Genomic DNA, 57671 nt, shown 5'->3' with positions numbered 1-57671 from the left:
CCCTGGCCGATCTTTTCGAAGGCGGGGAGTGCGACCTGCCACGGCAGTACCTCCGGGCCCCAGGCCCCCGCCGCCGGCGCTTCATCCAGCATGACAAGTGCGGCCACGGCTGCGCCGAGGCCGGTTGCCCGCGACATCACGGCGTCGTCGGTCAGGGCCAACGCGCCCAGGATCTCGCTGCCGCGCAGGGCCTGGACGAGCACTGCGGTCGCGGCGTGCGAAGCCGGCTTCTTATCGGCGCGGGCATCGTGGCGGGCCCAGAGCAGCTTCCACAGGAACTCGGCCGGCTCGACCTCGTGGTCTCCTACGGGGATTTTGATGTCGGTGTAGCCGAAGCCAATTCGTCCGAGGCTGGAGAACGCCGCGTTCGCCCAGGCAGGCTGGAGTGCGCCTCTGCACCCGGCGTAGGACAACTGCGGGAAGTGACGGGAGAGCAGCAGCGGCTCCGGGTGGGCCGTGCTGTACGCCTCGACGTCACCCAGCGGGGCCGGGAATCGATATGTCCGAGAGGTACTCGGCGAGAAGCCGGGAGTCTGGGTCCACGCCCCATCCGACCAGACGGGGCACGGGCTCACCGCCATATGCAGCATGTGCCGCAGAGGTGCCAGACCGCCGGGATCCGTCTCGTGGGTCACCCAAACCACCTGGATACCGTCTGCTTCGGCATGCTCAGCCAGGAGGCGGGCAGCGAACCAGTTGGAGACCCCGGGAGAAAGTCCAGCGCCCGTCACGAGCGAGACGCCCGCGGTCAGGGCCTCCTGGTGCAGCGCGATGATCGTCTCGGTCGCCTCGAGGTCGTCACCGATGTCCACGTAGTTGGCGCCGGCCGAGAGCGCGGCCTGGGCGACGGCGTCGGAGCCGCTGAAGAATGGTCCCGACAGATTGATCACGAGGTCGACCCCGGCCAGGGAGAAGTCCGCGGCGTTCACATCGGAGACGCGGGGGCTCACTCGATCCGGCGCGAGGGCGGCGGCACGATTCACCGCGTCCGCGGACCGGTCCAGCGCGATGAAACGTGCCTGGGGCAGCTGCTCCAACAGGATGTTCAGGGCGCTCTGGCCCATCTGGCCGACTCCGACGACGGCTATGGTGGTCACATCAGACTCCTACGAACGAATTGTTGTTAAGCAATCATGTGTCCGCCTCTGCGGTTAGTCAACCGGGCAGGCATGGAAGCGGAAGTTCAGCGAAAATGCTTGACAAGACAGCTGATCGGAGTCATATTTGGCCGACCTTAACGAATGTTCATTCACAGAGGATGTGCACCACTATGACCTCCAGGAACACCGGCGTGAGCGGTCCGGTGGAGCGGTCGCCCGGCTACGGGCCGGCTGCCGATTGGCTGTTGGAGGTGGCCGAGGCCGGGAGGCGGGATTCGGCCGACACCTCCACCGCGCCGCGCAGCGACACCCGTGAACGAATCCTGGAGGCGGCGGTCGAGATCTTCGCCGACCGCGGCTTCGACGGTTGCAAGATGGGCGACCTCGCCGCGGCGGTGGGCATCAAGACTCCTGGGCTGTACAGCCACTTCGCCTCCAAGGAGCAGATCCTCTCCGAAGCCATCTCGCGCATACTCAACGACTTCGTTGCGTATGTCGCGGCCCCGCATCCGTCGGCAGGCCCGGTGGCCGATCTGCGCATCACGGTCGAACGCCACGTGCTCTACCAAATCGAGAACATGAGGGTCGCGAAGGCGACCGACATGCTGCTCAACCGGACGAGCACCCGAAAGTTCCTCCCGGACAACGAATTCGAGTTCCTGCTCGAGGTGCAGCGCTCCTACTTCGAACTCGTGCGTCATTACGTCCGCGCGGCGCTGCCCGAGGGATCCGCGGTGGACGTCACCGTCGCGACGATGGCGATCGTCAACATGTGTGACCGGGTGACGAGTTGGTACGACGGCAAGGGCAGGCTCACCGCCGATGAGGTCGCCGACCAGTACTGGCAACTGGTCCGGTCGATGCTCGGCATCCCGCACAATTGAGAGCAAGGAACGATACGTGATGGACAACCGAATCAGCGTCTTCGGCACCGGACTGATGGGAAGCGCATTCGTCAGGGCACTGTTGCGTTCCGGGTTCGAGGTGACCGTATGGAACAGGACACCCGAGCGTTGCGCCCCGCTGGTGTCCGAGGGTGCGATCCTCGCCCAGTCCCCCGTCGCGGCGGCCCAGGCCACCGATACCCTGCTCTTCCTTGTCCTCGATCAGGACGCGGTCGAGGAATTACTCTCCGGCATCGACGTATCCGGCCGGCGAGTCATCAACTATGTGACCGGAGCCCCCGCGGACGGCCCCCGCATCGCCGAACTCGTCACCAAGGCCGGCGGCCAGTACCTCGACGCCGCGATCGCCGCGTACCCGGACGACATCGGCCAGGAAGGTGCGCTGATCTATTACGCCGGCAGCCGCTCGGCCTGGAATCAGGTGCAAGATGTCCGCGCGGCGCTCTCGGGATTGTCGCCGTATGTGGACGAAAACCCCGGTGCCGCGAACGTCATGGATGCGGCCTGGGTCGCCTGCTTCCATTGTGTGGCGCTGGGCGGATTCCACGAGGCAATGTCGTTCGCCCTCGGCCAAGGGGTGAGCATCGAGACCATCGCGGGTGGTGTCGACCATTTCCTGGGGCTGCTCCGCGACATCATGTTCGAGGCGGTCGAGACGATCAAGTCGGGTGACTTCTCGACGGACCAGGCCACGCTCGACGTCTATCTCGCCGGCACCTCCACCATGTTGAAGGCGATGGTCGATTCCGGCGAGCGTGCCAGCCTGATGGCGGCGAATGTGGCCAACCTCGAGACGGCGTCGAAGGCCGGCCACGGCCCGCAGAGCCTGTTCGCGCAGCTGCTGACCATGCGCGCCTGACCGGGTTCCGGCAACACCCGAGCCCCTCCGGACCCGAGCCCGGAGGGGCTCGGGTGTGTCCTCAGTGTTTCCTCGCCTCGAGGACGGTACTCTATAATTTGTCTGGATCAAATGACTAACACTGGGAGAAGGCGCTTCATGGCTCGGGTACCTGCGGATCAGAGGCGGCAAGACTTCATCGAGGCGGCCGTTCGGGTGATCGCCGAGCAGGGCATGCGGGGCGCCACGACGCGGCGCATCGCGGAGGCCGCCGACGCTCCCCTGGCGACCCTGCACTACTGCTTCCATACCAAGGAGCAGTTGTTCTTCGCCGTCTTCGAGTACATGTCGGCCAGCGTCCTGGAGCAACAGGTCGATGTGGCGCCGACCGAGAACGATCTGGCGGCCACGGCCATGCGCATCGTGAAATCGACGATGGAGTGGAGCTTTGCGCACCAGGCCTACACCAAGGTTCAGTTCGACCTCACGCTCTGGGCCACCCGTCAGGAAGGGAAGAACGCGGGGCTGGCGGCACGCGTCTACGATCTGTTCTTCGATGAATTCACACGGGTGCTCGACGCCGCGGTGGGCCCCGGTGACGACGAGTCCATAGTCCGTCCGCTCGCCAGGCTGCTCATTGCCATTCTGGACGGGCTGTCGCTGCAGTGGATCAGCCATCATGACGCTGCTCAAACCCGCGCCGATGTAGCCCTCGCGTGCGAGATGATCAACGCGTTCCTCGCCGCGCCGCGCCGGTCCGCAGAATTGGCATCACCTGGGCGGACCGCGAACTGATCCGCGGCCCGGTCGACGCCGGTCGACTCGTCCCATCGGCCGGGCGCATCGAGTCAACGGTTCATCGAAGTCAAGGGTTCATCGAAGTGAAGGCCACGCGTAACTCGCGGGCGGCCTCCGCGATGGCCTCGGTGGTTCGCGCGAAGGAACCGACCTCGGTGAAAAACCCGTGGAAGACGCCTGGGTATCGGGCGAGGGTGGCTGGCACGCCGTCGGAGCGGAGACGTTCGGCATAGGCCTCCGCGTCGTCGCGAAGAACGTCGACGGCGGCGGTGATGACGTGCGCCGGCGGCAGGCCGGTCAGCGACGCCGCCGCCATCGGAGAGATGAGCGGGTTGCGGTGATCTCGTCGGTCCGGGGCGTAGAGCGACATGAACCACCGGGCATCCTGGGCAGTGAGCAGCGGTGCGTCGGCATGTTCCGACCAGGCCGTGCGATCAGAAGCGAAATCGGTTGCCGGATAGGCGAGCAGTTGGTGGACAGGGAGGGGGACGTCCCCGTTGCGAGCGGCCAGGCAGACGGCGATGGCGAGGTTCCCACCCGCGCTGTCGCCACCGATCGCGATCCTGTCGGAGTCGATGCGTAACTCTGGTGCGCGGTCGTGCAGCCAGGCAAAGGCGGCCACACAGTCATCCAGAGCGGCTGGGAACGGGTGCTCAGGGGCCAGCCGGTAGTCCACGGACACAACGGTGCAGTTGGCCTGATTGCACAGCTCGCGGCACAGCGAGTCGACTCCGTCGAGGGTGCCCAGAGTCCAGCCACCTCCGTGTATATAGAGGAGCGCCGGTTGGACCGCGGCCTCGGCCGTTCGGTAGATCCGCACCGGGATCGCGTGGAATTTCGTGTGGATGAAGCGGTTTTCGACCACGCCGACCGATGGTGACGGCGAATCGCTAGGGGGCGTGGTCAGCAGCTCCCGGACAGCCTGCACGCCGAGGGTATGCAGCGGACCCGGCAGTAACGACTGGAAGGCGGCCGCGGCCGCGTGGGCATCCGGGTCGAGCATGCGAACTCCTCGGGGTGGTGTCGGATGGGTGACCGCTACCGCCGGGCGGAAGCCGCGGTAGCGCGGCTCCCGCCCCGAGGGCTGTATCGGGCGACCCAGGGGCTTTACAGGCCGAGGTGGTGGGCGATCTCCTCGTAGTTGTTCTGCCAGAGACCCGGGGAGCCCTTCGGATAGACCGACCGGAAGCCGATCAACTTCTGGACCCTCGGTGAGAGCGTCTTGGCAAGCTCGAGGTCGATCAGGAACGGGTAGGCCTCTTCCGGGGTGAGAAAAGCCGGTTGCAGCGGGATCGTGACGCCGCGGCGGAATTCGTTCTCGGTGACGTTGGCGCCGCCGCCGTGCACGACCTTGCCGTTGAAGAAGATGACATCACCTGCCTTCATCTCCGCCGGAATGGTCATCTCCGGGGTGCCCCGGTTCTCGTAGTCGTCCCAGTGGTTGCTGCGCGGGATGACGCGTGTCGCGCCGTTTTCCTCGGTGAAGTCGGTGAGCGCGATCAAGAAGTTGATCATCACCATCGGGCCCGCCTTGCCCATCGTGACGGCGAAGTGGTTGTTCTCGAGGTCGCGGTGCAGGATCTGCGCCTTGTTGCCGGGGCCGATCTCGATGACCTGACCGGTGGTCAGCCACCAGTCCCCGGACTCCTCCCGGTAGACGGCCTCACCCAGGGCGTGGAGCAGATCATGGTCGATGATCTCCTCCCGAAAGGTCTTGCTGATGGTGATCAGGTTGGTCAGTCGCTTGGTCTGGTTGCCATGGAAGTCGGCCACGAATTCGTCGGAGTTCTTGGATCCCGCATCGAGGGCGGCCATCGCCGGCTGGATTTCGTCATTGAACCGGCGGACCTGGTCGGCGGTCAGAAACTTCTCGATGATCAGCCCACCGTCGGCGTCGAGGATCTCGAGAATCTCGGCGACGGGCGTGTCCTTTGAGACCCGTCGGAGTGTGGCGGTTGCCGCCACCGTCGCGTGTGCGCTCATGCGTTTCGCCTTACCAGTCGAGGGCTGCGACCCATTCAGACCAATGATGGAGTGGGTCATTTGATTATGTCGTTTGACTAGAATCGGGGGATCGGGCGAGTCTGTCAAGCGATCCGTTGCACCCTTGACGCCTTCCGGGGCTCGCAGTCTATGATGTTCAATTGACTTGATCAATTGACTGTGTGGAATGAGGCCACCCGCGAGCCCGACCACTCCGACCACCATGCCGCCGACGTTCTCGGGGTTGATGCCCGGCTACCGGGCCGACTCCCGAGCGATAGGAAGTAGTCACCCCCATGCACAGTGCCCAGCACTTCGACGTCCTGATTGTGGGTGCCGGCCTCTCCGGCATCGGAGCGGCTGTACATCTCCAGCGACAATCGCCCGGACGCTCCTTCGCCATCCTCGAGGGCCGCGACAATGTGGGGGGCACGTGGGATCTGTTTCGTTACCCCGGGATCCGTTCGGACAGCGATATGTACACGCTCGGCTTCGAGTTCAAGCCATGGACCCAAGACAGATCGATCGCATCCGGCTCCTCAATTCTCGACTATCTCTGGGACACGGTCGGGGAGCACGATCTGAAACGGTGCCTCAAACTGGGGCACAAGGTCGTGCGAGCCGACTGGTCCAGCGAGAGCGCTACATGGAATCTCCAGGTGGAGCACCTGGGTGAGACCCTGAGGTTCACCTGCAACTTCCTGTTCATGTGCTCGGGCTACTACAACTACCGCAAGGGGTACTGCCCCGAGTTCCCCGGTCGTGACCAGTTCCGCGGAGAGGTGATCCACCCGCAGCATTGGCCCGAAGACCTCGACTATAGGAACAAGCGGGTCGTGGTCATCGGCTCGGGAGCCACCGCGGTCACGCTCATTCCGAACTTGGCGGAGTCCGCGGCCAAGGTCACCATGCTGCAGCGATCACCGTCGTACCTGGCGGTCGACAGTGCTGTAGACCGGACCGCTCTTCGGCTGCGCCGTGTGCTGGGCTCGAGGATGGCCTACAAGGTTATTCGGCTGCGCAATACCATGCGCCAGCAGTCCACGTACCGGTCGGCCCAGAAAGACCCCGAAAAGTTCAAGGCCGGGCTCTTCGCCGCCGTTCGTGCCGCTGTGGGGCAGGAGTACCTCGACAAGCACTTCACCCCGACGTATCAGCCCTGGGATCAGCGTGTGTGCCTCATTCCCAACGGTGACATGTTCCAGGCGATCGCCTCCGGCAAGGCCGACGTCGCGACGGCGCATATCGAGACCTTCACCGAGACCGGCATCAGGCTGGACTCCGGGGAGGAACTCCCGGCGGACATCATCGTGACGGCAACCGGACTCGAGTTGGTCACCTTGGGTGAGGTGGACTTCACGGTGGGCGGCGACGCTGTGGACTTCTCCCGAACCTGGACCTACAAAGGTCTCGCCTACTCGGGCGTGCCGAATCTGGCATCGGTGTTCGGCTATGTAAACACGTCATGGACCGTGCGGGCCGAACTCGTGGCCAAGTTCGTGTGCCGGGTCCTGAACCATATGGAGTCCACGGGCGCCTCGACGGTCACCCCTCGGCTGCGGCCCGAGGACCGGCGCATGCGGCGTGGCCCGTTCGTCGAAGGCTTCTCCTCTGGCTACTTTCAGCGAGCCAATGGCGTACTCCCTGGCCAGGGAGATCGCAGTCCCTGGATCAATCCGCAGAACCATCGGGCCACGAAACGGCTGCTCACCGGCCGCGTCGACGACGGGGTCCTGAAATTCGAGTCCCACTGAATGTCCGCAGTTCCATTGACAGGACCGCACGTATGACCGAACATGGTCATACGATCCAGTCAAACGGTCCAGACCGTATAGCCACGATCCCGAAGGAGCAGCCCGGTGACTGCTTTGCTCGAAAGCATCGACGTCGAGGACGACGCCACACCGTTCGCCCGGTTCATCGTGAGGATCCTGCGCTGGGCATCCGTCGACGTCGATGTCGCACCGCTCACCGCGCTGGACTCCTACACCGTCCACGTGTCCGACGACCGCACGCCGCAGTCGGCAACAGTGGTCTTCACGAGTGCGGGAGGCTGTGTCACACGTGGCCGCCGCGGCGACCCTGACGAGCGTGTGACCACGGATGGAAACGGCTTTCGTGCCGCCGACGGCGCCGAGCCGAGCGAGGCCCTCGACGTGGTTCTCGCCCTGCTGAATCCGACTCTGCCGACTTGGCGCGAGGCCGCATTCCTTTTTTGGGAAGCGACCCGCAAGCGTCCCGGCATGCCGGCCACGCTGACGATCTCGTGCTCCACGGACGACGACTCCCTCGTCCTGGGGCAAGGCGCGCCGCCCTACACGATCCATGGTTCGGCGGACGGGCTCGCCCGCGTCCTGACCGGCGCGACCCCGTTTCTCGACGCCGTCTACGACGGCTCGATCAATGTCCGGGGCACCCTACCGCAGCTTTCGGTGCTGGCCGGGGCTTCCAACCAGATGAGGTTCGATGTCTGAGGAGATCAAGCACTGGCTCGAGGAACACGCCATCAGGCAGGTCCGGATCGAGGGCACGAACCTCGAGGGCTCATTCATCGGAAAGACCGTGTCCCCGGCCAAATTCCTGTCCGGCCTGCGCGGTGGCTTCGCCTTCGCGGATGTGGCCTTCGGGCTCGATATGTCCAACGCGCCGCAGTTCGGGTTCGCCATGCCGACGTGGCGGGGTGACCTCCTCGACGTCTTCCTGCACGTCGACCCCTCGACACTCGTCGAGTGGAGCCCCGGCAAAGCCGCGGTCACAGGCGATTTCCACGACGCCGGCGGCCGGCCCATCTCGGCCTGCCCACGGGCCACTCTGCGACGCATCACCGATGCGCTGGGCGGCCTCGGCTATGAGGCCAAGGTCGCCGTGGAGATCGAGGCGACCCTCTTCGAGGAGCCCATCCACCAAGCCCGCAAGCAGGGATATCGCGACCTCACCCCACTGGGAGGTACGGCCGGTTCTTGCTACCACCTGGCCAAGTCCGCGGACTGGGAGCGCTACATGAGCACCGTGGTCACTCGCCTGGACGACCTGGGTATCCCGTGGGAGGCATACAACGACGAGGCGGCCGTCGGTCAGGTCGAGTTCAACATCGAGCCCGCCGATCCGGTGACCACCGCCGATCATTGGGCGCGCACCCGTCAGGTGATGCGCGAAGTCGCCTTCGAACTGGGGCACACCGTGACGTTCATGGCCAAGTGGTCCGACGAATACGGCCAGGCCTCGCACCTCAACGTCTCCCTGCAGCGCGACGGGGACAATGCCTTCTACGCCGAAGCCGGCCCGTCATCGACGATGAGCCACTTCGTCGGCGGCCTCATGGCGACCCTGCCCGCGGCGACCTGCTTCGCTCTCCCGGGCATCACTTCCTATCGGCGGCTCGTCGATCTGTCCGGTCCGCCGACGACCCAGACCTGGGGGATCGCCAACAAGTCCGCGGCCATCCGGGCTGTCGTCGGCCACCAGTCCTACTCGCGAGTGGAGTACCGGACCCCGGGTTCGGACTCCAACGTCTACCTCGTCCTGGCCGTGATTCTCGCCGGCGGCATCGCCGGGATGAAGAACGCCATCGAGCCGCCCCCGCCGTTCACCGACATGGCGTGGTGTCTCCCCCCGGGGACTCCTCGTCTGCCTGACACCATCTCCAAAGCCGTTGCGGCGCTGCGTGCGGACAACCTACTGGCGGACATGCTCGGCCAGGAGTTGATCGATTACTGGGCAGGCACCCGGGAGTGGGAATGGCTCCAGTTCCACACCACCGGCGACGACCTCGATAGCGGGCTCACCGCGTGGGAGTTCCAGCGCTACTTCGAGTTGCCATGACCACCCGTGCCGCGGCGGCGGTCCTCTATCAGGCACCGGGAAAGCTCGAGAACGTCACAGTGACGGTGGACGACCCAACCCCCGACGAGGTGTTGGTGCGGGTGACGAACGCGGGGCTGTGCCATTCGGATCTGCACGAGATGGACGGGACTTTCGATACCGACCCGCCCATCCTGCTGGGGCACGAGGCCTCCGGCGTGATCGAGGCGGTGGGCGCCAACGTGCGCGACCTCCGCGTCGGCGACCATGTTGTGTCGTGTCTATCCGTCTTCTGCGGGTCCTGTCGATTCTGCACGAGTGGCCGGCTCACGCTCTGCGTCAACCGGCACCAGCTCTCGCATGAGCGCCCGCGCCCGCGGTTGACCGACGACCAGGGCAGGACGGTGCGCCCCACCGCCGGCATCGGCTGTTTCGCCGATGCCATGGTGGTGCACCAGAACGCGCTGGCCGCCATCTCCGAGGCGATGCCGTTACATACCGCGAGCATCCTGGGGTGTGCGGTGACGACCGGACTCGGCGCCGTCTTCCGGTCCGCCCGGGTCACTCCCGGAAGCACCGTCCTTGTCATCGGAACCGGTGGCGTCGGCATGGCGGCCATCCAGGGCGCCCGGATCGCGGGTGCTTCGCGGATCATCGCGGTCGATGTGGTGGCCGCCAAGCTAGCGGAGGCCAAGGTCTTCGGTGCGACCGACGTGGTCGACGCGCGTGAGCACGATCCGGTCGAGGCGGTACGTGAGTTGACCGGCGGCGGCGTCGAGTTCGCCTTCGAGGCCGTCGGGAATGCCCGGACCGTGGAGCAGGCGTTCGCCGCTCTGGCTCCCGGCGGCTGCGCGACGGTCATCGGCATGGTGCCGGACGGCTCGGCGATCAGCATTCGCGGCGCGGAACTGTTCCTGCAAGAGAAGCGGTTGCAGGGCTCATTCATGGGCTCGAACCAGTTCAAGACCGATATCCCTCGGTTCGTCGACCTCTATCTGCAGGGGCGTCTACGCCTCGACGAGATGGTGAGCCGGCGCGTGCCGCTCGAGGACATCAACCTCGGTTTCGAACTCATCGGGAGCGGCCGCGTCACGCGTGTCGTCGCCGACATCGGAGGCTAATTGTGCGACCCCTCATCGCGATCACCGGGCGGCGGCTCAGCGCGGCAATGATTCAGCGCATGGATGCGCGGTTCGCATCCCGGGAGATCGACTTCTATTTCAGTGATTACGCCGCCTGCGTCCGGCGGGCCGACGGAATCCCGGCCTATCTCCCCTACGAGGCGGGGACCGCCGAGGCCATCCGGCGCTTCGACGGCCTGATCGTGACCGGCGGCCAGGACATTCACCCCGGTCGGTGGGGCGGCGACCAGTCCGTGATCCCCGCAGACGCGGATCCGCGCTACAACTCCTCGGCCCACGACACGTCGCGCGATGCGTACGAGGCCGCTCTCATCTGCGCGGCGATCGACGAGCGCATCCCCGTGCTGGGAGTCTGCCGGGGCCATCAGATGCTCAACGTCGCGCTGGGCGGCCGGCTCGTGGACGACCTGCCGCCGTCCGAGCTGTCGCACTATAGCGCCGACGCCGCTCCCACCGACGGCGAGTCGGACCACGTCGTCACGTTCGCGCCGGGCAGCACGCTGTACGGGGTGTACGGCCCCCAGGCTCGGGTCAACTCCTGGCACCACCAGGCCGTGGACACGTGCGGTGCGGACCTGGTCGTCACCGCACGGGCGCGGGACGGAGTCGTGGAAGCGATCGAGATTCCCGGCCGGGAGGTCGTCGGGGTGCAATGGCACCCCGAATGGCAGTCCACGCCGGATCCCCTGTTCGAGTGGCTCATGCGAGCTGCCGCGGCCTCGCGCCGGAACAAGGCGCGCATCGACGAAACCACCCACCAGTTCGCCCGCTGACGACAACAGGAGCCCCCGATGTCCCATCCCACTCGCACCGACCTGTCCGCTTGGCTGGACCTATGGAACCACACCGATCTCCCCACCGCGATGTGGATCGACGGCGAGTACCGGGCGGCCCGAGGTGGCGCCTCCGCTGCGCTCGTCACCCCCCGCGACGGAGGAGAGATCGCACGCTTGCCCCTGGCTGCCGAGGCCGACGTCGATGACGCGGTTCGTGGCGCCCGCACGGTGTTCGAGAAAGGTATATGGTCCAAACTCCCACCGCGCGAGCGGGGCGAGGTGCTGCTGCGCTGGGCGGATCTGCTCGAACAGCATCGCGACGAGATCGCGCTGCTGGTCTCGCTGGAGATGGGGAAGCCGATCTCCGATGCCTGGGCGATCGAGTTGCGCACCACCATCGGGGTCATCCGCTGGTACGGCGAACTGGCCGACAAGCTGATGGACGAGTCGCCCCGCGGGCGGGAGGGCTCGGTCGCGCTGGTCACCCGCGAGCCACTCGGGGTCGTAGCCGCCATCACACCCTGGAACTTCCCGATGACGCTGGCGATATTCAAGTTGCCGGCCGCTCTGGTGGCCGGCAACACGGTCGTGCTCAAGCCGGCGAGCCAATCGCCCCTGTCCGCGCTGCGCGTCGCCGAATTAGCGGTCCAAGCGGGTATGCCGGCCGGGGTGCTGCAGGTCATCACCGGCAGCGGTCCCGTCACGGGTGCCGCCTTGGCACTGCACCAGGACATCGCCACCCTGACGTTCACCGGCTCCACGGAGGTCGGCAAGCAACTGCTGCATTACGCGGGCGACTCCAACGCCAAGCCTGTCTGGCTCGAACTCGGCGGCAAGTCCCCCAACATCATTTTCCCGGACGCGCCCGATATGGCCGAGGCCATCCGCACCGCCGCATGGGCGATTTCGTTCAACAGCGGGCAGATGTGTACTGCCGGCTCGCGCTTGGTCGTGCACGAGGACGTGCGCGACCAAGTCGTGGAAGGAGTCGTCTCGCACCTGCGGAGCCTGAGGATGGGAGACCCCCTGGATCCGAATACCGAATTCGGGCCGTTGGCGAGCAGCCGGCACCGCGACGATGTCCTGCGGGAGGTCGCTAAGGGCATCGACAGCGGGGCCACGCTCGTCACAGGCTCCGCTGACGCCCCCGACCGTCCCGGTTGGTTCGTCGACCCGGTCGTCTTTACCAACGTGGACAACTCCGACCGCTTGGCCCAGCACGAGATCTTCGGTCCCGTCCTGTCGGTCATCTCCTTCCGCGACGAGGACGAGGCCGTGCGCATCGCCAACGACTCCGACTACGGTCTGGGTTCGGCCATCTGGACCGCGGACCTGAGTCGCGCCCACAGGCTGAGCCGAGAGATCGATGCTGGCCTGGTATGGGTGAACTGCTTCGAGGAGGGCGACTATTCGGTCCCATTCGGCGGCCGCAAACTGTCCGGGCACGGCGGCGACAAGAGCGTGCACGGTCTGGAGAAGTTCACTGCATTCAAGACCACCTGGATGAAGCTGTGAGAGACCAGGAGACCGGTTGCCACACAGATAACGGGGCCGATTCTCGCACCGCATGAGGGGCGCTGCCGAAAGTCGGTTCTGGGCTCGCCACGGACAACATGGCTGTTGTCCGTGGCGCCCTGGCAGGCCATCGAGTGCGGTTGATTCGCACCCGGCCGGTAGTCGAGGGCCCGCGCCATCAGCACACGGGCCGCCAAGGTCACGACACACTACCCGAATACCTGGATGTCGGGCCAGCCAGGTGGCGAGGGTATGGGAGGTCTGGTCCGGCAGCAGATCGACCGGACGGTGGGTACGCATGTCGATGGCCACGGTGCCGTAGACATGGCCGCGGCGGATGGCCCAATCGTCGACACCGACCTCCACAAGCTCACCGATTGTGGCAGTCGGATCGCGCGCACGAGAGCCAACAACGTCGACCGTGACACCTCCACCGCCAGCTGCCGCGCCATCCTCGCTCCTGGGCGGCCACCCATAGCGAGCCCGACACGCGTCAGCAACTCGGCCACCGGCGGACTGCGCCGCTGATACCGAGCAGCCAGCCCTGCGACCTGCTCGGATAAGGTTCTGCGCTCGCAGTGAGCAGCCCCGCACCGAAACCGGTGCACCATCAGCCGGATAACCAATTCCCGGCCCGCGACGGCCAGATCCACGATCGTGCGCCGGTAACGGCTGTGCACCACCAACGAGCGACATCCACACCGCGTGCACTCCGCCGAAGAACCACAGCTCGACGCATCGAACACGATCCGCCCGCTCGGCGCAGACACGCCGTCGAGACGAACTCCTGATAAATGCGGAAAGAGCAGGCTCACAAGGCTTTTCGCGACGTCACCCAACACCACGAACTGCGTCAATCCGATCAGCCTGCGCGACAGTGGGATCGACACGCACCCGATTATCAATTCCGGCCAGACCCAGATCCCGATGACCGTTGACAAAAGGACTGGACTTTCACAAAAATAGTGTCTGACCTGCAGTTTTATTCTCCCCCATCTGGATTTGAACCAGAAACCTGCCGTAAGGGTTCGGGGTTTTCCGGTGTTCACCCCTGATCACGAGCAGTACGATACGGCTGCCTACCTGCGGTTATAGTGAAAAGACGCGCACATTGGGTCACGGAAGATCACCCACGGTCACCCGGAAGATTTGGGGTAATTTTGGGATGGGTTGAATAACTACACCCCGTCGCTGCCTGTCAGCCTGCGTTCCGCATCGGCCCGGGCCGTGTCGCAGGTTCGCGCCCCCGGATGGACAACACCAGGCGAGATTCACGGGCTGATCGTTGATGGAGTAGTCCTCCGGCGCAGTGTGAACTGCGCGGTACGACTCGGAGTCTGTGAGGAAATGTTCACGAGGGCGTCGACGTTGCCGAAGTACTCGGCATCCTCAAGCGGATACAGCAACGTTGCGGGACAGGACGTCTCGCGCTTCGTTCCATTTAGCGACCGGGCGGCCGACTTCGTTGGCGACCTCGATGACCTTCTGTACCATTTCAGCGTTGGTCATGCCGACATTACGCAGTGGGTCTTCCTGTCCGGTGCGAATGTTGCCGCCCGTCTCGATGGCGTGCCGCAGCAGGTCGGTGTCGAGGATCTCTCCGCCCATCACGGAGACGAACCACGGAAGGTTCGCTCCGTCGAGCATGTCGACGTAGATATCGAGAGCTTCCTTGGTCGGTGGCACTCCGAAGGTGGCACGGGATTGTTTGGCACCCCAGGCCGCACCGCCCGCGAAGTAGAACTTCGCATAGGTGCCGGGTACGAACTTCCCGGCCGCGCCCAAGGAACGCACCCAGCTCAGGAATCCTGGGTTGAAGATACCGAGGGAGGTGGGGACGCCGAACTCCTGTGACAGCTCGACCATTTTGGTGGCCTGCTCGAATGTTGTGCCGCTGATGATCGACCCGGACAAGAGCCCGTTCTCGTCGGCGCGGCCGTGCTCGGTGGTGCCCGGGTCGAAGGCGAACATGGTCATCTGCCCGGACTCGTGCAACGGGCGCAGGTGACGCATCTGCTCCTCGACCTTGTGGCCGGGCATGTACGCCGGGTAGAGCAGCGCACTCGGGTATTCGGTGAGGATGCTCCGGTTGATCTCGATCACTTGGGCGATGGCGTCGTCCAAACCGAGGGAGAAGTCGTGATGAATATGGACGATGCCTGCTCCGGCAGTCAGGCAGTTCCTGGCCTCGGCCACAATGTATTCGGTGGATTGCTCCTCGCCGCCGGTGTTGGCGACGACGGGTGACATGGCCGTTTCGATGACAAGCGGCTGGTCGATCTGGGAGTTTTTGCTAGTCATGGTTTTTCCTTTCTTCGGATTCCAATGAGCTGTTCCTGACCGGCACGAACAAATCGTCGCTGAGCATGTGAATATTGATCGCGATAGTCGTTGCCAGTGAAACCTCTTCGTCGTGACCGAAGGATCTCCACGCAACACGCACCGCCGTCAGGACGGCAGCTGCCGCGAACACCATCCGCTTCGAGCGCGGATCGAGTCCGAGCCGCGAGGCCAGGACCTCGCACCAGTAGTCTTCGCTGTCGATCATCGTCTGCAGCCAGACGGCCTGAAAGGCGCGGTCGGAACCAAAGACCCGGTACATTTTCCGGGCCTCTTCCGGGTGCGTGGACGGCCACGCCTTGCTCCACACCGCCACGAACGAATCCTTGATCGGCTCGTCGGACGGCCGAGCGAGAAATTCCGCCGCCACGCGCTCGGTACCTGCCATCAGGAACGGGCGAATGGCATCTTCCTTCCGCGGGAAATACCGGAAGAAAGTACGGTCCGAGATCCCGGCATAACGGGTCAGGTCCTTGACGGTTACATCAGCGGTGCCGTGTTCGATCAAATACTCGACGGTGGCCTGGGAGACCTCCCGGAGTGTCCGCCGTCTCGACAGGGCGCGGGCATTCCCGTCGGTGGGAACGGTGCCCAAAGGTTGCGCTGTCAACGTCGATCCTCCTGCTGCGGCCGGCTCTGACCGACCGGTTGGTGTCATGGACCACGGTAGCGCAATATGGCAGAAACTGCCACTAAAGCTCTCCAGGCTTACGGAAGTCGAACGCTGCCTCGTTCTCTGAAAACCTGTGCGTTACAATATAATTCGGCGCAATGGGCAACCTATGGCGGTCTGATGGCGTGGTCAACGGACAAGGGGTGTGGCAGTAACTGTCAGTCGAGTGATGCCGACTGCCTCGGGACGAGGGGGAAGGATGCGCGGGAGCGGTAGTTGCTGTGTGCGGCCGGAGGCTACGGGCCGGTGGTCGGATGATCTTGCGGTAGCGACCGGTCGGGAGTGCGAGCCGGAGGCCGGTGGAGTCGGAGCGGTTGCCGCTGACTTCGACGTCGGCGACCCGGTTCTGGAAGGTCTGATCTGACTGTCTAGTGCAGGTTGCTCGAGCCGCGCTGCCTTCTGTATCGGTGGTTTTCACAGCGGACTTTGGTCCGCTCCTGTCATTTGCTAGCGGTAATCAGCGCCTTGATCTAACGTCTGTGTCACTAATCACAATCCTCATTGGAACTGCGAAGGATCGTCGTCGATGCAGCATCTAGTCTTCCTATTGCTCGGACTCGGCAACGGTGCGGTGTTCGGAGCGCTCGCGTTGGCGGTCGTTCTCACGTATCGAAGCTCCGGTGTGCTCAACTTCGCCACCGGTGCCATCGCGCTGTACACGGCGTACGTGTACGCGTTTCTCCGGCAGGGTCATCTCCTGCTGCTGATCCCCGGCCTGCCCGACACCGTGAGCCTCGGGGGACCGCTAGGTCTCGCCCCCGGATTGATCATCGCGCTGTCGATGGCCGCCGGGCTGGGATTGATCTTGTACCTGTTGATCTTCCGGCCGCTACGGACGGCGCCACCGGTGGCCCGCGCAGTTGCCGCGCTGGGAGTCTCGTTGGTGTTGGCCGGACTCGTATCGCAGAAGTTGGGAACCGATCCGGTGTCGGTCGATCCGATCTTCCCCGCAGACCTGTGGCAGAACGGGAGCCTGCGGGTCTCGTCCGATCGCGTGTACTTCGCCCTGACCATCCTCGTACTCGCCATCGCCCTGGCCCTGGCCTTCCGATTCACCAGATTCGGGCTGGCGACACGGGCGGCCGCAGAATCCGAGCGAGGCGCGTATCTCAGCGGTATCTCCCCGGACCGGATTGCCGCATACAACTGGATGCTCAGTTCCGCCGTCGCAGGCTTTGCCGGAATTCTCATCGCGCCGATCGTCCCGCTGGTTCCGGTGGCCTACACGCTGTTCATCGTGCCTGCGCTCGCGGCCGCCATCGTCGCTCGGTTCCAGTACGTGGTAGTCACAGTGGTGGCAGGCCTGGTGATCGGTGCCCTGCAATCCGAAGCACAGTACCTGCAGTCGGCCTTCGACTGGCTGCCGTCGTCGGGCCTGCCCGAGCTCATCCCGCTGATTCTCATTCTCGTCGTGCTCGTTGTGCGCGCCCGGCCGTTGCCAGGTCGCGGGGCCATCATTCTGCAGAGTCTCGGACGTGCCCCTCGGCCCCGGCACGTTCTGGTGACGACCCTCGTCATGGTGGTGGTCACTGTCGTCGGCTTGATCGTGCTGCAGGACCGGTTCAAGAACGGGCTGATCGTCAGCCTCATCATGGGGATAATCGCTCTGTCGATCGTGGTGGTGACGGGCTATGCAGGGCAGGTCTCGTTGGCACAGTTGACGATTGCAGGCGTGGCGGGCTTCAGCCTGGGGCCTATCGGCAACTCGCTGCATATCCCGTTCCCCCTTGCCCCGTTGCTCGCGGCCCTGGCCGCCGCTGTCCTGGGTGTCGTCATCGGCCTGCCTGCTCTGCGGATACGCGGGCTCACCGTGGCTGTCGTGACGTTTGCGCTGGCATTCGCGCTGGAGGCGTTCTGGTTTCGAAATATCGACTTCGTGGGTTCGTCCGGCGTCGCCGTACCGTCACCCACGTTGTTCGGATGGGACCTCGGTATCGGTGCGGGCCTGGAGTATCCACGCCTGCGGTTCGGAATACTGTGCCTTCTCGTCCTCGTCGTCGTTGCGGTGTTCGTCGCGCAACTGCGCCGCAGCCAACTCGGATCGCAGATGCTCGCGGTTCGCGCCAACGAACGATCGGCAGCGGCCGCGGGCGTCAGCGTCGTGCGGGTCAAGATTCTCGCCTTCGCGATAGCGGCGTTCATCGCCGGTCTCGGCGGGTCTCTGCTGGCATATCAACAGCAGACCGTCACATTCGACTCCTTCTCCGCGCTGGGCGGTCTCGCGTTGTTCGGCACCGTGTATCTCGCTGGTGCCACCTCGGTGTCGGGCGGACTACTGGCCGGTATCACCGCAGTCAACGGCCTGTTCTACATCGTTGTCGACCAGGTGTTCTCGGTCAGTGGTTGGTACGCGGTCATCTCCAGTGTGTTGTTGATCTTCACGGTCGTTCTCAACCCCGAAGGCATCGTCGGCCCCGCGCATGCGTTGTTGGCCAGGCGGCGCGAGGCCGCCGATCTGGCGGCGGGAGGCGCAGACCTGGCAATCGGATCGGCAGCGACCGAGGACATCGACCTCGGGTTCGAACGGCGCGCGTTCGACCCGGACGCGCCGTCTGCACTTCAATTGCGTGGAGTATCAGTGCATTACGGCGGGGTCGTCGCGGTGAACGACGTGTCCCTCGGCGTGCCGACAGGTGCGATAGTCGGCTTGATCGGGCCGAACGGTGCGGGTAAGACGACGTTGATCGATGCGATCAGTGGCTTCGCCACGCACTCGGGTGAGGTGATTCTCGGCAACGATTCCATCGACTCTCTCGTGCCGCACAAACGAATTCGAGCAGGCCTGGGCCGAACGTTCCAAGCGATCGAGTTGTACGACGACCTGAGCGTCTCCGAAAACGTGAAGGTGGGACTGTCGGCGGCCGGCCATCGCGACGAGCAGGCCGGCGGCATCCAACGCACAGAGCAGGAGCGCCTCGACGGGGTCTTCACATTGCTCGGCCTCGGGGCGGTGCGTGAACGACCGGCAGGTGAATTGTCTCAGGGGCAGCGACAGCTGGTATCCATTGCGCGGGCGCTCGCAGGCCATCCGAGCGTGTTGCTCCTCGACGAACCCGCAGGCGGCCTCGACACCACCGAAAGTCAGTGGTTGGGACAGCGATTGCGGGACATCAGGGACAGTGGCGTGACGATCGTCATGGTCGAACACGACATGGGATTGGTTCTGGGACTGTGCGATCGGATCCACGTACTCAACTTCGGTGAAGTCATTGCGTCCGGTAGTCCTTCCGAGATACGGGCGGATCGAAAGGTAGCCGAGGCCTATCTCGGAAGTACTCATGCGGAAGGAATGGCAACATCATGAGTGACACACTGGTCGACGCACCGTCCACTGCGAAGCAGGACGCAGTGCTCGAATGCCGCGGATTGATTGCAGGCCATGGGTCGGTCACCGTTGTTCGTGAATTCGATCTTTCGTTGTCGGCAGGGTCGGTGTTGGCCATTCTCGGCCCGAACGGCGCCGGTAAGACCACCGTGATGTCGACGCTCGCAGGCTTGATCCCGCGGCTGGGCGGCGATGTACTGGTCGCAGGCACGTCCCTGCCCAGCGCGAGGCCCGGAGCAGCGAACCGAGCCGGTCTCGTACTCGTTTCAGATGATCGCGCTCTGTTCACGAGTTTGACGGTGCGGGAGAACATTCAGATCGCCCGCAAGTCCGGCGGCCCCGATCTCGATGCCGTCTTGGATATGTTCCCGGCGCTGAAGAAGCGGCTGAAGGTGACCGCAGGAGCGATCTCGGGCGGCGAGCAACAGATGCTCGCCGTGGCGAGAGCTCTGGTTCAGAAGCCGAAGGTTCTGCTGATCGATGAGATGAGTATGGGACTCGCTCCCGTCATCGTCGAGGATCTTCTGCCGATGGTCCGCCGTATCGCCGATGAGACGGGCGCGGTGGTGGTGCTGGTGGAGCAGCATGTTCGACTCGCGCTCGAAGTTGCCGACGAGGCAATTGTCATCGTGCACGGCGATGTCCGCCTGCGAGGCAGTGCCGCGGAACTGTCGGCAGATCCGGAGATGCTCGAAGCGGCCTACCTCGGCGAAACCGAGTCGGCCGCAACCTGATCGATCCGACCCGTCACTACTTGCTGCCGGCTCTCGATCAGACGAGACCGGCTCTCCAAATCCCGATGTTCCGAAAGGACGATCAATGATTACAACAATCAAAAGGCGGCGTTCGTGGGTCGCGCTCGCTGCCACCGCGGCGGTGATTCCGATAGTTCTCGCTGGTTGCAGTAGCAGCGACAATGCAGGTTCCGGCGATACGAGCACCACCGGCACCGCCGCTCTCGGTACGGCAAACGCAGCTTCCGGAGCCCCGATCTCGTTCGGCTACATCAGCGACGGCAAGTCCGACGCCATCGACCAGAGCGACGAACTGAAGGGCGCCAAGGCCGCAATCGGCTACGCGAATGCTTACCTCGGCGGTGTCAACGGCCACGTCATCGAGCTGCGTACGTGTCAGGCGCTCGCCACTCCGACCCAGACGACGGATTGCGCCAATCAGATGGTCCAGGCCGGTGTCTCGGCTGTGATGGCCGGAACGTTGGCACAGTCGGACTCGGCAGTCACCGTGTTGGCCGCCGCGAAGATTCCCCTGCTGTTCCAGCAGGCCGCGAGCGCCGGTGCATTGTCCACCCCCGGTGTGTTCTCACTGACCAACCCGCTCAGTTACTTCGGCACGTCAGCCGGATATGCCAAGGAGAAATCGCTGAAGAAAGCAGTCGAGGTCGTCATCGACGTGCCCGGCGCGACCGGCCCCGCGAATTCATTGGGCAAGAAGGTGTTCACCAATGCGGGAGCCGACTTCTCGGTACTGGCAGTGCCGGCGGGAACCGCCGACATGACCCCGCAGATTCAGTCGTCTCTAGGCGGTCATCCCGGCCTGTACAACATTCTCGGAAATGCCGCGTTCTGCACCAGCGCACTGAAGGCCATCAAAACGCTCGGCGTGACCGCCGACGTCACAGTGGCCGACGTCTGCCTCGGCTCGGGCGGCTCGTCCATCGCGGGCGGGTACAAGGGCCTGAAGGTGATCACGACACTTCAGTTGGCAGCCAGTGATCCCGATTTCGCAGCATTTGCGGCGGCCATGCGCCAGTACGGGGACGGCGCCAAGGTGGGGCCGGTAGCCGGAGTCGGATATTCGGTGACGCTGGGCGCCATTCGCGCGTTGAATGCCGCGCGGATCACGGACACGACACCGGCAGGCACCCTGGCCGCGCTGAAGAGCGCTCCGGCGACGCCGTTCCCGCTGCAGGGCGGCGCCACCTTCAAGTGCGACGGTTCGGCAATGACCGCGATTTCACCCAACATCTGCAGTGCAACCGGCATCATCGCGGATTCGGACAAGGACGGGAAGCTCTCGAACTACGAGGTTGTCGACGGCTCCGGTATCTACAATTGAGTCAGTATCCGCAGCCGAGTCCGATCAACAGCCGACCCTCCGGCTGCACATGAGAACGGCGTCCACTTTCGACAAGGAAAGTGGACGCCGTTCTTTGTATGTCTACCCGCTGTTGGAGTACAACTTCGGGTCGGATGGAATGAGCTTGTAGTCCGACAGGACGCCGTCTTTGTTGGCGGTGGCGATGAGACCACTGGAGCCGCACATGTTGGGCGAGAGACCCATCTGCTTGCCGTCACACTGGAACTTGGCGCCCATGGCCATCGGATATTCGGTAGCCGGAGCCGCCTTGATTGCCGAAAGAACGCCTGCAGGGGAGAAATCGGTGATTTTTCCGGCGTTCAGCGCCGTCACGGTCGCCAGCATCGGCGAGTATCCGAACGCCGAGTTCGCCCGAACCGCTGCATGGTCACCGTACTTGCCCAGTACCGCTCGGAACAGTTTCGCGTCGTGGGTCGACGTGTCGAGGTCGGCGGTGGTGACCACGTGCGCGCCCTCGTAACCACCGGGAATGGATTTGCCACTCGTCGGAGAAATGCACGTGTCGATCATCGTTACAGCGGCCGTCGGGTCCACAGTCTTGATGGCCTTCATCGCGCTCGTACAGAAGCTGTCGTTTCCGAAGATGTGGTAGAGCTGCGGCTTGTCGGAGCCGGCCGCTGTGATCTGAGGTGTCATATCGGCCGTACCGGGAGCGATTGCTGTGATATCGAGAACGATGCCGGCGTTCTTGTACAGCAACGTGCCCGTGGTTCGCGCCGGTCCTTCGACTCCGGGAACGGCGATACCTATCAGCGCCGCCTTGTGGACGCCCTGATCCCGTGCGTCGGAAGCCGGTACTCCGTAGTAAGCCAGCCCGTTGTAGAGGCTGAAAACTCCCGGCGTCTTCTGCACCGCCTCGGTGGCCGAGCTGTGCACCAGCAGTGGAATTCCGGCAGGGGCCAACACCGAAATGGTTTGATCCACCTCCGCGAGTGCACCCTCCATGACTGCTGAGACCCCAGCGGTCACCATTTGATTGGCGCAATCGGTTGCGGCAGCGGGATTCTGGCGAACCTCGCACACCTTGACCTCGATACGGCGTCCCGCGAGACCACCGAGATAATCGTTGGCGTAGGCGGCAGCTGCTCGCGCACCCTTGATCTCGTCGGTGTTGTCGAGCTTGTCGCCCTTGCCGTCGCTGATGAACCCGATCGTGACCGGATCACCGCTCGCTGCATTCGGCGCGCCGAAGACTGCGGCGGAATCGGCAGACGTGGCTGCGCCCGTCTCGTCGGTGCCGGTCGACGAACCACAGCCCGCGACGGCCAGGGTGAGCACTGCGGACAGTGCCGCGACTGTGAAAGGTGTTGTTCTTCGGCGGTTTACGTTCATGCTGATCACCTCGGTCCCAGCGGGAACTTCAGCAGGGAGCCCGCGTCGACCCGGATCTGCTGCCCGGTGATGTAGCGGGACTCGTCCGATGCCAGGAACAGCATGAGGTTGGAGATGTCGACGGGCTCGACATAGGGGATAGGCATCGCCTGAAATGTGGTGAAGGCCGGCTCGACATCCTGGCGGGTCGGGCTCTCCAGGTCGGGCCTGAACATGCTGTACAAGCCGTCGTTGTGCAACAGATGGGTGTCGACGTTGGTGGGGTGAACGCAGTTGACGCGAATGAACCTGGGCGCCAAGTGCAGAGCCATCTGTTCGACATATCCCATGAGTGTCTTCTTCGCCCAGCCGTAGCCTGCGCTGCCTGGACCCATGGCAGGGTTGTCCGTGGTGCCCGGCAGCATCGCGGCGGTGGAGCCGGTGACGACGATGGAGCTGTGATCAGGAAGATGCGGCAGCGCCACGGCCACTGCGTTCATGACGCCGAGTAAATCGACATCCGATGCGTCGACGAAGTCCATCGGGTCGGGGTCGCCCATTGCCATCGGTAGGATTCCGGCATTGGCAAGCACGATGTCGAGCCGACCGAGTTCGGATACACCGGCCTGCAGTGCCTTTCGAAGCTGGTCACGTTCGCGGACGTCTGCCTTACGAGTGACGATACGGCGATCGAGTTTCTCGACTAGAGCCTTGGTCTCTTCGAGATCCTCGGGCGTGGCGAGCGGGTACGGATTCGATTCGATCTGCTCGCAGATGTCGACTGCGATGATGTCGGCACCCTCCTGTGCCAGACGCACGGCATGGCTTCTGCCCTGCCCGCGTGCGGCTCCGGTGATGAATGCGACTTTTCCTTCGAGACGGCCTGGCATGTGTGCTTCCTTTTCGGACGAGTGCTGAGCCCGACTGCGCCCTGGTGTGGAGGTCGCTCCGCCGTGCCCTGGTGACGCTAGTTGAAAAAGCGACCCACCACAGAGGAATCTGACATATAGTTTACAAAATTGCCGAGGGTCTGGAACTGCGGGCGGCCAGCTGAGTCTCGCCGGCGCGAGAGTGACTGCGCCACCCTGGCCTGGTATCGCGGTCGCTGCATCCGCGTAGCTGCTGAATAGAAATCTCTTTCGGCTTTGTCTGCGGAACTCCACTCGAAGAGATCTGACGCAATGTACATTAACGTCGGAAGGTTCGACGTGAGGTTGTGTCTCACCGATCCTGTGCCCGACGCACCGGCGCGTACTGCACTGCTGTGCCAAGGTTTTCGATGTTCGAGAGTGCAGCCGAGGAGGCTTCGTTCGGTGGAATTCGATGTAGATGTCGCGATAGTGGGTGCGGGACCGTGTGGAGCGACCCTTGCCAATCTGTTGGGCGTAGCGGGTGTGCGAACGGTGGTTCTGGACAAGAACGTCGGTATCGTCGAGCATCCGCGCGCAGTGGCGATCGACGACGAGTCGCTGCGTTCGTTTCAAGCCGCAGGCGTACTGGCGGACGTACTTCCGGACCTGATTCAGAATGTCCCGATTCGGTACTACAGCTCCAGCGGCAAACAACTGGCACATGTAAGCCCGGTCGGGCAACCCTACGGCTGGCCGCGCCGCAACCTCTTCTTTCAGCCACTCATGGAAGCGGCTCTGCGTAAAGGGTTCGATCGCTTCGATCATGTTCGATTACGGGTGGCATCCGAGGTGACCGACGTGGCGCAGGACGCGAACGGGGTTGAGCTGGCCGCGAAGTCGCCGGACGGCGAGGTTCGAATCCGGGCCAGGTACGTCGTGGGTGCCGACGGCGGCCGCAGCTTCGTACGCGATGCGCTCGGTATTGCCTTGCGCGGCGAGACAGCGCCATCGAAATGGCTCGTGGTGGACGTGAGCGACGACACGTGGGACGCTCCGTTCTCGGCGGTCTACTGCGATCCGGATCGACCCGCGATGACCATTCCACTTCCCTACGGGCATCGTCGATTCGAATTCAAATTGCTACCCGACGAAACGGAAGACGAAGTGGTCACCGACGAGTCGGTGCAACGTCTCGTCGGACGCTTCTACCGGGGAATCCCGACGCCCACCATCTCGCGGCGGCGCGTGTATTGGCATCATTCGCGTACCGCGGAGACCTTCGGTGTCGGCCGCGTCTTCGTGGCGGGCGATGCCGCCCATCTTCAGCCACCGTTCTTCGGGCAGGGCATGAACTCCGGTATCAGGGACGCAACCAACTTGGCGTGGAAGCTCGCTGCTGTCACACAGGGACGTGCGGACGCGCGGTTGCTGGCAACCTACGACGCCGAGCGGCGCGGCAACGCCGAGACCATGGTGTCGTTCGCGACGCGGGTCGGAAGCTATTACCAACCCCGCAATCGTGCGACCGAGATGGTTCGCGACGTGCTGTTTCGCAACGTCCAGCGGATACCCGGCGCGCGTGAATACATACTTCAGATGAAGTACAAACCGGCCCCGCGCTATCGCGACGGCGTCGTGGTCGGTGGAGCGACGAACGACAAGGGGTCGCCGGTCGGTCGGATGTTCGGCCAGCCCTCGGTGCAGACGGCCGACGGTGTTCGCCTCGAGCTCGACGACGCGGTCGGCGGAAACTTCGCGATTCTGGGGTTGACAGCGGACCCGGCGGATCACCTTCGAGACGTGACTCGTGATCGATGGACCGCGTTGGGCGCGAAGCTCTTTCATGTGACCCCCACGTTGACCGCGCGCCGTCACGGATTCGAGACGACGACCGCCACGACGGAGCTCCGCGATATCGCCGGCTATTTCCGCGATCTCTTGCTCGCACGTAAAGACGACGAGGTACTGATTCTGCGGCCCGACAGATACGTGGCAGCGGTATGCCGCAGCAACGATCTCGAAAGGGTCGTCACACAGCTGTGTGACCTCATCGAAACTCCGTCTCGGATAGGAACTCCCGAACATGGCTGATACACGGACGCACGACGTGATAGTTCTCGGCGCCGGTGCTGCGGGTTTGGTTGCCGCGATATCGGCGCACGACGCGGGCGCCGACGTAGGGATCTACGAGAAGGCAGAGCAGGTCGGTGGTACTGCGGCGTGGTCGGGCGGCATGGTCTGGATGCCCAACAACCCGCACATGGCCGCACTCGGTGTTTCCGACAGTTCCGAGGAAGCGCTCATCTACATTCGTTCTTTGACGCACGATCTCGTCGACGACGCCGTTCTCGAATCGTTCGTTCACAAGGGCCCCCAAGTGATCTCTTGGCTGGAAGAACACACTCCCGCCCGGTTCAAGATCATCGAGAATTTCCCCGATTACCACCCCACCCACCCGGGTGCGAAGGAAAACGGTGGCCGCACGCTGATGTGCCCGATGTTTCCGTTCGCCGAGCTGGGGGACTGGGCGGAGAAGGTATGGGTCGGTCATCAGCTACCCGTGAACATTTCGCTGGACGAGACGACGTTCGGCGAGGGCGCGTCCAGCGGTCCCACGGCGGAAGACCTGGCCGCACGGAAGGCCACAGACGCGCGCGGCACCGGGCAGGCTCTGATGGGCGCTCTTCTCAAAGGATGCCTCGACCGTGGTCTGCTGCCGTACACGTCGACACCTGCGCAGTCGCTCGTTGTCGAGGACGGCCGCGTCGTTGGCGTTCGTTTCGGTTCGGAGACAGAGGATTTCGAAGTTCGTGCTCGGCGCGGCGTCATCCTCGCCACCGGCGGTTTCGAACAGAACGCGGAGATGGTGCGCTCGTTCCTCCGTGGGCCACTCGATCGGCCGGTATCGGTACCGACGAACACCGGTGACGGCCTGAAGATGGCGATGCGTATCGGTGCCGGACTCGGAAACATGCGGGAAGCGTGGTGGGCACCCACCATCGACGTCGATCGGCCCGGTCTGGGGCGAGTGCCCTACCTGGTCAACGGAGAGCGTTCACGTCCGCACAGCATCATGGTCAACCGTGCGGGTAACCGGTTCGCCAACGAATCGGCGAACTACAACGCCTTCGGGGCGGCATTTCATTACCTGGACGTGTCGACCTACGACTACAACAATCACCCAGCTTGGCTGCTGTTCGACAACTACTACATGGAGAAGTTCGGTCTGGCAGGCTATTTCCCACCCGCAGCCCTTCCCAACTGGATCGTCACAGCGGGTTCCATCGGAGCGCTCGCGAAGACGATCGACGTGCCGGCAGCTCAGCTGGAAGCCACCGTACTTCGGTGGAACAAACATGCTGTCGACGGCAAGGACCCACAGTTCGGACGTGGTGAGTCGACACTCGACCAGTGGTGGGGCGACCGCGAGGTCGGAGCCAGGTCGGCCGCCAACGTAGCGCCGCTGGATACTGCGCCGTACTACGCCGTGCAGGTGCGCAGCGGCGCGTTGGGCACGAAGGGCGGCCCGAGGACCGATCCGAGCGGGCGCGTTCTCGACGTCGACGGGCTCGAGATCCCCGGACTGTACGCGGCAGGCAACGTGATGGCGTCGGCGATGGGGATGACGTACGGCGGTGCCGGTGGAACTCTGGGACCTGCTTTGGTGTTCGGCTGGTTGGCTGGACGAGACGCCGCCGGCAGTGCTGGAGTCTGACCGGCTCCACGGCCTCATCGGCGCGCGCGGAAGCGACTCCCGACGGCCATGCTCGTGGCCGACATGACGAACACCGGGTCGAACGGTGCGTCTTTTGCAACAGCCCTCGCTGTCCGCGGTGTCAATCCGGTGCCCGCCCGGTGCGAGCGCCGGGTCGGCGCTCGCACTCGACCGAGTTCAGTTCACGCCGGTGACAGGGATCGATCCACCGGTTACCGCTGCGCCGTCGTCCGAAAGAAGGAACTCGATGACGCGCGCGATGTCGGCGGGCTTCGCCCAATCCTCACGCGTCGAATCGGGCATCGCCGCACGATTGCCCGGTGTATCGATCACGAACGGGAGTAGTGCATTGACTCGGATGCGATCGTCGGAATACTCCAGCGCAAGGGTTTCCACGAGTGATACCACCGCTGCCTTCGATGCGATGTACGCCGCCGCACCCGCGAAGGGGCGGCGTGTCGCCGCTGCGGAAATGCAGATGACCGAGCCGCCACCACCGCGGATGAGGTGGGGAAGCGCAGCCTGGGTGACGGTGTAGGCGGTACGAACGTTCAGGTTCAGCTGCGCGTCCAATACGGCGACTGGTTCTTCGTGTACCCGATGGCCGGAGGTGAAGCCACCGACTAGATTGACCAAGCCGAACAAGGGAGCGCCTGGTTCCGCCGCGGCAATCCGGATGGCGTTCTCTAGCGCGGACGGATCCGACAGGTCCGCCTGAACGAGGTGCAGATTCGGGTGTTCACCCAGCCTGGCGAGTTCGTCCCGGACGAGCCAGGGCACGACGACACGCCATCCGGTCCCGAGCAGGTGCGCGGTGACGGCCGAACCGAGACCGCCGGTGCCGCCGGTCACCAGGGCGGTGCGGGTCGTTGTCGAAGTGTCCACGGCCATTTACTTCCCCTGCCAGACCGGTGCGCGCTTCTCGGCGAACGCGCGGGGGCCTTCCTTCGCATCCTGGGAGTGCGCGATCGCGGGGAGTGCGTCGCTCGTCATCGCCCATCCGGCGGCTTCGCCGGGACGAGTTCCATCGGCATTCTGCTGCAAGGCGATTCGCTTGTGCGCCTGAACGGCCAGTGGAGCGTTGGCAGCGATTCTCTCGGCCAGTCCGAGCGCGGTGTCCAGCACCCGGTCAGCAGGCACGACCCGATTGATCAGGTGGAACTCGAGCGCTTGCTGCGCGGTGATCGGGTCACCGGTCAGCAAGAGTTCCATAGCCACCGTCGGTGGCAGCGCGTGGGCGAGCCGAAAGGCCCCACCCGCGCCCGCGATGAGCCCGCGCGTGACTTCGGGCAGGCCGAACACCGCGGAGTCGGCCGCGACGGCCAAGTCGCTGGCGAGCACCAGTTCGGTGCCACCCCCGAGCGCGGGCCCGTTCACCGCGGCGATCGTCGGTTTGGAAATGGCATGGGAGACATAGCCCGCCAGTCCCCACTTCTCGCGTCCTTCGGGGATGACGCTCTCGCCGCGGGCGAGGGCCTTCAGATCGGCGCCTGCGCAGAATGCTTTGTCGCCGGCACCGGTCAGAACGACGACGCGGACATCTGCCTCGTTCTCGGCTTCTTCGAGTGCGTCACCGACGCGAATGCACATCTCGGCATTGACGGCGTTGCGGGCCTGCGGCCGGTTCAGCGTGATGAGCATGACGTGCCCACGACGTTCGATCAAGGCGGGTGCGTCGGCCGTGGTCGTTGTTTCCGACATCGAATTCCTTTGCTGTGCGGTGGTTTTGCTCATTGCCAGGTCGTGCCCGGGGGAGCGGGCGCGCGTGGGGGTGGTGTGGGAACCGGTGACGGGGTGCGGGAGAAGGCCGGGACCGGGCTCGGTTGTACGACGCCGCCGATCGTGGTGAAGGTGCCTCGTGCCCGAAAGTGCGGGTTGTCCGGTGCCTCGGCGAAACTCGACACGGGCGTGACGCAGGCATCGAGGTCCTCGAATATTGCGGCCCAGTGATCGCGTGTGTTCGAGGCGAACCGATCGGCGATGACACTGCGGAGCGTGGGCCACTGCGCCCGGTCATGTTGCGGTGGAACGTCGTTCGGGTCGAGGTCGAGTGCGGCGAGCAACCTGTTGTAGAACAGCGGCTCGAACGCACCTACCGCCATGTACTTACCGTCGGCGCACTCGTAGGTATCCCAGAAAGGGCAACTGCCATCGACGAGGTTGTGTCCTCGGTCGTCGGACCAGGCGCCGGTGGCGCGCATGGACCATGCTTGTTGGGCGAGCAGTGCGGCGCCGTCGGCCATGGCGACGTCCACCACCTGCCCTTGCCCGGAGGACTGTCGTTCCCAGAGCGCGGCCAGGATGCCGGTTACGAGAAACATCGAACCGGCCCCGAAACCGGCGATGAGATTCAGCGGAGGAACCGGCCGTTCGCCTGCGCGCCCCATCGCGTGCAGGATGCCGGTGGGGGCCAGGAAATTGATGTCGTGTCCGGCCTTCCGCGCATTCGGACCGTCCTGCCCCCAGCCGGTGACACGCGCGTACACGAGCCCCGGAAAAAGTCCGAGCATATCCTGTGGCCCGATGCCGAGTCGCTCGGTCACTCCGGGCCGGAAGCCCTCGATGAGGACGTCGGCTCGCTCGGCCAGGGAACGGAGGCGGTCGATTCCGGCCGATGTCTTCAGATCGGCCTCTACCACCACTCGCCCTCGCGAGAGGTGACTGGTGGCCTCCGCGTCGAATTCACCTGGGCGCTGCACTCGGATGACCTCGGCTCCCATGTCCGCCAACAACATCGCCGCATGAGAACTGGGACCGATATTGGCGATCTCGAGCACCCGCAGCCCTGCGAGACTGCCTTCCCGCGCCGATGACGTCATGTCCACACTCGGGCAGCAGATTCCGAGTGCCGTGGTGGCGCGGACGGCACGGCGGGCGGAGTTTCTCCGGCCGGCGGGTCCGCGTGGCCGACGGTGTCGGTAGCCACGCGCTCAGTCGCTGGACGGCAGCGGCTTGGCCGCCTTCAGCGTCAATGCGGTGCCATCGAGTGCGAGCGAGCCTGCGCCGGCCTTGGTGGCGAGTACCTCAACGGTGCCGTCGGCATTGACATATCGCTTGCCGATCGCGGTTCCCTCGGTGAATCCCTCTGTGGCAGTGAGGCCTTCGGCGGGAGTCTCGGACAGCTCGAGCATGAGATATCCACCGCACTGGAGAGCGACGTCGTGACTGCCCGCACGGACGACGATCACCTGAGTGGTGCACACCTGGCTCCGTAGCCTGGCTCCGGTCTTCAGCATTTCTGGTCTCCTCGAATCTCGTACACAACAGCAGTGAACTTCGTCAGGCCTCAGGCCGATGTGGCCTCGGTCGACGCGAGAATGTCCGCGACGATGTTCCTCCGCAGAATTTTCCCGGTGGGGGTGCTCGGCAACGCAGCCCGAAAGACGATGCGATCCGGCGTCCGCGAGCTGCGGAGCTTTGCGCGAGCGAAGTCGCGAAGCTGCTCCTGGCCGGAGGCGGCACCGGGTTCGAGTACCACCACCGCGACGATCGCCTGGCCCCAGTGGTCGTCCGGAATGCCTACGACGGCAACGGATCTGACCAGTGGATGCTCGACGAGCACATCCTCGATCTCCGCCGGCGCGATGTTCTCGCCACCACGAATAATGGTGTCGTCGTTGCGTCCGACGATGAAGAGGAATCCGTCGGCATCCTGATAGGCGAGGTCCTTCGTAGGGAACCACCCTTCGGAGTCGAGCACGGAACCAGAACCCATGTACTCACCAGAAACCTGCGGCCCACGTACCCAGAGTTCGCCCTGTTCGCCGGGCGGAACCGTATTGCCGTCGGCGTCGCGGATCTCGATCTCGATGCCAGGCACCGGGCGCCCGATCGATCCGAGGCGGGCGGCGACTTCCGGATCGTCGCTGTCGAGCGCGTCTCGGTGGTCCTCGGGTCCGAGCAGGGCGATGGTCGAGCTGGTCTCGGTGAGGCCGTAGGCGTTGACGAATCCGACGCCGGGGAACGCACGTAGCGCGGCTTCGAGAGTGGGCCTTGGCATGCGAGCGCCACCGTAGGACAGTGATTTCAACGTCGGAATGTCGACGTGTGCGGCGCCCAGATGATCGACGATGCGGTCGAGCATCGTCGGGACGACCATGGCCGACGTCGCATGCTGCTCGCGGGCGAGCGAAACCCACCGCGCGGCATCGAAGTTGGGGAGGTAGATCATCCGCCTGCACGCGTAGAAGTTGCTGACGATCGTTCCCATTCCGGCCACGTGGTAGGGCGGGACGCTGATGAGGGCAGCGTCGGCTTCGTCCGCCGAACCGAACTCGACCGTGCTCATCACGTAGCTCAGCAGGTGGCTGTGACGCAGCACGACACCCTTGGGTTCGGACGTCGTGCCACTGGTGAACAGCACGATCGCCGGAGCTTCCGGATTGACGTCGATGGCAGGCAACGGCGCGGGTACGCGCTCGCGCCCCTGCATGAACAGTTGGTCGGTGCGCACGACAGGTGCTTCTACTCCGGAGACGGTGTGCTCGTACGAGCGGTCGACTACGACCACGGCTCCGTCGATCCGAGCGATCAACGCTTCCAGCGCACCGGCAGCGAGCCGGTAGTTGACGGGGGTGAACGGGATACCGGCGTAGGCCGAAGCGAAAAGCAGGGTGGGGAGTTCGAGACCCGAGCCACCCAGGAACACAACACCTTTGGCTCCGGACTCGATGAGAACACTGCCGACACCCGCCACCGACTCGGCGAACTGCTGGTAGCTCAGTGAAGAGTCTTCGACGGAGACGGCGATGCGGTCAGGGTTACCCGAGACCGCCATCTCCAAAATCAGGGAAATGCTCATGGGCGGCTGTCCACTCCTGGTGGTGTCGTGCTAACTCTCCCAGCACGATAGGCCATATTCTGACAGCTTGTCCACAATCGGGAAATGAGGAGACCCTTGATCGGGGACTGGGCTCGGAGTATAGCCACTGACCTGCAAAGAGGGATAGTGCCGCGCATCGGAGCATGACTGTTCCGCGGATTCTGCTGTCAGATATCCTTCGGATTCGATAGCTTTAATCTGACATCTGAGGTCACAAACTTCGGTGACCGGTGTCCGCTCACCCGATCGAAAGGTAGTACCGCCATGGCATTGGCGATCTCGGAGGAACACAAGGACCTTGCTGACGTGGCGGTATCTCATCTGGCGCGGCACAAGGCGCGCCAGACCGCGCGGGGGACACTGGACTGTGTCACCGACTTCTCGGCGCTACCCCTGTGGGCCGCCACGGCAGAACTCGGATGGCTCGGGTTGCATCTCCCCGAAGAGTACGGCGGGTCCGGATTCGGGCTGCCGGAACTGAGTGTCGTCCTCGAGGCGCTGGGACACGAAGTGTCACCCGGACCGTTTCTGCCTACCGTGGCCGCTTCTGCCGTCATCGATCGCTGCGCGCCGGACGCGGTGCGATCCGCGCTCCTGCCCGGACTGGCCGCCGGAAGCACCGTCGGGGCTCTCGGGTTGTCGGACGGGCTCGTCCTGGATGGGGACGGAATTCTCAGCGGGGAGAGCCGAGCGGTTCTCGGCGCACCGGATGCCGACGTCCTGGCGTTGCTCGTCGGCGACGACGTCGTGCTCCTCGATCCCACTGCGGCGGGAGTATCGATCGAGGTTCAGAAGGGACTCGATCCGACGCGTCGGATCGGCAAGGTAACCGTCGCCGGTGCAGTGGTCGAATCCGACAGAGTTCTACGCGGGGCGGCGCGAAGCGCCACAACGTTGTTCCGCATCCTTGCCTCGGCGGAGGCGGTGGGCAGCTCGCTCGCATGCCTCGAGGAGGCGACCGCATACGCGAAGACACGGGAACAGTTCGGCCGGGCCATCGGCACATTTCAGGCGGTCAAGCATCACTGCGCGAATATGCTCATCGAGGCGGAGAAGACAGTCGCGGCAACCTGGGATGCCGCTCGCTCGAGCGATGTGGAGGGCGCGTGGTTCGCCGCCGCGGTCGCGGCGTCGCACGCGGCGCGGGCTCAGGTCATGACCGCGCGCACCAACATTCAGCTCCACGGCGGAATCGGGTTCACCTGGGAGCACGATGCGCACCTGTATCTGCGGCGCGCTCAGACCGTTGCGGCACTGTTGGACGACCGAGAGCCGCTGTCGGACATCACGGCCGCGTTCCGATCCGGCGAAGCGCACGGTGCGTTGTTCGAATTGCCGGACGAGGCGGACAAATACCGCACGGATGCCCGCGACGCCGTCGAGCACCTGGCCACGCTTCCCGAGTCCGAGCGTCGGAACTTCCTGGTGGACAGCGGGTATCTCGTCCCGCATTGGCCTGCTCCGTGGGGCCGAGCTGCTGGAGTGATCGAGCAGTTGGTGATCGAAGAGGAATTCCGGGGAGTCGACCTTCCCGAACTCGGGATCGGTGGGTGGGTGAACCTGACGATCTCGCAGGAAGGTACGGACGAGCAGAAGGAGCGGTGGGTCGATGACGTTCTTCGTGGTAACACCGACTGGTGTCAGCTCTTCAGTGAGCCGGGCGCGGGATCGGATGCCGCAGCAGTGCGTACTGCGGGTAAGCGCGTCGAGGGCGGCTGGCGGGTCACCGGGCAGAAAGTGTGGACCAGCGCCGCGCTGCACTGCAAATGGGGATTGGCGACGGTGCGCACCGACCCCACTGCGTCCAAGCACGCCGGAGTATCGATGATGGCGATCGATCTCGAGGCCCCCGGAGTCGAGGTCAGACCGCTGCGTGAAATCACCGGCGACGAATTGTTCAACGAGGTCTTCTTCGATGATGTCTTCGTGCCCGACGCCGATGTGGTCGGCGGAGAAGGCCAGGGCTGGAAGGTCGCTCGTGCCACGCTCGGTAACGAGCGGGTGTCCATCGGCGGCGGGAGCGGTTCGATCGGATTCACCGGCGTCGAACTGGTCAAGCTGCTCGACGGATCCACACCCCCGCGCATCGACGATGAGCGTGCGGTGGGTGAGATGCTCGCCGAAGAACATACGCTGCGGCTACTGAATCTCCGCCAGGCCGCGCGGGCGATCATCGGTGCCGGGCCAGGGCCCGAGGCAAACGTGACCAAGCTGCTCAAAGCCGAACATTCGCAGCGGATCACGAACCTCGGGATGGAACTGGCGGGGACCGGGGCGGTGACGGGAGAGTCACCGGACCTGTCCTACGACTACCTGTTCACCCGGTGTCTGACGATCGCAGGCGGGACGTCGGAGATCATGCGAAACACCATCGCCGAGCGTCTGCTCGGACTTCCCCGAGATCCCCTCACTCGCTGACGGACAGGAACCAGAGGCAAGCACCATGACCGAGTTGCCGCTCGACGACATCACCGTCGTCAGCCTCGAGCAGGCGGTCGCTGCGCCGTACGCCACTCGACAACTGGCGGACCTCGGCGATGGGGCTCGGTTCAGACGCCCTGGCGCTGAGTCACCCGTCGCTGATCGTGTGCAAATGTCGGGAATCTGACGTTCTGCTCTACCAACGACATCGGTCCGGTTCGCTCGGAGTACTCCGAGCGAACCGGACCGATGTGCTCGATGCGACTGTCGGCTCGGTCTACTTGGGCGAGAACCGCAGCGCGCCGTCGATCCGGATCACCTCACCGTTCAGATAGTCGTTCTCGGCGATGTGCTGCACGAGCCCGGCGTATTCGGACGGGCTGCCCATGCGGTTGGGGAACGGAACGTTCGACCCCCAGAACTTCTCGGCCTCTTCACGTTCCATCCGGAACGCAGGGGTGAAGAACGTTCCCGGAGCGATTGCCATGACGCGAATGCCGAGCTTGGTCAGATCGCGTGCGGCGGGCAGGGTGAGGCCGACGACGCCACCCTTGGCTGCCGAGTACGCGGTCTGACCGATCTGGCCTTCGAAGGCGGCGATACTGGCGGTGTTGATGATGACGCCGCGCCCGCTTTCGCCGGCGGGCTCGTTCCGGGCCATGCTGGCGGCACCGAGTCGCAGCACGTTGAACGTGCCGTTGAGGAACAGGTTGATGTACCACTGGAACTGCTCGAACGACGCCGGTTCGCCGTCCTTACCGACCACTCGGGACGCTCCGGCGCCGCCGCCGTGCGCATTGACGACGATTCGTAACGAGGCGAGTTCGTTCGCTGCGGCCAGTGCGGCGTTGACGCTGGTCTCATCCATCACATCGGTGCTGACGTACCTGACCTTCCCGCCCAGCTCGGCCTCGAGCGCCTTGCCCTTCTCGTCGTTGAGATCGGCGATGACGACCGCGGTGCCCTTGGCCGCGAGCTGACGGACGGTTGCCTCACCGAGGCCACCTGCGCCCCCGGTGACGAGCGCGGACGCTGTGCTGATGTCCATATGATGGATCCTCTCCTGGCGCGAGTGTCGTGACGTGGTGAGTACTCGTGGCCGAGACGGTGCGTACCGGTCCACCACCTTAAAATGACACAAACGTCAGAAATATTCAAGAAGGACGACGAATGGTGTCGTATCAGCACATTCAATCCGGGAACATGCTGTCAGATGCTGCTGAAATCAGCGCGCTCGAGTGAAAAATCCGCGTCGCACGCCAGCGATCAGGAGATCGAGAACCTCGTCGCGCGACAGAGGCGTCGGGAGCTCCTGAATGGCCTCTGGCACGCGAGCGATGACGGCGCGGAAGATCAGTGCCGCCATCACCGGGTCGAACGGGTAGTCGCGCTTACGCGAGCTGACGGCTCGTAGCAACGCGCTGTCCATCTTCGCCTGCCCGAACGACCCCAGGCGCAGGACGATGTCGCTGTCGGTACTGTGTTCGGTCCAGGCGTCGATGGTGCCGGCGAAGCGATGCGAGAAGTGAACGTATTCGTCGAGCCACTGGCGGAATTCGGTGTCGTCCGAGGCCATCGGGTCGATCCGCATGATCCGGTCAGCGAAATCGACTGTCGACGCGATGGCTTCGGTACTCAGTGCGACCAGAAGGTCCTGCTTCTCGCTGAAGTACTTGTAGAAGGTGCCGCGCGCAAGACCTGCCTGTTCGACGATGTCGTCGACGCTCGTGCGGTGGTAGCCCCGCTCACGAAACTGAACGGCACCCGCTTCCACCAGCGACTGCACCGTGTTGACCGCGCGCTTGCTCAATCCGGCGGTGCGATCTTGCATGGTGAGTCCCGCTACTTCGGGAATCGGAGGGACATCTATGGATTCGTGCCCCACCGCGCTGAGTCCCAGGCCGCTCAGTACCGAGTCGGGCGTATCGGGAAACAACATCAGCTGTAGGAAGACCGACACCGAGTCGACCACCGACTGTGTGTCGCGGCCGTAAGCGCGGTCGGTGTGAATGAACAGGTTCATCCTGTGCACCACCGCGGTCATCGTCGCGGCAGCGGCGCCGGCGTCCATCCCGACCAGTCCGGAGGACACCAGGCGATCGGCGATCCGGTGGTTGTATCCGCCGACGAATCGATTGATTTCCGGGCGTACTGCGGTATCCGAGGACGCGACCCCCGTCCACTGCACGAACATGGTGGAGTACTTCTCGAAGACCCAGCTCCATTCACCGAGCCACCAGTTCAGGTTGTCGAATCCCACGTCCGTGGGACCCAGTGGCCCGATCCGGCGCGCGACCCGGAACAGGGCGCGGCCGCACTCCTCCAGGAGTTCGAGAAAGATCGCGTCCTTGCCGGGAAAGTACTGGTACAAGGTGGCGCGGGAGATTCCCGCACCCTTCGCGATGGTATCGACCGAGGTATTGAAGAATCCGACTTCACCGAAGAGTTCGAGTGACACTTCGACGATTTTGCTGCGCGTGTTCGCGCCCCGTGTCCCCACCTCAGGACTCGATGGGCCATAACTTGCGCGACGAGTGATCGGATTATCTGACATCAATGAACAGCTTATGACGAGATGTGCCCGCATAGCGAACCGGCGCCATGGTGTGCCTTGGTTACGAGCCGATGTCGATCCGGAATTCGGCGGTGCCGGTGATCGCCGCCCCACCGGTCTGACGCGTGCAGGTCAGCTCAACGGTGACGAGTTGCCCTCCATCAGAGGTCGGTCGGGTGTCGGTGACTTCGCCCGTGCAGGTCAGAATGTCCCCCGGCCACACCTGTTCCTTGAACCGGACCCCGAACCGACGAAGGTTGGTCGCGCCGAGCCAGTCGGTGGCGAACGTGGCCAGGAGCGCGGACTGATGCATTCCTTGGGAGAACACCGACGGATGGCCCGCTGCTCGGGCGATGATGTCGTCATAGTGCATCGGGTTCAGATCACCTGACGCACCGGAGTATCGAACGAACATCTGCGTGGTCAGCGGTCCGAAGGTGCGGGGCTGCGCCCTGGTTCCGACGGCAATTGCGGTAGCGGTCCCGGTCATTTCGACTCTCCTCTGGCTGCTGTCTGGATGAACGTGGCACGTGCTTCGGCGATCAACGCGCCCTCGGGGGAGCGGAACTCGGTGGCGACGACGGCGAACGTCATCTCACCGCCACGCTTACCGGGCTTGGCGTAACGGTCCAGAACTCGTTCCTGCGCGATGAGTTTGTCACCGGCTCGGGGTAGTTCGCCGTGGAAGATGTACTCCTGCTCGCCATGGAGCAGTCGTTTGCGATCGAATCCCACTGTCACACGGGCACCCGGCGGTGCCCACTGCACGGCATTGATCAGAAACGTCGGCGGAACAACGGCTTCGGGTCCCTGGTAGGCCTCGTTGTCCGACTGCATCGCGGCGGCGAACTCGCGGATCTTGCCGCGTTCGATGAACACTTCCCAGCTGTCGCCCACTGTGCCGACTGGTGCGGGAGTGGGGGATTCGGTCGTCATGGCCGGGTGTCTCCTCTGTTGAAGGTGATCGGTGCGATAGCGCTCGACGAGCGCCACCGCTGTCGTGGGATAACTGCGGGCGGTGGTTTCATCGAGTCCGTCGCGAATGAGCAGCAGAGCAAGACGATTGGTGATGAGAGCCAGCACCACCGCAGCCAGCAGCTGGAAGTAGGAGATGTCGCCGATGAGTCGCCCGCCGAAGCTCAGGTAACGGCGGACCGTTTCCTCGTCATCGGGAACTCCCAGCATTCTGGTGAAGCCGAGCGCCTCACAGAGGTAGCGCTCGAACATCAGCCACCATCCGAGGTCGATGTCCGCCGGACCGGTCGATGCTGTCTCCCAGTCGTAGAGTGCTGAAACCGACAGATCCTCGGCAAACGACATGTTGCCTACCCGGGCGTCCCCCCAGACCACGGTCTCGGCATCGGTATGCGGCGCGTGTTCGAGTAACTCCGTCATCGCCGATGCGAGTTCCTCGGTACCCACGACGAGATCATTGCGCCGCTGTTCGTACCAGCGTCGTACGTTGTCGACGTAGCGCTCGAGTGGCGTTCCGCCGGTGCCGGGTCCGCGCAGGAATGCGAGATCTTCGGCATCGTCGATCTGGTGCACAGCAACAAGTGCGCGTAATGCGTTGTCACACATCGCTTCCCGCTGATCAACGGTGAGCTCGGTGGTCCAGCCACGTTTGTGCCAGCTCGGGACATCCGACGGCGTGCGGCCTTCGACACGTTCCATCAGGTAGAACGGAGCGCCGAGCACCGCCGAGTCTCGTTCGGTGAGAACGATTGTCGGCGTCGACACACCGGCGTGGCGGCCGAGTATCCGCATCACCTCGGCCTGGCGGACCGCATCGGGTTCGGTGAAGAGTTGATGATCGGCAGCCTGCATTCTCAGAACCAGGTCGCGGATTACGCGCACACCGGCGGCATCGGTCCAGGACGCAGTGAAGAACACCGTTTTGCCGGAGTAGCCGGCGTTCGGTGCGGAGAATTCGGATATCTCGAAGTCGGTGTGAGCGGTCGGTGCCAATCGGTCGGGCAACCACTGTTCGAGTGTGGCGCGGACATCTCCCGCGAGTTGCCCTCGTGTCGCCGTGTAACCCATGTGCTCCCTCGAGTCTGAACGTCAGTTGCGGCTTGTGGCATATAGGCCGACGCGGGACCGCAGCCGCCCACAGGTTCCCGACTATTGCAGAAGTATGTGACCAATACTGTCAGAATAGACGAATGAATCACGAAGAATCCACCCGTGTGGCAGCGCTGAGCGACAAGCCGACCGCCGCATCCGCGCCGACAGACTTGCCGTTGGGCGGCTATGCGCTGCCCGGTCGCGTTCGCGATCCGCGACCGGCGATCGCACAGGCCATCGCAGCGGAGCGCCTGGGAATGAGCACCCTGTGGCTCAGCGAACGGTGGGGCACCAAGGACTTCGGCGTGCTTGCGGGCGCGTTCAGTCAGGTCACCAGCACCATCGAGATCGCTGCGGGTATCACGCACTTTCAGTCTCGGCACCCGGCCCTGCTCGCGTCGTTGGCGATGACAGCGCAGGGGCTGTCGAACGGTCGTGTCGTACTCGGCATCGGTCGCTCGGTCGACAAGATGTGGAGTGCGGTGGGACTGCCGAAGTCCACCAACGCATCCATGGTCGATTCCCTCGACATCTTTCGTCGGCTGTGTCGTGGCGAGAAGGTGAAGTACGACGGACCAGCGGGAACATTCCCATCGCTGCGCTTGACCGATGTGCCGGAGATGCCCACCCCACCGTTGGTGTTCGCGGCCATCGGACCCAAGGGACTCGAACTCGCCGGCCGCCATTTCGACGGGGTCTTGTTGCATCCTTTCCTGACGCCGGAGGCTGTTCGGCGCTCGGCGGATGTGGTGCGTGAGGCCGCGACCGCTGCGGGACGGGACCCGAAGTCGGTGCGGATCTACGCCACCGTCATCGTCGCGTCCGGAATGTCCGAGGAGGAAGAAGCGGCGGTCGTCGGCGGTCGTGCGGTGTCCTACTACCAGATTCCTACGTTCGGAGAGCAGTTGGCGACGGTGAACGGCTGGGATGTGCAGCGGCTGGCCGGCGTTCGTGACCATCCACACCTGGCCGGTGTTCGCGGCGCGGCCGATTCGGTACTCGAGCGTGATCAGATGGTCGAGGTCGCCCGTGCGCTGCCCGAGCAGTGGATACGCCGTGCGGCGGCGCTGGGAACTCCGAGCGAATGCTGGGAGATGTTCGAGCGGTATCGCGACGCGGGCGCGGACGAACTCGTTTTGCACGGCAGCACCCCGGATCAACTCGGAGACGTTGTCGGCGCCCGCCCGCGAGCGAGCCTTGCCGAAAAGTGACATTACTGCCAGAATCGAGGTTCGGTGGCTGCGGTGTGTGCCGCCGTGGCCGATCGAGAGGTATCGAAAGTGCACGATTACGACGGCGCCTACATCAGCGGCAAGTGGCGGGCAGGCACCGGTGAACGGATAGCGGTGTGTTCCCCCGCGGACGGCTCCGTCCTGGGCCACGTCACCGCCGCGACGACGGACGACGTCGATGCCGCGGTCGACGCGGCGCATCAGGCGGGGACCGTCGGACCATGGGCATCGACCACCGCAGCCGAACGTGCCGCTGCGATCGGTCGATTGGCCGACGAGATCCAGGCACGATCGAGTGCCTTGGCCGATGTCGTGTCCGCGGAGGTGGGATCACCACGGAAGTGGGCCTCGTTCGGTCAAATCGGCGTGACCATCGGTGTGTTGCGGACTTACCAGAAGATCACCGAAGACTTCGTTTTCGAGGACACTCGCCCCTCCGCCATGGGCGGGCAGGTGCTGGTGCAGCGGCTTGCGGTGGGTGTGGTCGGTGCGATTCTTCCGTGGAACGCGCCGTTGTTCACCGCCGCGCTCAAGCTTGCGCCCGCGCTCGCCGCAGGCTGCACCGTAGTACTCAAGCCATCGCCCGAAGCTCCTCTCGCCCTGTCGATGCTCACCGAGGCTATCGAGGCAGCGAGCCTGCCCGACGGCGTGATCAACATCGTCTCCGGGGGCATCGAGACGGGTGAAGCGCTGGTGTCGCACCACGGTGTGGACAAGATCAGCTTCACCGGGTCCACCGCGGCAGGAAAGAAGATCGGTGCGGCCTGCGCTGCGGACGTTCGTCGGTGTGTCCTGGAACTGGGTGGTAAATCCGCCGCCGTCGTGCTGGACGACGTAGTCCTCGACGACGAGACGGTGGGTGGGCTCGTCACCGGTGTGATGGCGAACAACGGCCAGATCTGCGTCGCTCAGACTCGCATTCTGGTACCCGAGTCTCGGTACGACGAGGTTGTCGACGCTCTGGGAGCCGCTGCAGGGCGGATGAAGGTCGGCGATCCCGCCGATCGAGCGACGCAGGTCGGCCCGGTCATCAATCGTGCTGCGCGCGACCGCATAGAGAACGTTGTCGCTCGAGCACAATCGGACGGTGCGCGCGTAGTCGCCGGCGGCGTCCGGCCGGAGGGGCTGGATTCGGGATGGTTCGTCGCGCCGACGATCGTTGCCGATGTCGACAATCGTGCCGAGATCGCTCGAGCGGAACTGTTCGGTCCGGTGGCGGTGGTGATCGCCTATCGGGACGACGACGACGCCGTGGCGCAGGCCAACGATTCCGACTACGGACTTGCCGCAGCGGTGTGGTCCGCCGATCGTGCACGGGCTGCGCGCGTGGCGGCGCGACTGCGCGTCGGATCGGTGTCCATCAACTCGCCGGGGCCAATCGACTTCGGATCTCCCTTCGGGGGATTCAAGCAGTCGGGCATCGGCCGTGAGGGTGGTCCCGAAGGTATCGACGGATTCGTCGAGCCTCGATCGATCATTCTCTGATTCACCCCACATTTTCGTTGGAAGGACATTCATGCAGACCCAGGCAGCCGTTCTGTGGGAACGCAATTCGCCCTGGTCGATCGAGACGATCGAACTCGATGCGCCGAAGGAACAGGAAGTGCTCGTCGAGTTGCACGCATCGGGAATGTGCCACTCGGATGAGCACATAGTGACCGGTGACATGCCGTTCGCATTGCCGTGCATCGGTGGACACGAAGGTGCGGGCGTCGTGAAAGCGGTGGGGTCGCACGTGTCGTGGATCGAGCCGGGTGACCATGTCGTATTCAGTTTCATCCCATCCTGCGGACGGTGTCCCTCATGTTCGACAGGGCATCAGAACCTGTGCGATCTCGGTGCGAAGATATACAGCGGCAAGCAGATTCAGGACGGGACGGCGCGCCACCACATCCGTGAGCAGGATCTGGCGCTGGCCTGTGGCATCGGTTCCTTCGCCAAGCACACCGTCGTGAACGAAGCCAGCTGCATCAAGATCGACCCGCACCACGCGCTGGACCGCGCGTGCCTGCTGGGATGCGGGTTCATCACCGGGTGGGGATCTGCGGTCTACACCGCGGACGTCCGGCCTGGTGAAACAGTGGTCGTGGCCGGTGTCGGTGGTATCGGTGCCGCGGCGATCCAGGGCGCGAGGCTGGCCGGTGCGCGCACGATCACGGCGATCGACCCCAACGAGTTCAAGCGGGAGATGGCACTGAAGATGGGCGCCACTCATGTGGCGGCGTCTTGGGAAGAGGCCAAAGCGGTTGTCGCAGAGGCTACCTGGAATCGTGGCGCGGACAAGTTCATCACGGCCATGGGTGTCGGTGAGGGCAGCCTGGTGTCGAAGGCCCTCGCGATGATCGCCAAGCGTGGCCGGTTGGTCGTCACCAACATCCATCCCATGCTCGAGCGCGAGGTGTCCGCGAATCTGATGGATCTGACACTGCAGGAGAAGCAGATCGTAGGAAGTCTCTATGGTTCGGCGAATCCCCGTGGCGACATCCCGAAGGTTCTCGAACTGTGGGGTGCGGGTTCGGTGGACCTCGACGCGATGGTCACTCGGACCTACCCGCTCGAGAAGGTCAATGACGGTTATGACGACATGCGCGCCGGCCGTAACATCCGCGGCGTGCTCAGCTACACCGCTGCGGAGGCATCCGTGGTGTAGTCGAAACCGGACGCATGAGCCCCTGCCGCTTTTCTCTCGGAAGCAGCAGGGGCTCTGAGGTTTCCGGACTCGGGAGTGGTTCCGTGGCCGCGCGTTCGAGTCCGGTATCGGTACCGAACGGACTATTCGGAAGCAGTGCCGCCGCCACCGACCCGATGATCGCCACCGGAACGCATTGCAGGAAGGGGTCGCGGATCGTCGCCGCCAATTCGCCCGAATCGCAGGAGGTCTGCCGAACGCACCGGACCTACGGCGGTGACCCACCCGCTCCGGCCCCCGAGCGTGCGAACGGAGGTCGACATTCCGGCAGTGGGGGAGAGTCCCGCGTACAACGATGAGACGACAAGCACCCGATTGCCGCGAGCAGCAATCGGGTGTGCGAGAGGCGGTCTGGGAGCGCGCCCGGATTCTCGGACTGACGGTCGTGGTGAGCAACAACGACGCGGCAAACCGAGCGTACGTCGGCCGACCCGCCCCGGGATCGACTGTCATCACGGGAAGTGACCTCACGATGGTCGTCGATGCCAGGGCGGCCGGCAGAGTCCGAACGTCGATCAGTACCAGCGGTACGTCACGTTACGGGGCGGCAGCTGTCAGAGGACGGCTCCGCTCACCTTGAGTTCGACGATTTCGTCCATCGACAGTCCGATCTCCTCGAGTACCTGATCGGTGTGTTCGCCGTGTTCGGGCGCGCGCTTGACATCACCGGGCTTCTCGTTGAACTGCACTGGCGCGGATACGAGTTTGAAGTCGGTTCCGTTGGCATCGGTGACGTCGGCGATATAGTCGTTGGCTTCGACCTGGGGGTCGGTGACCACCTCGCGGGGAGTCTGTACCACTGACCAGGAACCGTCGATGTCCTTCAGCGCGAACCGCCATTCCTCGAGGGTCTTCTTCGCGAAACCCGCGGCGAGCACTTCGACAAGCGCGACGTGGTTCTGCCCGCGCAGTGCGTGGCTGGCGAACCGTGGGTCATCGATCAGTTCCGGGCTCTCGAGCACTCGCATGAGTTCCGGGAAGTATCGGTCGGATTCGAGCATGACGATCGCGATCGATCGGCCGTCGGCGGTCCGATAGCTGTTGACGAGGGGGTTCGCCGCGGTCGCGGGAACGGTCTTCGGGTATCGGTCGAGTCCGAACGCATGCGCACCGGCGATCGTCGCTCCCATTGCCCATGCGCCGAGCGCGAGCAGTGAACCGTCGACAGTCAGTGCTTCGCCGGTCCGCTCACGATGAAACAGCGCCGAGGAAATCGCCCCCGCGAGTGTCAGGCCACCGAGGGTGTCTCCGAATGCCGGCCCGGGCATGGTGACCGCGTATCCCAGTTCATCGGGGCTGACATTGTCGGCGGCACCGCTACGGGACCAGAACGAGGTCATGTCATACCCGCCACGTTCGGACTCCTCGCCGCGTTGCCCGGCTGCCGATCCGCGGACGTAGATGATCTTGTTGTTGTGTGCGCGTACGTCCTCGACATCGATGCGAAGCTTCTTGCGGGCGCCGGGGCGGAAGTTGGTGAGGAAGACGTCGGCGGTGGCGACGATCTTCATCAGCAGGTCGCGGCCCTCCTCGGTCTTCAAATCCAGTGCGACGCTGCGCTTTCCACGGTTGGGCAGTTCGAACATGTGGTTGACGCCACCGGCGGGGATGAGCCCGGAGCTGACCAGGCCACGCTGTGGGTCCCCGGTCTCGGGATGCTCGATCTTCAGCACGTCGGCGCCCCACTCCGTCAGGATCGCGCCTGCCACCGGTACATAGGTCCACGCCGCGACCTCGACGACTCGGATTCCGTTCATTACACCGACCACGAGAGAGCATCCTTTCGAAAGAACTGGAGCAGTGGATCGGAACGCGGGCGCGGAGGCGCTGGGGGCTGTTCGGATGCCAGCTGCCGAAAGCATCTGACTTAGTGTACATAACGGCCCGCGCCCGCATGTGGTCACAGTCACAGGAGTTGGGTGAATCGTCGCCGACGGGACGCGCAACGCCGAATCCCGCCGGTAAGTGCGCAGTTCGAGTGGATATCTGCCCTACTGGCGGCTATGTCTGTGCGGAAGTTGGGCCACCGGCATGGTGGCGAGTCGGGCATTTCCTGGTCGGATGTATGCGCGAGAAATCTAGTATCACAACGCGTGCCGCCACATGGATGATCAGCTGTATCTGACGCCGGTATGCAGATCGTCGCAGTAACCGGTGCCTAGGGCGCGCCTCCGAGTGTGCGGCTGGATCCGGTCTACTGGAGAATATGCACACGTGTGTCAGAGTGCGTGGCCGTAGTGAGCAGCTTCTCGGTCTTCAGAGCTAGTCATATGCAGTATTGTCTGGCCACTTACGTGGACATGACCATCAGATGTTAGTCTTCGTCCACGGTGACCGGAATCACTCGCAGTCTCGAGGGCGGCATGGATCACCAGCCGCGCCGGCGCCGAACGGAAGGCATTGGAGGATGTACATGTCAAACGATTCGGGTCGAGTGCTCCCCGACGTGACCGAAGAGTCCCGTGCGTTCTGGACCGGTGGATTCGACGGCGAACTCCGCATCACCCGGTGCCAAGCATGCAGAGGGTGGATCCATCCACCCGTCGGGGCCTGCTGGCGTTGCCGCAGTCTCGACGTCGTCCCCGAGGTCGCGTCGGGCAAAGGCAAGGTTGCGGCGTTCACGGTCAACCATCACCCGTGGCTCCCTGCCTTCCCGCCGCCGTATGTGATCGCGGCGGTCGAGCTGGACGACCAACCCGACGTCCGCCTCACCACCTGCTTGGTCGAGGTCGACATCGACTCGGTTGACATAGGTATGGCGGTCGAAGTCGTTTTCGAGGAACAGGACGATGTGGCGATTCCTTTCTTCCGGCCGGTGACCGCATGACCTTCGTGGACAACCGTGCGGTGATCACGGGTATCGGACAGTCGCAGATCGGTCGTCGAATCGGCCGCACCGGAATCTCTCTCGCCCTCGAGGCGGCGGCGCGAGCGGTGGAGCACGCCGGTTTGTCGTTCGACGACATCGACGGGGTGGCCAGCTATCCCGGTCCGGTGGCAGCGGAGGGCGGATTCGTCGGGGCGACCACACACGATGTGCGCGACGCCTTCGGACTCAGAACGCGGTGGCACGTCAGTGGTGTCGAGACCTCGGGTCAGATCGGCACATTGCTCGACGCCGCAGCGGCAGTGGCCTCGGGCCGCGCCGAACACGTGCTGTGTTTCCGCTCGGTGTGGGAGGCAACAGCGCAGGCGGCGGGACGCGCAGCGGCACTGACCTCGAAAATGGCACGTGCGTCCGGCCATTCGGAGTTCCGGATGCCCTTCGGCGCGGCCTCGCCGGCGAACTGGATCGGGATGTTCGCCCAACGGTATATGTGGGAGTTCGGACTGACCCGGGAACAGCTGGGCAAGATTGTCATCAACAGTCGTCGCAACGCGGGGTTGAACCCGAACGCCATCTACCGCACTCCGATGACGATGGACGACTACCTCGGTGCCCGCATGATCTCAACTCCGTTGGGCCTCTACGACTGCGACGTGCCATGCGACGGTGCCACCGCCATCATCGTCTCGCGCCGCGAGGCATCGGCGGGTCTGAAGAACACACCGATCGCCATCGAGGCGGCCGGTGCCGGTCTGTACCAGCGCCACAACTGGGATCAGCGCGCCGACTTCACCACTACCGCGCCGTTCGACGCTGCCGCCTCGATGTGGGCGACCACCGATCTGACGCCGAACAACGTCGATTTCGCCACGCTCTACGACGGCTTCAGTTACCTGACCCTGCAGTGGATCGAGGCCTTCGGGTTCGCCGAGCACGGCAAGGTCGGTCAGTTCCTCGACAACGAGGAGCGCTATCGACTCGACGGCGCCCTGCCGATCAACCCGCATGGCGGACAGCTGTCGGCCGGTCGACTGCACGGCTACGGATTCCTGCACGAGGCTTGCGTCCAGCTATGGGGCGAGGGCGGAGATCGACAGATCCCCAAGGATGTCGAGATCGCCGCAGTGGGAGTCGGCGGCGGACCCGAGGCCGGTTGCATGCTGCTGCGAAGAGACAGCTGATGACCGCAGGAAGGCGGTTCCGCGGCGGCCGCAAGTAGCGGCACTGAGGTCCAACGGTGCGGCGATGGTGTCGTCGGCGTTTTTCGGTGCTGGTCGCTGTCTCCCCACATCGTGACAGGTGTTGAACGGCGCTGTTTCCCTCCGAACGGATCGCCGGTGACCGGTCGCGCATGCGATCACTCACATCGACATCCGCCTGCTGCGACCGCCGACAGTCTCGCGCAAGACGCGCAAAGCAAGGAAGCTCACATGATTCCATCCATAGATTCCGAAGTTTCCGGCCGAGAGGCCGCCAGAGCGGTGCCGCAGGGCAGGTGGACGCCACGGCCTGCTGGCATCCCTCGTCTCGATGGTGCTGGTACTGGAGGTGGTTCCCGCAAGTCTGACAATGGTCGCCGTGGGTTTGCCACGTATCGTGGCGCAGTACCACACGATGCAGGGGTGCCTGGTTGTCGGCCGCGTACATGCTGGTGGGCGCGGTGATCTCCCCGCTGGTCGGGAAGCTCGCCGACATGTACGGCAAACGAAAACTGTTGCTCATGATGAATCGTCACGGGTTGGGGGCCGCTTCTTCCTAGTGGAAGATGGTCTCCATCATGTCGAAGCGTTATCCCCTGCGGCGCTGGGCCTGGGCTATGGCTTGGGTCTGAACGCCTTCGGTTTCGCGCCGATCTTGGCGGCGTTCGGGATTGCGCTGGCTGTGGGCGGTTTCATCGTCGGAAAGTTGGTGCGCTACATCGAAGCTCGCATGCTCCTGGGCTTGGGCCTGGGACTGATCGGGTTGGGCGCGGTGCTGGCCGCGGTCGAGCATGGGAATCGTGGGCTGCTGATTGTCTTCGCGACGTTGGTGGGCCTCGGTATGGGTCTCGGGGTTTCCTCGGTTCCCAACCTGGTGATCGCTGCGGTTCCCGCCCAGGTGCAGGCGTCGGTTGCGAGCGTGATCGTCGTGGTCACGAGCACCGGGTCCGCGGTGCTTCCCGTCGTGGTCTTCGCGGTCCTCAACTCACATATCGCCACCGTCGCGCAAGGTCATGCGCTCTACAGCGGCAGCGGCATGAATCTGGCCTTCGTGATTCCCGCCGCGTGCGCGTTCTTCGGGATGGTTGTCGCGTTCGCGGTCCGTTGGCGGATCCGCGATTTCGCGGCCGAGGCGGGTGTCGCGGACGGCGAATCGATCGAAGACACAGATCCGGCACAGGTCGGCTGAGCATGCCGAGCCTGAACCTCCACTGCGGCGGCGATCGAGGTCGTGGGCATGGTCGACGACCAGATGCGGCTCGTCGCGACGAGGTGAATCCGACGACACCGGGCGGAGCACTCGACCGGCGGTACCTGGGCACTGCCGACCAGTTATATGGATTAAGCGTCAGAAAGATAACAAAAACCGATGTCAAAGCTGGACTGAGCAGCTCGATTCGATGGCAAACGGCAAGTAATCAGCAGGTAGAGATCGGCATACGTTGACCTTCGTGATGGCCATCACTACGATGACATACTGTCAGATTGGCTGTTGTTCATGCTTCGGACACTGACACATCGGATGACGCGACACCCAAGAGCCGTCATCCAATTCACGTAGGGAGCCATAGTGCCGCTTCAGGACCATATGCAATTGATCTCGGTGGACGATCACCTCATCGAACCGCCGAACGTGTGGACGGATCGTCTGCCCGCGAAGTTCCACGAGGAGGGGCCGCGGATCGTCGAGATGGACATGAGCAACAGTGGCGGCGACGAAGGTCTGTCGAAGGTGCTGCTCGCGTCCGCGCGTGGTGAAGGCGGTCGTGCAGCGCAGGCCAAGGTCGCTCAGGTCTGGTCGTACGAAGGCAAGATCTACCCGAATATCGGCCTCAATGCCGTCGCTGGCAAGAAGCCGCAGGAATACGGCATGGATCCGACCCGGTATTCCGACATGCTCCCCGGCTGCTACGACCCGAAGGCGCGTGTCGCCGACATGGACATCGACGGCGTCCAGGCCGCGTTGTGCTTCCCGTCGTTTCCGCGCTTCGCCGGAACGGTCTTCATCGACCACAAGGACAGCGAGCTCGCGCTGCTGTCGGTGCAGGCGTGGAACGACTTCCATCTCGACGAGTGGGCCGCGACCGCCCCCGATCGCTTCATCCCGCTCATCATTCTGCCCCTGTGGGATCCACAAGAGGCGGCGAAAGAGATCTACCGTTGTCACGCCAAGGGCGCCAAAGCGATCACATTCCCGGAGAACACTGTCGGGCTCGGTCTGCCGTCCTTCTACACCGATCACTGGGACCCGGTCTTCCGCGCGGCCGAGGAGACGAAGATGCCGCTGTGCATGCACTTCGGATCCTCCGGCAAGGCTCCGATGACTTCACCCGAGGCGCCGATGGCCGTGATGATCGCGCTGTTCGGAACCAATTCGATGGACGCGACCGCCGATCTGCTGTTCTCGCCGGTGTTCTACAAGTTCCCGAACCTGAAGGTCGCACTGTCCGAGGGGGGAATCGGTTGGATGCCTTATCTTCTCGAGCGCATCGACCTCACATGGGAGAAGCACCGCTGGTACCAGAATGTGAACAAGGAAGTTCGGCCGTCCGACATCTTCCGGAGGAACATCTACGGCTGCTTCATCGATGACCTCGAGGGTGTGTCGCGTCGGCACCAGATCGGCGTCGACAACATCACCTGGGAATGCGACTACCCGCACTCGGATTCGAACTGGCCCAACAGCCGTCGGTTCACCGAGAAGTTGCTCGCCGAGGTCCCGGACGACGAAGCGCACAAGATCGTCGAACTCAACGCGCGAAAGCTGTACCACTTCCCGCGGGTGAGCTGAACCGCCGATCGTCGCCAGGGCGCCCAGGCGGTATTCGCGGGGCAGCCCTGCGTCGTCGGCCTACCGATGCCCGGGGCGTACGTCGATGATCGTCTTGCCGATGACCGTCGTTGTGCGACCTCTTCGAGTGCCTCGCGGGTGTTGCGTAACGGATAGCGCGCATGGATGGTCGGCCGGATTCGGCCGGTGCGCCATCGGGGAATCTCGCCACTTGCGTAACCCAGGGTGACGAACGTTCCGCCCCAACGGAGTTCGCGCAGTGCGGGCTCGGAGTTCCGGCCGCCGACCGAGTCGATCACGGCATCGACCGCGTCGGGGCCGAGCGCGCTGCGCAACCGGTCGCGCAGATCCCCTGAGCTGTAATCGATCGCGACCCGGGCACCCTTGGAGATGGCCGCCTCGAGCAGTCTGTGACTCCCCACCTGCGAATATGTGACGGTTTCTCGCTAGAGTAATTGCATTCTGCAAAATGAGTCATTATGTTCTGAGTATGACCGATCAAGCAGTGACCACCCCGTCGTTGGACACCGAATCGCTGAGTCGATGGATGGACGCGCAAGGTCTCCCTGGTGCCGGTGAGCGTGCGCAGGCACGTTCCCTGACGGGCGGGTCGCAGAACGAACTCTTCGAGATCACCCGTGGCGGCGAGAAGATGGCCCTTCGCCGGCCTCCGAGCTACGGCGTCGAAGGTCGCGCGAAGGTCCTGATGCGGGAGGCGCGTCTGCTGAAGGGCCTTGCCGGAACGGATGTTCCCCATGCGGCGCTGCGCGGCGTCACCGATGACGAGTCGGTCATCGGCAGCCCGTTCTACCTGATGGACCTCGTCGACGGCTGGAGCCCCATGGGCGCCGGTTGGATCGCGCCCTTCGACGCCGACCTCGACGCCCGTGGCGATCTGGCGATCCAATTGGTGGACGGCGCGGCGAAGATGGCGCGGGTCGATTGGAAGGCCCATGGTCTCGAGGGTTTCGGTAAGCCGGAAGGATTCCTCGAACGACAGGTCGATCGCTGGCTCTCGCACCTGTCCGGCTTCAAGTTTCGTGAACTACCCGGTCTGGACGAGACGGCGAAGTGGCTCAGCGAGCACATCCCGTCCACGTTCGAACCGGGAATCATGCACGGTGACTACCAGTTCGCCAACGTGATGTACCGCCACGGGAAGCCTGCCGAACTCGCGGCGATCATCGACTGGGAGATGGCGACGATCGGCGATCCTCTGCTCGACCTCGGCTGGGTCCTCGTCGGCTGGTCGCCCGAAGGCGACGCGATGCAGCACGCCCGCTATCTCGACTACGCCGGAATGCCGTCCCGCGAGGCGATGCTCGAGCACTACGCGAAGGTCAGTGGACGCGATGTGTCCGCCGTGGACTACTACGTCATCCTCGCTCGATTCAAGCTCGCCATCGTGCTCGAGGCCAGCGTCGCCCGGCACGCCAAGGGTGAGGCGGACGACCGCGTCGCGCGGTTCGGACCCATCGCACTCGAACTGATGGAGTTCGCCGCATCGTTGTCGCGGACCACGTCGTACCGCTGAGTCGAACAGTTTTCCGGTAGAACGCAATCGAGGAGCTTTCCATGGCATGGGATTTCGAGACCGACCCCGAGTTTCAGAAGAAGCTGGACTGGGCGGCTCAGTTCGTCCGTGACGAGATCGAGCCACTCGATCTGGTGTGGCCGCACGACAACTACAAACCACTCGACGACGAACACCGCCGCATCGTCGATCCGCTGAAACAAAAGGTTCGCGACCAGCAACTGTGGGCGTGCCATCTCGAACCGGCACTGGGCGGCCAAGGCTACGGTCAGATGAAACTCGCGTTGCTCAACGAAATTCTCGGTCGGTCCATCTGGGCGCCGGTCATTTTCGGAACGCAGGCTCCTGACACCGGCAACGCCGAGATCATCGCGCATTTCGGCACCGCGGAGCAGAAGGCCGAGTACCTGGCTCCGCTGCTGGCCGGAGAGATATTCTCCTGCTACTCGATGACGGAGCCGCAGGGCGGTGCCGACGTAGGACAGTTCGAGACCACTGCGGTTCGCGACTGTGACGACTGGATCATCAACGGCTACAAGTACTTCTCGTCCAATGCGCGGTACTCGACATTCTGCATCGTCATGGCGTACACGAACAAGGATGCGGGCCCGCACAAGGGCATGTCGATGTTCTTGGTGCCCACCGACACCGAAGGCGTCGTCATCGAGCGCAACGTTCCGCTGATGCACGAGCCTGCGGAGGAGGGGTCGCACGCGTATATCCACTACGACAACGTTCGTGTGCCGGCGACCGCGATGCTCGGCGAGGAAGGGCGTGCGTTCGAGGTGGCTCAGGTGCGCCTCGGTGGCGGACGTGTCCACCACGCCATGCGGACGGTGGGTATGGCGCAGCGCGCACTGGACATGATGTGCGAACGAGCGCTGAGTCGCACCACCCGCGGCAGGCCACTCGCCGAGCGCGAGACCGTGCAGACCTACATCGCGGAGTCGTACGCTCAGTTGGCACAGTTTCGCCTGTTCGTCCTGCAGACCGCCTGGCTCATCGACAAGACCCAGGACTACTCGAAGTGCCGCAAGGACATCAGCGCCATCAAGTTCCTGACCCCGAAGGTGTTGCACGACATCGTCTCTCGTTCCATTCAGGTGCACGGTGCACTCGGAGTCAGCCAGGACACCCCGTTGGCCCACATGTGGGTCAGCGCGCCGGTGATGGGTCTCGTCGACGGGCCTACCGAGGTACACCTGCGTCAGGTCGCCAGGGGAGTGCTGTCCGGGTACACGGCCGTCGACACCCTGTGGCCCAGTGAACACATTCCGTCCAAGCTCGGTGCGGCCGAGTCCAAGCTCGGTATCGGAGGAGGACAGCGATGACGGTGCAGGAGAACTCGATTGCACTGACCGGTCGCCGCGTGGTGGTCACCGGCGGTGCGAGCGGTATGGGTGCCGGCCTGGTACGGGCATTCCCGAAGCTGGGAGCGAACGTCGTGTCGTTGGACCTCGTCGAGGATCCGGGTGCCTCCATCGCGAAGGAGGCGGGCGCCCAGTTCGTGGCGTGTGACGTCTCCGAGCCAGAATCAGTGAAAACCGCACTGGGGCAGGCGGTGTCGCTCCTCGGTGGACTGGACGTCCTGATTCACGCGGCTGGAATCGCACCGGGAGGTGCCGCCGAGGACATCACGTTCGACACGTGGTCCAAGGTGATGGCCATCAATGCGACGGGCACGTTCCTGACCAATCAGGTTGCCTTCGAACATCTGAAGGCCGCGGGCGGGCAGATTCTCAACTTCGCCTCTGCTGCCGGTGTGCAGGGACTGCCCAACAAGGCCGCCTACTCGGCCAGCAAGGGGGCGGTGGTGGCCTGGACGCGCACCATCGCGCGCGAGTGGGCGCGATACGACATCACCGTCAACGCGATCGCTCCGGCGATCTGGACTCCGATGTACGACAAGACTCGAGCGTCGATGACGCCCGAGCAGGTGGCGGCGCACGATGCGTACATGGCGTCTGCGGTTCCCTTGGGCGGCAAGCTCGGCGAGGTCGACGAGCACCTCGTTCCCGTTCTCGCCTTCCTGTCCAGTACCGGTGCCCGCTTCATGACCGGGCAGGTCTTCCCGGTCGACGGTGGCACCCTCGTGATGCGGTAGAAGCTCCGGACCTGCCGGCCTACTGCGCCGGCAGGTCGACGAGTTCCGCCAAAGCGGTGTGGTGCTGTTCGTTCGTGCCGAGCATCACCGCCGAGGTGAATGCTCGCTCGAGATACAGATGCACGGGATGCTCCCAGGTGAATCCGATCCCACCGTGCATCTGCAGGCACTGCTCGACTGCCGTCAACGATGTCCTGGTGCAATAGGACCTACAACGGTCCGTCGAGACCGATTTCGGGTGTCGCCACGAAGGCGAGGAGCCGACTGTGGCTCGAGTGTTCGCCGAGCATCCGTCGTAACGTGCCGCGAAGTTCGTCCTGCGTGTCGTCGTCGACGAGGGAAGGGACCGTAGGGGTGATCATCGGGGAATGTCCTGCCAGGGAAGGTCCTGGTCGGTTTCGGTTCGCGTGGAAGGTTCAGCACCCGATCGGCGATCTGCGCGAGCAGAATCTCCGACGTTCCACCCTCGATGGAGTTCGGCCGAGACCGGAGATAGTGTGCGCCACTGTCACTTTGGCGCCGGATCCTTCGAGGCCGGGCTGCGACATCGCGGCGACCTGTCGACAGCGCTCGTTACTCAACCGCGCCACCTCCACCTCGACCCAGATGCGCATCAACTCCGAGTGGGCGCCGGGGGTGCGCAGGTCCGGATGCGTACGCCGCAGCTGCGCGAGGCGGCCTATGTGCCCCTCCTCCCGTGGAGCGTCCTTGCCGCCTATCGCTGTTCGCTCGTTCATCAGTGTCGTACGTGCCACTGCCCATCCGTCACCGAGATCGCTGATGCGCATCGAATCCGGAATGCGAACATCGGTCAGGAAGACCTCCTTGAAGTGTGCTTCCCCCGTCGCCTGGCGTAGCGGTTCGACATCGATTCCCGGAGTTGGCCCGTTCGACGATTCCCTGGAGCGACCGCGGGGCGTCCAATCCGCCTGATCCGGTAGGGAAGTGGATCCACGCCAGCCCGGCGTCGAATCGGCGACCCAGGAACTCGGTCTCGGTCAGGGTGCGTGGATCGTTGTCTGCGAGGAAATCGGAGACTGCGACGAGCACTGCCTGTTCGTCCACGGTTGTGGCCGGGCTCATACGGTTACTCCTTTGACGGCTGCGGCTACTTCCCGGCCGAAGAATTTCAGGGTGGCCTCGGAACCAAGGTCGTGGAAGCGCACGATGAACAATTCGACGCCCCGTGCGCGCTCGGCAGCGAACATCTCGACGAGCTGGTCCGGTGTGCCGATAAACGGTGCCCCCCAGGAGTTTTCGGGCATTCGCCGAGCTACCTTGGCGGTTACCTCGGCACGCTGCGTTTCGGACTCGAGCACGCCGACGGCATACTGCGCCGATATTCTGGCCTTTCCCCGCAGCGGTGCCAGTTGACCGAGGCGATGTCTAGCGCTGCCGACACAGTTCCACCAGTCCGCGTGCTTCGACACGAGCGGCATCGTCAGCGTCTTACCGCCGCCACCGATGTGGACAGGGATGCCACTCTGAACGGGAGTCGGCAGTCCATAGGCACCCTGTAGTCGAAAGTATCTGCCGTTGTAGTCGAATTCGTCTCCCGCGAACATCAGCGCGAGAATCTCCAGCGTCTCCCCGAGCGCACCGGAGCGTTCGCGCCTGGTGCCGGGCGGGAATCCGAATCTGGTGAACTCGTCCTCCACCGAGCCCCACCCGAGTCCGAGATCGAGGCGGCCATCGCTGATCCGGTCCACCGTGGCTGCCATTTTCGCCAGCAACGCGGGATGACGGAATGGCCCACAGCCGACAAGGTGCCCGAGCCGAAGTCGGGTCGTGGCCCCGGCCAGCGCGGTCAGCAGAGTCCAACTCTCCAGACTGTCGCAGGGCGGGGCACCGGGGGCGTACAGATGGTCCATCAACCAGAACGAGTCGAATCCCGCCGCTTCGGCGGTGCGGGCGCGGGCGAGCATCGAGGCGACACCGATCTTGAATTGCGGTACGTACACGCCGAACTGCGGAGTCGCCGACGCTTGCGCTCTGGCATGATTCGCGAGTGAAGACATGTATCTGACAATATCGTCACATTGATGCCTGTGGCGCTGTTTCGGAGAACTGACTGTCAGAACGTGGCCGCCGTGCATCTATGTTGACAGGTGGCCTGCGTCACATTACTGTCCATCAGTGTCAGATGCCAGACCGAGATGACGGATCGGTGGCTCTGCGCACATATCCCCGGTGACGACATCTATGCCATTCGACGGCAAGTTGTTCGGATTACCGCGTCAGACAGAGGAATCGGAACGGCACTCGGACGAAGCGTCGTTTCATCACCGGAAGTACCTACGAACTCGACGTCGGAACGGGCGCCGGCTCTGCCGAAGGAGCGAGGGTTCGAGCGGAGGAACTCATCATGTACGGCGGTCCACGCATCAAGCATCTAGACGAAGTGCCTGCCGAGGAGATGCTGAGATTCCGATTCGAAGATGGCCGTACGGCATCGATCTGGGAGAAATGGATCGAGCTGTCGCCCGATTACGTCGCGTTCTGGAACAGATGGGACCCGGGTGCGATGACGCCGCAGCACGGGCATCACGGCAATCACATCAACTTCATCGTTCAGGGGGAGATCCGCAGCAAGGACGGGGTGTGCGGTGTGGGCAGCCACACGACGGCCGCTAGCCACGTCGCCGGCTGGACCTACGAGCCCGAGGAGTAGATCCCCATGTCTGTCACCGCCGAGGCGCCATCGTTGACGCCGGATCACTGGGCCGAGTGCGATCCCGACCGGATAGCAGTTCTCGTCCCAGGCACCACATCGCTGACCTACGCCGAGCTCGCGCGACAGTCCCGCGCTCTGGCCGGAAACTGGACCGATCGCGGGATAGTCGCGGGCGACCGCGTGGCGATACTCATGGAGAACCGGCCCGACTATCTCGTCGTGGCGATTGCGGCTCTGCGAACGAGCGTGCGGTTGGTGGCTGTCGGGGTACACCTGACACTCGATGAAGTGGCGCACGTCATCGCCGATTCGGATGCTCGGCTGGTGGTCACCACCGCTCGGTACGCCGACCTGGCCGGCGCCGCGGCGGCCTCGGCTCCGGCCGTCGAAGCCGTTCTGGTCGCCGACCGCGACTGTTCACCACTCGCTCCCGGGTTCGACCGGCTCTACCGCGATGCCGCAGAGCCGGGCACGCTCTCGACCACGGGAAATCGACAGGGCGCGTTCATGTTCTATTCCTCCGGCACCACCGGGAAGCCCAAGGGCATTCTCCGCGACATGCCCGATGTCTCCTTCGCGCAGGGCGATCCGTTGACTGCGGCGTTCGCCGCGACGTGGGGGTTCGACGAAGAATCGGTCTGGCTCAACTCGGCTCCGCTTTATCATGCTTACCCACTACAGAGTTGTACCTCCGTGATCCGATGGGGCGGAACACTGGTCCTGACAGAGCGATTCGAGGCCGAAGAGACTCTCCAGCTGATCGAGCGTCACTCCGTCACGCACATCAGCGTGGTGCCGACGATGTTCGTTCGGTTGCTCAGGCTGACGCCCGACGTGAGGGCCCGCTACGACATGTCCAGTCTGCGGTGTGTGATTCACGCCGGAGCCGCCTGCGCGGTCACGGTAAAGCAGGCGATGATCGATTGGTGGGGGCCGATCCTCTACGAGTTCTACGGCGGTAGCGAGAACGTCGGAATGGTGCTCATCACACCACAGGAGTGGCTCGAGCATCCGGGGTCGGTCGGAAAGCCCGCTCCGGGAACGATTTCGGTACTGGGTGACGATCACGCTCCGGTGCCGCCGTACGTCCGGGGCGGTGTCTGGTTCGATCACGCGCCTCGCTTCAGCTACCACAAGTCTCCGGAGAAGACTGCGGAGGTGTTCGACTCGCAGGGCCGTGCCTCGCTCGGCGACCTGGGGTACCTCGACGACGACGGCTACCTGTACCTGGACGGCCGCCGAGTGGATCTGATCGTCTCCGGCGGCGTCAACATCTACCCCGCCGAGATCGAGGATCGGCTCGCCGAGCATCCCGCCGTCTTCGACGTTGCCGTGGTCGGAGTACCGGATGACGAATTCGGTCAGCAGGTCAAGGCGGTAGTCGAGCTGGAGAGTGGGTTCGTCGGGGATGCCGAACTCGCGGCCGAACTGATCGCCTACACGCGCGCGACCCTGGCCGGGTTCAAGTGTCCCAGAACAGTTTCGTTCGAGCCGAGCTTGCCGCGGACCCCGACCGGGAAGTTGCTCAAAAGGGTCTTGCTGGACCGGTATTGGACGAGCAACGAG

46 protein-coding genes and 4 pseudogenes (2 of these 50 cut by a window edge) are annotated in these 57671 nt (G+C 64.0%); 27 read left to right on the top strand and 23 right to left on the bottom strand.

Going from position 1 to position 57671, the window contains the following annotated elements; translation table 11 throughout:
* Positions 1–1097, bottom strand: partial view of a saccharopine dehydrogenase family protein gene (locus NM2_RS02355; RefSeq protein ID WP_218025828.1) — the 5' portion only. Its footprint begins 40 nt before the window's first position; 1097 of the gene's 1137 nt are visible here — the first part of the coding sequence; the start codon lies at positions 1095–1097; its stop codon lies off the left edge, out of view.
* Between the two features lie 173 nt (positions 1098–1270).
* Between NM2_RS02355 and NM2_RS02350 the strand changes: the two genes are divergently transcribed.
* From NM2_RS02350 to NM2_RS02340, 3 genes are all read left to right on the top strand, one after another.
* Positions 1271–1984: a TetR/AcrR family transcriptional regulator gene (locus tag NM2_RS02350; protein ID WP_067663110.1), complete on the top strand. Its 714-nt coding sequence runs from the start codon at positions 1271–1273 to the stop codon at positions 1982–1984.
* Positions 1985–2003: 19 nt separating this feature from the next.
* Positions 2004–2864: an NAD(P)-dependent oxidoreductase gene (locus tag NM2_RS02345; RefSeq protein ID WP_067663108.1), complete on the top strand. Its 861-nt coding sequence runs from the start codon at positions 2004–2006 to the stop codon at positions 2862–2864.
* Positions 2865–3002: 138 nt separating this feature from the next.
* Positions 3003–3638 (top strand): TetR/AcrR family transcriptional regulator, encoded by a 636-nt coding sequence (locus tag NM2_RS02340; RefSeq protein WP_067663106.1) that lies wholly within the window; start codon positions 3003–3005, stop codon positions 3636–3638.
* Between the two features lie 70 nt (positions 3639–3708).
* On the opposite strand, the gene NM2_RS02335 is transcribed toward NM2_RS02340, so the two are convergent.
* Both NM2_RS02335 and NM2_RS02330 read right to left on the bottom strand, forming a co-directional pair.
* Positions 3709–4644, bottom strand: a complete 936-nt coding sequence (locus NM2_RS02335) for an alpha/beta hydrolase (RefSeq protein ID WP_067663102.1) — start codon at positions 4642–4644, stop codon at positions 3709–3711.
* Positions 4645–4748: 104 nt separating this feature from the next.
* The gene (locus NM2_RS02330) at positions 4749–5624 is read right to left on the bottom strand and encodes a phytanoyl-CoA dioxygenase family protein (protein WP_067663099.1); all 876 of its coding nucleotides are present in this window, start codon (positions 5622–5624) and stop codon (positions 4749–4751) included.
* 296 nt (positions 5625–5920) lie between these two features.
* Between NM2_RS02330 and NM2_RS02325 the strand changes: the two genes are divergently transcribed.
* The 6 genes from NM2_RS02325 to NM2_RS02300 all read left to right on the top strand — a co-directional run bounded on the left by NM2_RS02325 (position 5921) and on the right by NM2_RS02300 (position 12858).
* Positions 5921–7378: a flavin-containing monooxygenase gene (locus tag NM2_RS02325; protein WP_067663096.1), complete on the top strand. Its 1458-nt coding sequence runs from the start codon at positions 5921–5923 to the stop codon at positions 7376–7378.
* Positions 7379–7483: 105 nt separating this feature from the next.
* Positions 7484–8098 (top strand): hypothetical protein, encoded by a 615-nt coding sequence (locus NM2_RS02320; RefSeq protein WP_157120837.1) that lies wholly within the window; start codon positions 7484–7486, stop codon positions 8096–8098.
* Positions 8091–9446: a glutamine synthetase family protein gene (locus NM2_RS02315; protein ID WP_067663090.1), complete on the top strand. Its 1356-nt coding sequence runs from the start codon at positions 8091–8093 to the stop codon at positions 9444–9446. Before NM2_RS02320 ends, NM2_RS02315 begins: the two co-directional genes overlap by 8 nt.
* Entirely contained in the window at positions 9443–10546 is a 1104-nt protein-coding gene (locus NM2_RS02310) for a Zn-dependent alcohol dehydrogenase (protein ID WP_067663088.1), read from the top strand. Before NM2_RS02315 ends, NM2_RS02310 begins: the two co-directional genes overlap by 4 nt.
* A 2-nt stretch (positions 10547–10548) precedes the next feature.
* Positions 10549–11340, top strand: coding sequence for a gamma-glutamyl-gamma-aminobutyrate hydrolase family protein (locus NM2_RS02305; protein WP_067663086.1), 792 nt, complete (start codon positions 10549–10551; stop codon positions 11338–11340).
* Between the two features lie 18 nt (positions 11341–11358).
* Positions 11359–12858: an aldehyde dehydrogenase family protein gene (locus NM2_RS02300; RefSeq protein ID WP_067663083.1), complete on the top strand. Its 1500-nt coding sequence runs from the start codon at positions 11359–11361 to the stop codon at positions 12856–12858.
* A gap of 209 nt (positions 12859–13067) precedes the next feature.
* On the opposite strand, the gene NM2_RS52880 is transcribed toward NM2_RS02300, so the two are convergent.
* From NM2_RS52880 to NM2_RS02285, 3 genes are all read right to left on the bottom strand, one after another.
* Positions 13068–13604 carry a transposase family protein gene (locus NM2_RS52880; RefSeq protein ID WP_369690294.1) on the bottom strand — a complete coding sequence of 179 codons (537 nt, stop codon included), beginning with the start codon at positions 13602–13604 and terminating at the stop codon, positions 13068–13070.
* Positions 13605–14247: 643 nt separating this feature from the next.
* On the bottom strand, positions 14248–15159 hold the full coding sequence (locus tag NM2_RS02290) for a 3-keto-5-aminohexanoate cleavage protein (RefSeq protein ID WP_067663076.1): 912 nt from the start codon (positions 15157–15159) through the stop codon (positions 14248–14250).
* Complete coding sequence (locus tag NM2_RS02285) at positions 15152–15808, bottom strand: TetR/AcrR family transcriptional regulator (RefSeq protein WP_169816087.1); 657 nt, start codon at positions 15806–15808, stop codon at positions 15152–15154. Before NM2_RS02285 ends, NM2_RS02290 begins: the two co-directional genes overlap by 8 nt.
* A 589-nt stretch (positions 15809–16397) precedes the next feature.
* On the opposite strand from NM2_RS02285, the gene NM2_RS02280 reads away from it, so the two are divergent.
* The 3 genes from NM2_RS02280 to NM2_RS02270 are packed head-to-tail and all read left to right on the top strand — an operon-like array spanning position 16398 to position 21272.
* Positions 16398–19175, top strand: a complete 2778-nt coding sequence (locus tag NM2_RS02280; RefSeq protein WP_067663070.1) for a branched-chain amino acid ABC transporter permease/ATP-binding protein — start codon at positions 16398–16400, stop codon at positions 19173–19175.
* Positions 19172–19930 carry an ABC transporter ATP-binding protein gene (locus tag NM2_RS02275; protein WP_067663067.1) on the top strand — a complete coding sequence of 253 codons (759 nt, stop codon included), beginning with the start codon at positions 19172–19174 and terminating at the stop codon, positions 19928–19930. Before NM2_RS02280 ends, NM2_RS02275 begins: the two co-directional genes overlap by 4 nt.
* Complete coding sequence (locus NM2_RS02270; protein ID WP_084530382.1) at positions 19836–21272, top strand: type 1 periplasmic-binding domain-containing protein; 1437 nt, start codon at positions 19836–19838, stop codon at positions 21270–21272. The genes NM2_RS02275 and NM2_RS02270 overlap by 95 nt, the downstream gene beginning before the upstream one ends.
* Before the next feature lie 102 nt (positions 21273–21374).
* Here NM2_RS02270 and NM2_RS02265 read toward each other — a convergent pair whose 3' ends face one another.
* Positions 21375–22592 (bottom strand): ABC transporter substrate-binding protein, encoded by a 1218-nt coding sequence (locus NM2_RS02265; protein WP_169816086.1) that lies wholly within the window; start codon positions 22590–22592, stop codon positions 21375–21377.
* A gap of 59 nt (positions 22593–22651) precedes the next feature.
* Positions 22652–23515 carry a mycofactocin-coupled SDR family oxidoreductase gene (locus tag NM2_RS02260; protein ID WP_067663061.1) on the bottom strand — a complete coding sequence of 288 codons (864 nt, stop codon included), beginning with the start codon at positions 23513–23515 and terminating at the stop codon, positions 22652–22654.
* Positions 23516–23938: 423 nt separating this feature from the next.
* Between NM2_RS02260 and NM2_RS02255 the strand changes: the two genes are divergently transcribed.
* A complete protein-coding gene (locus NM2_RS02255) occupies positions 23939–25567 on the top strand; it encodes a bifunctional 3-(3-hydroxy-phenyl)propionate/3-hydroxycinnamic acid hydroxylase (RefSeq protein ID WP_067663058.1) in 1629 nt (542 codons plus the stop codon).
* A complete protein-coding gene (locus NM2_RS02250; protein ID WP_067663055.1) occupies positions 25560–27191 on the top strand; it encodes an FAD-dependent oxidoreductase in 1632 nt (543 codons plus the stop codon). The genes NM2_RS02255 and NM2_RS02250 overlap by 8 nt, the downstream gene beginning before the upstream one ends.
* Positions 27192–27368: 177 nt before the next feature.
* Here the strand turns inward: NM2_RS02250 and NM2_RS02245 are convergent, their stop codons facing one another.
* The 5 genes from NM2_RS02245 to NM2_RS02225 form a co-directional block, all read right to left on the bottom strand.
* Entirely contained in the window at positions 27369–28076 is a 708-nt protein-coding gene (locus tag NM2_RS02245) for an SDR family NAD(P)-dependent oxidoreductase (RefSeq protein ID WP_245717791.1), read from the bottom strand.
* Positions 28077–28082: 6 nt separating this feature from the next.
* Entirely contained in the window at positions 28083–28892 is an 810-nt protein-coding gene (locus NM2_RS02240; protein ID WP_067663049.1) for a crotonase/enoyl-CoA hydratase family protein, read from the bottom strand.
* Between the two features lie 29 nt (positions 28893–28921).
* Positions 28922–30010, bottom strand: a complete 1089-nt coding sequence (locus NM2_RS02235; RefSeq protein WP_067663046.1) for a CaiB/BaiF CoA transferase family protein — start codon at positions 30008–30010, stop codon at positions 28922–28924.
* A 111-nt stretch (positions 30011–30121) separates the two neighbouring features.
* Entirely contained in the window at positions 30122–30427 is a 306-nt protein-coding gene (locus NM2_RS02230; protein ID WP_067663043.1) for a hypothetical protein, read from the bottom strand.
* Between the two features lie 50 nt (positions 30428–30477).
* A complete protein-coding gene (locus NM2_RS02225) occupies positions 30478–31992 on the bottom strand; it encodes a class I adenylate-forming enzyme family protein (RefSeq protein WP_067663039.1) in 1515 nt (504 codons plus the stop codon).
* Between the two features lie 285 nt (positions 31993–32277).
* Here NM2_RS02225 and NM2_RS02220 point away from each other — a divergent pair, with 285 nt between their 5' ends.
* Positions 32278–34431, top strand: a complete 2154-nt coding sequence (locus NM2_RS02220) for an acyl-CoA dehydrogenase family protein (RefSeq protein WP_067663036.1) — start codon at positions 32278–32280, stop codon at positions 34429–34431.
* Positions 34432–34711: 280 nt separating this feature from the next.
* On the opposite strand, the gene NM2_RS02215 is transcribed toward NM2_RS02220, so the two are convergent.
* From NM2_RS02215 to NM2_RS02195, 5 genes and pseudogenes are all read right to left on the bottom strand, one after another.
* Positions 34712–35482 (bottom strand): SDR family NAD(P)-dependent oxidoreductase, encoded by a 771-nt coding sequence (locus tag NM2_RS02215; RefSeq protein WP_067663033.1) that lies wholly within the window; start codon positions 35480–35482, stop codon positions 34712–34714.
* A 177-nt stretch (positions 35483–35659) separates the two neighbouring features.
* A complete protein-coding gene (locus tag NM2_RS02210; RefSeq protein ID WP_067663030.1) occupies positions 35660–36988 on the bottom strand; it encodes a TetR/AcrR family transcriptional regulator in 1329 nt (442 codons plus the stop codon).
* A 61-nt stretch (positions 36989–37049) separates the two neighbouring features.
* Complete coding sequence (locus tag NM2_RS02205) at positions 37050–37478, bottom strand: MaoC/PaaZ C-terminal domain-containing protein (protein ID WP_067663027.1); 429 nt, start codon at positions 37476–37478, stop codon at positions 37050–37052.
* Positions 37475–37924 carry an FAS1-like dehydratase domain-containing protein gene (locus NM2_RS02200; RefSeq protein ID WP_067663345.1) on the bottom strand — a complete coding sequence of 150 codons (450 nt, stop codon included), beginning with the start codon at positions 37922–37924 and terminating at the stop codon, positions 37475–37477. The genes NM2_RS02205 and NM2_RS02200 overlap by 4 nt, the downstream gene beginning before the upstream one ends.
* A gap of 291 nt (positions 37925–38215) precedes the next feature.
* Positions 38216–39031: pseudogene (locus NM2_RS02195) on the bottom strand (phosphotransferase family protein); the annotation flags it as partial.
* Between the two features lie 122 nt (positions 39032–39153).
* Between NM2_RS02195 and NM2_RS02190 the strand changes: the two are divergent.
* The 3 genes from NM2_RS02190 to NM2_RS02180 all read left to right on the top strand — a co-directional run bounded on the left by NM2_RS02190 (position 39154) and on the right by NM2_RS02180 (position 42937).
* A complete protein-coding gene (locus tag NM2_RS02190) occupies positions 39154–40266 on the top strand; it encodes a TIGR03857 family LLM class F420-dependent oxidoreductase (RefSeq protein ID WP_084530380.1) in 1113 nt (370 codons plus the stop codon).
* 69 nt (positions 40267–40335) lie between these two features.
* Positions 40336–41772: an aldehyde dehydrogenase family protein gene (locus tag NM2_RS02185; protein WP_067663339.1), complete on the top strand. Its 1437-nt coding sequence runs from the start codon at positions 40336–40338 to the stop codon at positions 41770–41772.
* A gap of 31 nt (positions 41773–41803) precedes the next feature.
* Positions 41804–42937, top strand: coding sequence for an NDMA-dependent alcohol dehydrogenase (locus NM2_RS02180; RefSeq protein WP_067663024.1), 1134 nt, complete (start codon positions 41804–41806; stop codon positions 42935–42937).
* A gap of 593 nt (positions 42938–43530) precedes the next feature.
* Here the strand turns inward: NM2_RS02180 and NM2_RS02175 are convergent.
* Positions 43531–44733, bottom strand: coding sequence for a CaiB/BaiF CoA transferase family protein (locus NM2_RS02175; RefSeq protein WP_067663019.1), 1203 nt, complete (start codon positions 44731–44733; stop codon positions 43531–43533).
* A gap of 656 nt (positions 44734–45389) precedes the next feature.
* On the opposite strand from NM2_RS02175, the gene NM2_RS02170 reads away from it, so the two are divergent.
* The 4 genes from NM2_RS02170 (at position 45390) to NM2_RS02155 (ending at position 49793) form a co-directional block, all read left to right on the top strand.
* Positions 45390–45803, top strand: coding sequence for a Zn-ribbon domain-containing OB-fold protein (locus tag NM2_RS02170; protein WP_067663336.1), 414 nt, complete (start codon positions 45390–45392; stop codon positions 45801–45803).
* On the top strand, positions 45800–46984 hold the full coding sequence (locus tag NM2_RS02165; protein ID WP_067663015.1) for a thiolase family protein: 1185 nt from the start codon (positions 45800–45802) through the stop codon (positions 46982–46984). Before NM2_RS02170 ends, NM2_RS02165 begins: the two co-directional genes overlap by 4 nt.
* Positions 46985–47333: 349 nt before the next feature.
* Positions 47334–48191 carry an MFS transporter gene (locus NM2_RS02160; protein ID WP_157120835.1) on the top strand — a complete coding sequence of 286 codons (858 nt, stop codon included), beginning with the start codon at positions 47334–47336 and terminating at the stop codon, positions 48189–48191.
* Between the two features lie 381 nt (positions 48192–48572).
* Entirely contained in the window at positions 48573–49793 is a 1221-nt protein-coding gene (locus NM2_RS02155; protein ID WP_067663010.1) for an amidohydrolase family protein, read from the top strand.
* A gap of 257 nt (positions 49794–50050) precedes the next feature.
* Here the strand turns inward: NM2_RS02155 and NM2_RS51300 are convergent.
* Positions 50051–50215: pseudogene (locus NM2_RS51300) on the bottom strand (NADPH:quinone oxidoreductase family protein); the annotation flags it as partial.
* Between the two features lie 68 nt (positions 50216–50283).
* On the opposite strand from NM2_RS51300, the gene NM2_RS02145 reads away from it, so the two are divergent.
* From NM2_RS02145 to NM2_RS02135, 3 genes are read left to right on the top strand one after another with little or no spacing between them, the layout of a single operon-like run.
* Positions 50284–51327, top strand: coding sequence for a phosphotransferase family protein (locus NM2_RS02145; protein WP_439956823.1), 1044 nt, complete (start codon positions 50284–50286; stop codon positions 51325–51327).
* Positions 51328–51368: 41 nt separating this feature from the next.
* On the top strand, positions 51369–52658 hold the full coding sequence (locus NM2_RS02140; protein WP_067663000.1) for an acyl-CoA dehydrogenase family protein: 1290 nt from the start codon (positions 51369–51371) through the stop codon (positions 52656–52658).
* A complete protein-coding gene (locus tag NM2_RS02135; RefSeq protein WP_067662997.1) occupies positions 52655–53431 on the top strand; it encodes an SDR family NAD(P)-dependent oxidoreductase in 777 nt (258 codons plus the stop codon). Before NM2_RS02140 ends, NM2_RS02135 begins: the two co-directional genes overlap by 4 nt.
* Before the next feature lie 19 nt (positions 53432–53450).
* On the opposite strand, the pseudogene NM2_RS47110 reads toward NM2_RS02135, so the two are convergent.
* The 3 genes and pseudogenes from NM2_RS47110 to NM2_RS02125 all read right to left on the bottom strand — a co-directional run.
* Positions 53451–53654, bottom strand: a pseudogene (locus tag NM2_RS47110) (acyl-CoA dehydrogenase family protein); the annotation flags it as partial.
* A gap of 135 nt (positions 53655–53789) precedes the next feature.
* Positions 53790–54309: pseudogene (locus NM2_RS47105) on the bottom strand (acyl-CoA dehydrogenase family protein); the annotation flags it as partial.
* A gap of 201 nt (positions 54310–54510) precedes the next feature.
* Positions 54511–55449 carry an LLM class flavin-dependent oxidoreductase gene (locus NM2_RS02125; RefSeq protein WP_067662991.1) on the bottom strand — a complete coding sequence of 313 codons (939 nt, stop codon included), beginning with the start codon at positions 55447–55449 and terminating at the stop codon, positions 54511–54513.
* A gap of 347 nt (positions 55450–55796) precedes the next feature.
* Here NM2_RS02125 and NM2_RS02120 point away from each other — a divergent pair, with 347 nt between their 5' ends.
* Together NM2_RS02120 and NM2_RS02115 are read left to right on the top strand one after the other, a co-directional pair.
* On the top strand, positions 55797–56102 hold the full coding sequence (locus tag NM2_RS02120) for a hypothetical protein (protein ID WP_245717789.1): 306 nt from the start codon (positions 55797–55799) through the stop codon (positions 56100–56102).
* A 6-nt stretch (positions 56103–56108) separates the two neighbouring features.
* On the top strand, positions 56109–57671 hold the 5' portion of the coding sequence (locus NM2_RS02115) for an AMP-binding protein (protein ID WP_067662988.1). 15 nt of this gene lie beyond the right edge of the window; the window shows 1563 of its 1578 coding nt (coding positions 1–1563); the start codon lies at positions 56109–56111; its stop codon lies beyond the right edge, outside the window.

The sequence above is a fragment of the Nocardia miyunensis NBRC 108239 genome (assembly GCF_001613065.1).
Lineage (GTDB): Bacteria > Actinomycetota > Actinomycetes > Mycobacteriales > Mycobacteriaceae > Nocardia > Nocardia miyunensis.
The sequence above is the reverse complement of the archived record's forward strand: the minus strand, read 5'-3'. Positions and strand labels throughout refer to the sequence as shown.

Bases quoted from the DNA above. Each gene is read 5' to 3' on its own strand.
- NM2_RS02350 (WP_067663110.1), top strand. From the start codon at position 1,271: ATGACCTCCAGGAACACCGGCGTGAGCGGTCCGGTGGAGCGGTCGCCC.
- NM2_RS02345 (WP_067663108.1), top strand. From the start codon at position 2,004: ATGGACAACCGAATCAGCGTCTTCGGCACCGGACTGATGGGAAGCGCA.
- NM2_RS02340 (WP_067663106.1), top strand. From the start codon at position 3,003: ATGGCTCGGGTACCTGCGGATCAGAGGCGGCAAGACTTCATCGAGGCG.
- NM2_RS02335 (WP_067663102.1), bottom strand. From the start codon at position 4,644: ATGCTCGACCCGGATGCCCACGCGGCCGCGGCCGCCTTCCAGTCGTTA.
- NM2_RS02330 (WP_067663099.1), bottom strand. From the start codon at position 5,624: ATGAGCGCACACGCGACGGTGGCGGCAACCGCCACACTCCGACGGGTC.
- NM2_RS02325 (WP_067663096.1), top strand. From the start codon at position 5,921: ATGCACAGTGCCCAGCACTTCGACGTCCTGATTGTGGGTGCCGGCCTC.
- NM2_RS02315 (WP_067663090.1), top strand. From the start codon at position 8,091: ATGTCTGAGGAGATCAAGCACTGGCTCGAGGAACACGCCATCAGGCAG.
- NM2_RS02310 (WP_067663088.1), top strand. From the start codon at position 9,443: ATGACCACCCGTGCCGCGGCGGCGGTCCTCTATCAGGCACCGGGAAAG.
- NM2_RS02300 (WP_067663083.1), top strand. From the start codon at position 11,359: ATGTCCCATCCCACTCGCACCGACCTGTCCGCTTGGCTGGACCTATGG.
- NM2_RS02290 (WP_067663076.1), bottom strand. From the start codon at position 15,159: ATGACTAGCAAAAACTCCCAGATCGACCAGCCGCTTGTCATCGAAACG.
- NM2_RS02280 (WP_067663070.1), top strand. From the start codon at position 16,398: ATGCAGCATCTAGTCTTCCTATTGCTCGGACTCGGCAACGGTGCGGTG.
- NM2_RS02275 (WP_067663067.1), top strand. From the start codon at position 19,172: ATGAGTGACACACTGGTCGACGCACCGTCCACTGCGAAGCAGGACGCA.
- NM2_RS02270 (WP_084530382.1), top strand. From the start codon at position 19,836: ATGTCCGCCTGCGAGGCAGTGCCGCGGAACTGTCGGCAGATCCGGAGA.
- NM2_RS02260 (WP_067663061.1), bottom strand. From the start codon at position 23,515: ATGCCAGGCCGTCTCGAAGGAAAAGTCGCATTCATCACCGGAGCCGCA.
- NM2_RS02250 (WP_067663055.1), top strand. From the start codon at position 25,560: ATGGCTGATACACGGACGCACGACGTGATAGTTCTCGGCGCCGGTGCT.
- NM2_RS02240 (WP_067663049.1), bottom strand. From the start codon at position 28,892: ATGTCGGAAACAACGACCACGGCCGACGCACCCGCCTTGATCGAACGT.
- NM2_RS02235 (WP_067663046.1), bottom strand. From the start codon at position 30,010: ATGACGTCATCGGCGCGGGAAGGCAGTCTCGCAGGGCTGCGGGTGCTC.
- NM2_RS02230 (WP_067663043.1), bottom strand. From the start codon at position 30,427: ATGCTGAAGACCGGAGCCAGGCTACGGAGCCAGGTGTGCACCACTCAG.
- NM2_RS02225 (WP_067663039.1), bottom strand. From the start codon at position 31,992: ATGAGCATTTCCCTGATTTTGGAGATGGCGGTCTCGGGTAACCCTGAC.
- NM2_RS02220 (WP_067663036.1), top strand. From the start codon at position 32,278: ATGGCATTGGCGATCTCGGAGGAACACAAGGACCTTGCTGACGTGGCG.
- NM2_RS02215 (WP_067663033.1), bottom strand. From the start codon at position 35,482: ATGGACATCAGCACAGCGTCCGCGCTCGTCACCGGGGGCGCAGGTGGC.
- NM2_RS02210 (WP_067663030.1), bottom strand. From the start codon at position 36,988: ATGTCAGATAATCCGATCACTCGTCGCGCAAGTTATGGCCCATCGAGT.
- NM2_RS02205 (WP_067663027.1), bottom strand. From the start codon at position 37,478: ATGACCGGGACCGCTACCGCAATTGCCGTCGGAACCAGGGCGCAGCCC.
- NM2_RS02200 (WP_067663345.1), bottom strand. From the start codon at position 37,924: ATGACGACCGAATCCCCCACTCCCGCACCAGTCGGCACAGTGGGCGAC.
- NM2_RS02190 (WP_084530380.1), top strand. From the start codon at position 39,154: ATGAATCACGAAGAATCCACCCGTGTGGCAGCGCTGAGCGACAAGCCG.
- NM2_RS02180 (WP_067663024.1), top strand. From the start codon at position 41,804: ATGCAGACCCAGGCAGCCGTTCTGTGGGAACGCAATTCGCCCTGGTCG.
- NM2_RS02175 (WP_067663019.1), bottom strand. From the start codon at position 44,733: ATGAACGGAATCCGAGTCGTCGAGGTCGCGGCGTGGACCTATGTACCG.
- NM2_RS02170 (WP_067663336.1), top strand. From the start codon at position 45,390: ATGTCAAACGATTCGGGTCGAGTGCTCCCCGACGTGACCGAAGAGTCC.
- NM2_RS02165 (WP_067663015.1), top strand. From the start codon at position 45,800: ATGACCTTCGTGGACAACCGTGCGGTGATCACGGGTATCGGACAGTCG.
- NM2_RS02160 (WP_157120835.1), top strand. From the start codon at position 47,334: ATGGTGCTGGTACTGGAGGTGGTTCCCGCAAGTCTGACAATGGTCGCC.
- NM2_RS02145 (WP_439956823.1), top strand. From the start codon at position 50,284: ATGACCGATCAAGCAGTGACCACCCCGTCGTTGGACACCGAATCGCTG.
- NM2_RS02140 (WP_067663000.1), top strand. From the start codon at position 51,369: ATGGCATGGGATTTCGAGACCGACCCCGAGTTTCAGAAGAAGCTGGAC.
- NM2_RS02135 (WP_067662997.1), top strand. From the start codon at position 52,655: ATGACGGTGCAGGAGAACTCGATTGCACTGACCGGTCGCCGCGTGGTG.
- NM2_RS02125 (WP_067662991.1), bottom strand. From the start codon at position 55,449: ATGTCTTCACTCGCGAATCATGCCAGAGCGCAAGCGTCGGCGACTCCG.
- NM2_RS02120 (WP_245717789.1), top strand. From the start codon at position 55,797: ATGTACGGCGGTCCACGCATCAAGCATCTAGACGAAGTGCCTGCCGAG.